The following is a 55,353-nucleotide window of genomic DNA, read 5'->3' on the forward strand; positions in this document are numbered from 1 at the left end:
TCGCCTGGCTCGAGGGGCGCCCGAGTGATGCCGACACGGCCTCCGCCTCCGCCCTGGCCAGCCATGCGGAGCTCGAGCACTACTTCGCCCACCTGGAGCGTACTCTGATCGATATCGGCTTCCATGACCCGGCGACCCCCCGCCAGCTGATGGCCCGACTACGCCGCTTCACCCTGCGCGCCCGGCCGGAGCGCATGGAGCTCAACATCCTGCGCGGCATTCTCACCGCCACGCAGCAGCAGGCCGAACGCGCCACCGGCGACGACGGGACGCCTTGAAGCGCCGCCGCCGTGCCCCCACTATAAAAGCCTCTTCTATAAAAAACCTCCTCCTTCGCCCGCCACCAAGGACCGCTGCATGCTTCAACGTCTGCGCGAGGACATCAACAGCGTATTCGCCCGCGACCCGGCGGCGCGCAACTTCCTGGAAGTGCTGACCAACTACCCGGGCCTGCATGCCCTGCTGATCCACCGCCTGAGCCATCGACTATGGCAGCACAACCTCAAGTGGCTGGCACGGACCCTGTCGACCTTCTCGCGCTGGCTCACCGGCATCGAGATCCACCCCGGGGCGAAGATCGGCCGGCGCTTCTTCATCGACCACGGCATGGGCGTGGTGATCGGCGAGACCGCCGAAGTGGGCGACGACGTGACCCTCTACCAGGGCGTGACCCTTGGCGGCACCAGCTGGAACCAGGGCAAGCGCCACCCAACCCTGGAGGACGGGGTGATCGTCGGGGCCGGCGCCAAGATTCTAGGGCCCTTCAGCGTAGGCACCGGGGCCAAGATCGGCTCCAACGCCGTGGTCACCAAGGAGGTGCCCGCCGGCGCCACGGTGGTGGGCATCCCCGGCAAGATCGTCAAGCGCGACGAACCCGACAGCGCCGAGGCCCTCGAGGTGGATCCCGCACGCCGCGAGGCGATACGCCAGAAATTCGGCTTCGACGCCTACGGGGTCAGCCAGGACATGCCCGACCCGGTGGCCCGTTCGATGCAGGCGATGCTCGACCACATGCATGCGGTGGACGAGCGCATCGAGCGCATGTGCCAAACCCTGCGCAAGGTGGACGCCAGCTACCGCGACGGCCAGCTTCCCGAGCTGCGCGACGAGGACTTCGCCGAGATCCTCGACGACGTGGATAGCGGCTGCTCACCGGCAGAGCGCGAGGGAACCGCCACTTCCCGCCAGCGTGAGCCGAAGCCGCCCGCCCGGGGAAATGGTTGACCACGCTACTCGGTCTTTACCATAATGTCGGTTCGACCCGACCTCTCCCAGGGACGTCGGCACGCTTCCATCGACCGCCGACCCACGCGTCGTCGCCGAGGTAACTTCCTCATGCGCCTGACCACCAAGGGACGCTACGCCGTCACCGCCATGCTCGACCTGGCGCTGAATGCCAATGCCGGCCCGATCAGCCTCGCCGATATCTCGCGCCGACAGGAGATCTCGCTGTCCTACCTCGAGCAGCTGTTCGCTCGCCTGCGGCGGGCGCGCCTGGTGGAGAGCGTGCGCGGCCCCGGTGGCGGCTACCTGCTGGCCATGGCGCCGGAGACAATCACGGTGGCCCGGGTCATCGATGCCGTCAACGAGTCGGTGGACACCACCCGCTGCGGGGGGTTGTCGGACTGCCAGCAGGGCGATACTTGCCTGACCCACCACCTGTGGAGCGAGCTCTCCGAGCAGATCCACGGCTTCCTCGAGAGCGTCACCCTGGGCCAGCTCGCCGGACGCCCCGACGTCCAGGCGATCGCCGGCCGCCAGCGCCGCCGGCAGGACGGCGACACCATCCTGGCCTCGTCGCCCTGAGCGACCGGCCGCTTCACCTCCAGAATCCTCAAGCGAGCCCATGAGCGCACCCGTCTATCTCGATTACGCCGCCACCACCCCAGTCGACCCACGGGTTGCGGAGGTCATGAGCCGCCACCTGACCCTGGACGGCATCTTCGCCAACCCCGCCTCGCGCAGCCACATGCCCGGCTGGCAGGCGGAACAGGCCGTGGAAGTCGCCCGTCGCCAGGTCGCCGACCTGATCGGTGCCGACCCCCGCGAGATCGTCTGGACCAGCGGCGCTACCGAGGCCGATAACCTGGCACTGACCGGCTTCATGCGCGCCAACCGGGCCCGCGGCCGCCACCTGATAACCTCACGCATCGAGCACAAGGCCGTGGTCGACACGGCGACGGCGCTGGAGGCCGAGGGCGTCGAGGTAACCTGGCTGACGCCGGATCGTGATGGTCGCATCGCGCCACAGCAGCTGCGCGCCGCCATGCGCGAGGACACGGTGCTGGTGTCGCTGATGGCAGTGAACAACGAACTCGGCGTCATCCACGACCTGGCGGCGCTGGCCGAGGTGGCCCATGCCGGGGGCGCCGTCTTCCATACCGACGCCGCCCAGGCGGTGGGGCGCCTGCCCCTGGACGTGACGCGTCTGGGCATCGACCTGATGTCGCTGTCCGGCCACAAGGCCTACGGGCCCAAGGGCGTCGGCGCCCTCTATGTCCGGCGCGACCCGGACCTGCGCCTGGAGGCGCTGATCCACGGCGGCGGCCACGAGCGCGGCATGCGCTCCGGAACCCTGCCGACCCACCAGATCGTCGGCATGGGGGAAGCCTTCACCCTCGCCGGTCGCGAAGGCGAGGCCGACCAGGCACGGATCCTCGCCCAGCGCGACCGCCTGCTGGCCGGGCTCGAGGGGCTGGAGGGCATCCATCACAACACGGCTCTCGACGTGGCGGTGCCCAATATCCTCAACCTGGCCTTCGAGGGCGTGGATGGCGAGTCGCTGCTGATGGCTCTGCGCGACATCGCGCTGTCCACCGGGTCGGCCTGCAACTCGGCCAGCGTCGAGCCATCCTATGTTCTGAAGGGCATCGGGGTGCCGCGGCACCTGGCACTGGCCTCGCTGCGCATCAGCCTCGGCCGCTTCACCACCGAGGACGACATCGACCGGGCCATCGAGGCCCTGCGACACGCCTTCACCGGCCTGCGTCGTCAGACGTCCTGATCCACCACCGCTTGCAGGAGAACAGCATGGCGCACCTTTCGATCACCACTTCCGCCGCCGAGCAGATCCGCCGGGTGCTCGAGGAGCGTGGCCACGGCCTGGGCCTGCGGGTCTCGGTCAAGCCCAGCGGCTGCTCGGGCTACAGCTACGTGCTCGACTTCGCCGACGAGGCGGCCAATGACGACGTGGCCTTCAAGGAACACGGCGTCAGTGTCTTCGTGGCCCCCGAGGCCCTGGAGATGCTCGACGGCAGCGAGGTCGACTACGTATCCGAGGGCCTGAACCGGTACTTCCGCTTCAACAACCCCAACGTCAAGGACCAGTGCGGCTGCGGCGAGAGCTTCAGCGTCTGAAGCCGCCAGGTGGTCGTCGTCAGAGTCGTGTGTTCGGGGCTACTCCGTCGACAGGTCTTCGAGGGGGCGCTGTGAACCCCTCCATGGGCGCTACCGATTCCATCCCTGGAATAGGACCCCCTCTTCGGCCTGTCCCCGGCGCTCCTCGCTTGTGCAATGGCGACGCCCCTCGTCGGAACCGGAGCGCGATTGTTTATCGCCGCCCCGGGGCGGTATACTCTGCGCCCAGTCGGCGCCCGGCGCCGCGCCGCTTGATTCGCCACGCCGCGCCGTCCCCGCCTCCTCACCGGAGCACGGGGGCGGCGCGGCGTCATCCCGTACTTCCTTTTAACCGGAGATATGCCCCCATGGCCAACCAGCGCACCCTGTCCATCATCAAGCCCGACGCCGTCGCCAAGAATGTGATCGGCGAGATCGAGAGCCGCTTCGAGAAGGCCGGCCTCAAGATCGTCGCCGCCAAGATGCTCCAGCTGTCTCAGGAGCAGGCCGAAGGCTTCTACGCCGAGCACAAGGAACGCCCCTTCTTCAAGGACCTGGTGGGCTTCATGACCTCCGGTCCGGTGGTCGTGCAGGTGCTGGAGGGCGATAACGCCATCGCCGCCAACCGCGACCTGATGGGCGCCACCAACCCCAAGGAAGCCGAGGCCGGCACCATCCGCGCCGACTACGCCCAGTCCATCGACGCCAACGCCGTTCACGGCTCCGACTCACCGGAATCCGCCGAGCGCGAGATCGCCTACTTCTTCGAGGACAGCGAGATCTGCCCGCGCGGCTGATCGCCTGTCACCGGCGGGGGGCTCCCACCCCCGCTCAGCCCCACCGACCCGCTGACTGCCATGACCGCCATCCCTGCTCCGCAACGCACCAACCTGCTCGGCATGACGCGCGAGGAGATGGAAGCCTTCTTCCTCTCCATCGGCGAGAAGAAGTTCCGTGCCACCCAGGTGATGAAATGGATCCACCACGAGGGCTGCGCCGACTTCGCGGCCATGACCAACCTGTCCAAGGCGCTGCGCACGCGACTGGCCGAGGTCGCCGAGATCCGGGGCCCGAGGGTGGTCTACGAGGGCACCTCCAGCGACGGCACCCGCAAGTGGGTGCTGGAGGTGGAGGACGGCAGCTACGTGGAGACGGTGCTGATCCCCGCCGAGAACGGCAAGCGCCGCACGCTGTGCGTGTCCTCCCAGGTCGGCTGCTCGCTGGACTGCAGCTTCTGCTCCACCGGCAAGCAGGGCTTCCAGCGCAACCTCACCGCCGCCGAGATCATCGGCCAGGTGTGGGTCGCCAGCAACAGCGTCGGCCCCCGCAAGGACACCGCCAACCGTCCGGTCACCAACGTGGTGATGATGGGCATGGGCGAGCCGCTGCTGAACTACGACAACGTGGTGCCGGCCATGAAGCTGATGCTCGACGACAACGGCTATGGCCTCTCCAAGCGCCGCGTCACCCTCTCCACCTCTGGGGTGGTGCCGATGCTCGACAGGCTTGGCGACGAGCTCGACGTGAGCCTGGCCATCTCGCTGCACGCCGCCAACGACGCGTTGCGCAACGAGTTGGTGCCACTCAACCGCAAGTACAATATCCGCACCCTGCTCGATGCCTGCCATCGCTACCTGGCCAAGTGCGACGACACGCGAATGGTCACCATCGAGTACACGGTGATCAAGGACGTCAACGATCAGCGAGAACATGCCGAACAGCTCGCCGCGCTGCTTGAGGAACTGCCCTGCAAGATCAACCTGATCCCGTTCAACCCCTTCCCCCACTCGGGATACGAGACGCCGTCCCGCAACCAGGTGATGCGCTTCCAGCAGTGGCTCTATGAACTCGGCTACACGGCGCCGATCCGCTCCACCCGCGGTGACGACATCGATGCCGCCTGCGGCCAGCTGGTGGGGCGGGTCAAGGACCGCACCAAGCGTCACGCCCGTTATATCCAGTCGATCCAGCTGGATGCCGACTGAGATCGGGCCACCTTGACTTCGCCCAGGCACAGCGCTTTGATGGTCACGCCTTTTTCATCATCGGCCAGGCCTTCCGCCCGGGTCTCGGCATGCGCCTGGGGCGCGACGCCGTCGATACGCCCGACAGTCGCCGTCTACGTGAGCCGCCCATCACGAGCGTGTCTCCCATGAGAGAGCATGACATGTCGCGTCGCCCGAGCACGCCAGCCTCCCGTCCGTTGGCCTTGGTGGCCCTGCTGATCGCCTCCCTGTGGCTGGCCGGCTGCGCCACCCGCCCTGGGGGGGATGCGGGTCCCGGCGAGCCGGCCGAGGCCTACGCGCGCCTTGGCGAGGCCTACCTGGAGCGCAACAACCTGCCGCGGGCGCTCTCGGCGCTGGACAAGGCGCTGGAACTGGATCCCGACGATGCCGAGGCCCTGCAGGCCATGGCCATGGTCTACCAGCGTCAGGGCGAGGCGCGCCTGGCTGACGAGACCTTCCGTCGCGCCCTCGATGCCGACCCCGGATTGACCCGAGCACACAACAATTACGCCGCCTTCCTGTATGATCAGGGGCGGATTCGCGAGGCCTGCGAGCAGCTCGAGCAGGCCGCCGACAACAGGCAATATGCCAATCGGGCCCAGCTGTTCGCCAACCTGGGGCAGTGCCGCCAGCAGCTGGGCGACATCGAGGCCGCCCGCGACAGTTACCGGCGCGCCCAGAGCATCGACCCGCGCCGCCCGCGCAGCTACCTGCTGCTGGCCGAGCTCGAGGCCGACCAGGGCAACCTCGCTCGCGCGCAGCAGCAGCTCGATACCTACATGCGATTGGCGGGCCCCCGGGAAGCGGCGCTGCGCCTGGCACTCGAGATCGCTCGGGCCCGAGGCGACCTGGCGGCGGCGGCCTTCTACCGGGAGCAGCTGGACGTGCCCCGTGGTACGCCCTGACCACCGTTATCTGACGAAGGATGCTCAGCCATGCGCGACACCGAAACCACCGATGACGCGGCCGTCACCACGCCCCAGGCCTCGCCTGGCGAGCTGCTCTACCAGGAACGCGAGCTCCAGGGCCTGTCCCTGGAAGAGGTCGCCGCGGCACTGAACCTGCGCCCCGCGGTCATCCGGGGCCTGGAACAGGACAGCTACGAAGAGGTGCCAGTGGCGGCCTACCGGCGTGGCTACCTGCGCGCCTATGCCCGCCTGCTGGGCATGGACGAGCAGCATGTCATCGCCCTCTACAAGGCCCGCTTCGGCAAGGAGGAGAGCGAACGCAAGGTCATCCCGGTGCAAGTCGCCAAGCCACCCTCCCGGCTGGGCGCCTGGGCCTTTCGCCTGGTCACCCTGCTGGTCATCGCCGGGCTGGTCGGGCTGACCCTGCTGTGGTGGCAGAGCCGCGGCGGCAGCCAGCCACCGGCACCCGCCGATAGTGGGCCGGTCGCGGTGGATAGCCTCGATGGCCGTACCACCATCACCGAGGACGGCAGGGCCACCGATGACGTCGGCCGGCCGGCGGCCGAGACGGAGACGCCCCCGGCGCCGGACGCACCGTCACCGGACGGCGAAACCGCCACCGAGGCCTCGCCTACCATAGCCGCCGAGCCGGAAGTGCCGGCCGAGGTGGCCGGCGAGCCGGCCCCGGAGGCTGCCGAGGCGACCACGGCGGAGGCCACGCCCGAGCCCGCCGCCGACCCGCGGGTACTGAACTTCACCTTCAACGAACAGTCCTGGACCGAGATCTTCGATGCCGACAACCAGCGCATCTTCGTCGGCCTGCAGGAACCCGGCACCACGGCACGCGTCGAAGGCGAACCGCCCTTCCGCCTGACCGTGGGCAACGCCACCGGCGTCGAGCTGGTCTGGCGCGGCGAGGTCGTGGACCTCGGTGAACGCGCCGGGGCCAACAACGTCGCCCGCTTTACCCTGGGAGAGTGATTCCGTCGCCATGCATGCCCCATCGCCCATCATCCGTCGCCAGTCACGCCAGATTCACGTGGGCTCCGTGCCGGTCGGGGGCGGCGCCCCCATCTCCGTGCAGAGCATGACCAACACCGACACCCTGGACGTGACCGCCACCGTGGCCCAGATCCGTCAGCTCGAGGCCGCCGGTGCCGATATCGTGCGGGTCTCGGTGCCAACCATGGACGCCGCCGAGGCCTTCGGCCGCATCAAGCGCGAGGTCGAGGTCCCGCTAGTGGCCGACATCCACTTCGACTACCGGATCGCCCTGCGCGTCGCCGAGCTGGGCGTCGACTGCCTGCGCATCAACCCCGGCAATATCGGCAAGGAAGAGCGCGTCCGCGCCGTCGTCTCGGCCGCCCGCGATCACGGCATCCCGATCCGCATCGGCGTCAACGCCGGCTCGCTCGAGAAGGACCTGCAGAAGAAGTACGGCGAGCCCACCCCTGCGGCCCTGGTGGAATCGGCCATGCGTCATATCGACCATCTCGAACGCCTCGACTTCCCCGACTTCAAGGTCAGCGTCAAGGCCTCCGACGTCTTCATGGCGGTGGCTGCCTACCGCGATCTGGCCACCCGGATCGAGCAGCCGCTGCATCTGGGCATCACCGAGGCCGGCGGGCTGCGCTCGGGCACCGTCAAGTCCTCCATCGGTCTCGGTATGCTGCTGATGGACGGCATCGGCGACACCATTCGCGTCTCGCTGGCCGCCGACCCCGTCGAGGAAGTCAAGGTCGGCTTCGACATGCTCAAGAGCTTGCGCCTGCGCAGCAAGGGGATCAACTTCATTGCCTGCCCGAGCTGCTCGCGTCAGAACTTCGACGTCATCGGCACCATGAACGCCCTGGAGGAGCGCCTCGAGGACATCATGACGCCACTCGATGTCTCCGTTATCGGCTGCGTGGTCAACGGGCCCGGTGAGGCGAAGGAGAGCGATATCGGCCTGACCGGCGGCAGCCCCGCCAACCTCGTCTACCTCGACGGCAAACCGGCCACCAAGCTGCGCAACGACCACCTGGTCGACGACCTGGAGCGGTTGATCCGCGACAAGGTGCGCGAGAAAGAGCAGGCCGAACAGGATGTGATCGCCCGAGACGCCTGACCCCGGCCGACCCTCAAGGAGCAAGCATTGAGCAAGAAGATCCAGGCCATCCGTGGCATGAACGACCTGCTGCCGGCGCAGTCCCCGCTGTGGCAGTACTTCGAGGACCAGGTGCGCGACCTGATGGCGCGCTACGGCTATGACGAGATCCGCACTCCGATCGTCGAGCAGACCGCGCTGTTCAAGCGCTCCATCGGCGAGGTCACCGATATCGTCGAGAAGGAGATGTACACCTTCGAAGACCGCAACGGCGACAGCCTGACCCTGCGCCCCGAGGGCACGGCGAGTTGCGTGCGCGCCGCCTTGGAGCATGGTCTGCTGCACAACCAGACCCAGCGGCTCTGGTACCAGGGCCCGATGTTTCGCCACGAGCGCCCCCAGAAGGGTCGCTACCGGCAGTTCCACCAGATCGGGGTGGAGGCCTTCGGCCTCGAGGGTCCGGATATCGATGCCGAGACCATCCTGCTCTCGGCCCGCCTGTGGCAGCAGCTCGGCTTGTTCGAGTACGTTACCCTGGAGCTCAACTCGCTGGGCTCGCCGGAGGCCCGTGCGGCCTATCGCGACACCCTGGTGAGCTACTTCGAGGCCCACCATGACGTGCTCGACGAGGACTCGCGTCGTCGCCTGACCAGCAACCCGCTGCGCATCCTCGACTCCAAGAACCCGGACATGGCGGCGATGCTGGCCGACGCGCCGCGGCTGATGGACCACCTGGACGCCGAGTCGAAGGAGCACTTCGAGCGGCTCTGCGCCCTGCTCGACGCTGCCGACATCGCCTATGAGATCAATCCGCGCCTGGTCCGCGGCCTGGACTACTACAGCCGCACCGTCTTCGAGTGGACCACCACGGCGCTGGGCAGCCAAGGCACGGTCTGCGCCGGCGGTCGCTACGATGGCCTCGTCGAGCAGCTCGGCGGCAAGCCGGTGCCCGCGGTGGGCTTCGCCATGGGCATCGAGCGCCTGGTGCTGCTGCTCGAGACCCTCGACCTGGTACCCGACGAGGCCCGCGGCGCCCTGGACGTCTACCTACTGCCCATGGACGAGGCGTCCACCGCCACCGCCCTGCTGCTCGGCGAGCGCCTGCGCGAGACGCTGCCGGAGCTGCGAGCGCAGTTGCACTGCGGCGGCGGCAGCTTCAAAAGCCGTCTCAAGAAGGCCGACAAGAGCGGTGCCCGCCTGGCCCTGCTGCTGGGCGAAGACGAACTGGCCGAGGGCAGCGTGACCCTGAAGTACCTGCGCGAGGAGCGCGAGCAGCAGCGCCTGCGCCAGGAGGATCTGATCGCCGCCCTGACACCCCTGCTGGAAGGCGAATCCTTCGCCTGACGGCCACGAGGACACCAAAGGAGACCGCCCGTGGCGGAGCTGAGAACCGAGGAAGAACAGCTTGAGGCCATCAAGCGCTGGTGGAAGGAGAACGGCACCTCGCTGATCGTGGGCGTGGTGATCGCCGCCGCCGGCGTGTTCGGCTGGAAGACCTGGCAGGACTACCAGGCCGGCCAGGCCGAGGCCGCCTCCATGCGCTACCAGCAGCTGCTCTCGCTGAGTGGTCAGGAGACCTTGGACGAGGCGGCCCGGCAGCGGGCCGATGATCTGGTGAGCGAGATCACCGCCTCCCATGGCGATACCCTGTACGCCGACCTGGCGAGCCTGCTCGATGCCCGCCTGGCCGTCGACCATGACGACCCTGCGGCGGCCCGTCAGGCACTGGAGGCCGTCATCGAGGACAGCCCGCGTCCCTACCTCCAGGGGCTGGCCCGTCTGCGTCTCGCCCGCCTGCAGGTCGCCGCCGACCAGCCCGAGGCCGCACTCGCTTCCCTGGAAGGGGAGATCCCCGCGGCCCTGGCGGCCCAGCGCGCCAATACCCGTGGTGATGCCTATCAGGCCCTGGGGCAGCTCGACCGGGCCCGCGATGCCTGGCGCGAGGCACAGTCCCTCTCGCAGCAGAGCGGCCGTCCGTTGTACGGCGTAGAACTCAAGCTCGACAACCTGGGCGTCGAGGAGGCCACCCTGTGAAACCGACCCTGCTGATCGCCGCCACGGCGGCCCTTGGCCTGCTGGCCGGCTGTGCCGGCCAGGTGGAGCCGCAATATCCCCCCAAGGCCCTGAAGGACATCCAGGCCTCCACCACCGTGAAGCCCCTCTGGCAGGCCGAGGTCGGCGACGGCCTCGGACAAGCCGGCTACCCCATCACGCCCGCCCGGGATGGCAACCGCCTCTTCGCCGCCGACGCCGAGGGGCATGTCGAGGCTCTGGATACCGAGAGTGGAGCACTGCGCTGGGAGGTCGACCTCGCAAGCCCGGTCTCCAGCGGGCTAACCGCCGTGGCCGATACCCTCTACCTGGGAACCCGCAATGGCGAGGTCCTGGCCCTGGACCAGGCCGACGGCAGTGTGCGCTGGCGCGCCCGGGTCAACAGCGAGGTCCTCGCCGCCCCCCAGCCCAACCAGCAACTGCTGGTGGTCCAGGCCGTGGATGGCAGCGTCACCGCCCTGGACCGTGCCAGCGGCGAGCAGCGCTGGCTCTATGCGGGTCCCCGCCCCTCGCTGACCCTGCGCGGCACCGGCACCCCCCGGGTCATCGACCCGGTCACCTTCGTCGGTTTCGCCGATGGGCGCCTGACCACCCTGGACAACCGCAGCGGCCAGCCGCTGTGGGAGCGGCGCATCGCCGTGCCCCAGGGGCGCAGCGAGATCGAGCGCCTGGTGGACCTGGCCGGCCAGCCGGTGCTGACGCCGGACGGCCGCCTCTTCGTCACCAGCTACAATGGCCGCCTGGCGGCGCTGGACGCCACTACCGGCGAGATTCGCTGGGCCCGGGAACTCTCCAGCTACCGCACGCCGGTGCTGGTGGGCGACTTCCTGTTCGTGGTCAATGCCGCCAGCCACATCGTGGCCCTGGACGCCAACAGTGGCAACGAGCGGTGGCAACTCGAGGCCCTCGAGGGTCGCTCGCTCACCGATCCGGCCTTCGCCGACGGTCGCCTGGTGGTCGGCGACTATGCTGGCTATCTACACCTGATCGATGCTCGTGGCGGCGAGATCGTCGGCCGTACCGAGGTCGACGGGTCCGGCATCAGCGTCCGTCCGCTCACCGATGGCCGCCGGGTCTATGCCCTGGCCGATGACGGCACCCTGGAAGCCCTGGAGCTTCGCCCATGAATCCTGTGATCGCCCTGGTCGGCCGCCCCAACGTGGGCAAGTCGACCCTGTTCAACCGCCTGACCCGCTCCCGAGATGCCCTGGTGGCCGATTTCCCGGGGCTGACCCGCGACCGCAAGTACGGCAACGGCTCGCTCGGCGGCAAGGCCTACACGGTGATCGACACCGGTGGCATCAGCGGCGACGAGGAAGGCATCGACGCGGCCATGGCCGAGCAGTCGCTGCAGGCCATCGACGAGGCCGACATCGTGCTGTTCCTGGTGGATGCCCGGGCCGGATTGCATGTCGCCGACGAGGCCATCGCCAACCACCTGCGGGTCAACCAGAAGAAGACCTGGCTGGTGGTCAACAAGACCGACGGTCTGGAGGAGCACTCCGCCATGGCCGACTTCTGGCAGTTGGGACTCGGCGACCCGCACCCCATCGCCGCCGCCCACGGCCGCAACGTCACCACGCTGATCGAGGAGGTGCTCTCGCCCTTCCCGGAGCGCGACGAGGACACTCCTCCTGATACCGGCCCCCAGGGCATCCGCATCGGCGTGATCGGCCGCCCCAACGTCGGCAAGTCGACCCTGGTCAACCGCCTGCTCGGCGAGGAGCGGGTGGTGGTCTTCGACGAGGCCGGCACCACCCGGGATGCCATCGAGATCCCCTTCGAGCGCCGCGGCAGGCCCTACGTGCTGGTGGACACCGCCGGCGTGCGGCGCCGCAAGAACGTCCGCGAGATCGCCGAGAAGTTCTCGATCATCAAGACCCTGGAAGCCATCAAGGCATGCCATGTCGCCATCATGGTGCTGGATGCGCGCAGCGGCCTGGTGGAGCAGGACCTGCACCTGCTCGACTACGTGCTGACCAGCGGCCGTGCCCTGGTGCTGGCGGTCAACAAGTGGGACGGCCTGGAAAGCGAGGCCAAGGACAGGATGCGCACCGAGACCAAGCGCCGCCTGGGCTTCGCCGACTACGCCGACCTGCACTTCATCTCCGCGCTGCATGGCACCGGGGTGGGCGACCTCTACCCGTCGCTGGAGCGGGCCTTCGCCTCGGCCAACAGCCACTGGTCGACCAACCGCCTGACCAATATCCTCCAGGACGCGGTGGCCCAGCACCAGCCGCCGCTGGTCCACGGCCGGCGCATCAAGCTGCGCATGGCCCACCAGGGCGGGGCCAACCCGCCGATCATCGTGGTGCACGGCAACCAGACGGGCGCGCTGCCCGAGGCCTACAAGCGCTATCTGACCAACACCTTCCGCAAGGTGCTCAAGGTCCGCGGCACGCCGATGCGCTTCGAGTTCCGCTCCGGGAAGAACCCCTACGACAGCCTGGCCGGCGCCAGCGACCGGGAGAAGGCCAAGAAACGCGAGCTTACCCGCACCAAGGAGGCGCGTCGCGGTCGCCACTAAGCCGCAGCCCGCAGCCCCGACCGACACCGGAGACCCCTTGATGCGTTCCCGATGCTTCCCCTATCCCTGGCGCCTGCTCGCTCCCCTCTGCCTGGCCGCCCTGCTCACCGGCTGCCTGGCGCTGCCCCAGACCGGCCTGTTCGCCTTTCGCCTGGCGGTCACCTCGTTGGGGGTCGAGGAGGTGCGCATCGGCCCCTATGCCGTGGATGCCCGCCTCGACACCAGCGATATCACCTCGCTGATCGCCTCGAGCCTGGGCGCCGGCAGCCTGCCGGTGAAGGCCACCCTGGCCCTGGGCCTCGGCCTGCCTGCCGGCATGCCGCCGGTGGAGATGGCCGGCTTCCGCTGGCGCCTGGATGTCCCGGGCGCCGAACCGGTCAGCGGCGACTATGCCCAGGACGTGACCCTGACCGCCGGCGAGGACGCCCGGCTGCGCCTGCCCGTCGCCTTCGACCTGCTGGGCGACGATCGTGAGCGCCTGGCCCCCATGGTGGAGCTGGCCACCCGGCTCGCCCGCCGCGGCGAGCTGCCCGCCGGCAGCGAGCTGGCCATCACCCCTGGCGACCTGCGCGGCCTGGGCATGACCCTGCCTTCCGGCCTGTTCACCCCCACCCTGCGCCTGGCGGTGGGTGAGGGCGGTGAACTGATCCCCCAGGGCTGAGCGCCGCCCTGCGGCACGGTGCCGCTCAGCCCGTGCCGTGGAGGCGGCGACGGCCCACCCAGTGGTTGGCGAACTGCCAGGCCGCCCGGCCGCTGCGGCCTCCACGCAGGGTGGCGAAGCGGATCGCCTCGGCGCGGGCCTCGCGGGTCCAGTCCGAGGCCCTGCCCAGCTGGGTGACCCAGTGGCAGCAGGCCTCCAGGTAGACATCCTGATTGAAGGGATGGAAGCCCAGCCACAGGCCGAAACGGTCCGACAGCGAGATCTTCTCCTCCACGGCGTCGCCATGATGCAGCTCCTCGCCGACCCGCCGCGAGGCATCGTTGTCGCTCATGGCCTCGGGCAGCAGATGGCGCCGGTTGGAGGTGGCGTAGAGCAACACGTTGGGCGGGGGACCAGTGAGCGCCCCGTCGAGTACGCTCTTGAGCGCCTTGTAGGCGTCGTCGTGCCCCTCGAAGGAGAGGTCATCACAGTAGACCAAGAAGCGTTGCCGCTCCCGACACAGCCGCTCCACCAGCAGGGGCAGGGCCGCGAGGTCATGGCGGTCCACCTGGACTAGGCGCAGCCCCTCCGCGGCCAGGTCGTTGAGCAGCGCGCGAATCAGCGACGATTTGCCGCTGCCCCGGGAGCCCCACAGCAGGACATGGTTGGCGGGATGCCCCTGCAAGAAGGCCCGGGTGTTGTCGACCAAGGCCAGTTTCTGGCGCTCGATACCCAGCAGGTCGTCGAGACCCAAGGCATCGCGGGGCGGCACCGGCAGCAGCCGCCCGCCGAGGGCATGACGCTGCCAGAGGGCGGCGACATCCCGGGTCCAGTCGACCTCGACCGGGGGGGGTGGCAGCCAGTGCTCGACATGGTCCAGCAGATGGATCAGGCGGCGCGTCAGCTCGGGGTCCATCGAGGGGGCTCCTTGGCAGGCAGACTTCGGTTGATCTTGCGGGCATTCGGGGTATCTTGTGGCGAACCCGACGCCCCCGTCCAGAGTCATAGTGACCTGGCAACGAAAGGAGCCCTTGCCATGCGCTGGAAGCACTGCCTCGCCGTCGGCGCCCTGAGCGTCGCCCTGGTGGCCTGTACCACCTCTCCCACCGGGCGTTCGCAGCTAACCCTGATGTCCGACGAGCAGCTCGACCAGATGGGCGCCCAGGCCTTCGCCCAGTACCAGAAGGAGTTGCCGACCGTCGGCGGCGCCGCCTACCGCTATGTACAGTGCGTAACCGAGGCTATCGTCACCACCCTGCCGCCCCAGGCGCGTGAGGGTGGCTGGCAGGTCCGGGTCTTCCAGGACGAGTCGGCCAACGCCTTCGCCTTGCCCGGCGGCTATGTGGGGGTCAACACCGGCCTGTTGGCCATCGCCGAGAACCAGGACCAGTTGGCCGCGGTCATCGGCCACGAGATCGGCCATGTGCTGGCCCGTCATGCCAACGAGCGTGCCTCGACCCAGAGCGCCACTCAGATCGGCCTGTCGGTCCTCTCCTCCACGGCCGGTCTGGAGGGCCCGGGGGGGCAGCAGGTCATGGCCGCCCTGGGCCTGGGCGCCAAGTACGGTATCATGCTGCCCTTCTCGCGCCGCCATGAAAGCGAGGCCGACGTGATCGGCCTGCAGCTGATGGCCGAGGCCGGCTTCGATCCCCGGGCCAGCGTGGCCCTGTGGCAGAACATGGGCGCCGCCGGTGGCGGCCAGCCCCCCGAGTGGATGTCCACTCACCCGAGCCATGGCCAGCGCATCGCCGGCCTGCAAGCCGAGATCCCCGAGGTCCTGCCACGTTACGAGCAGGCCCGTCAGGCGGGCCGCACACCGAACTGCCCGCGCCCCTGATCGACAAGGACCCCCGCATGCTGAAGCTTGGCTTGCTGCTGTTGATTCTGCCCATCTTGGTGCTGATGGGCCTTTACTTCATGGAACTCGGCGAGGTGCGTGACTGTGTGCTGGTGCAGGAGGGGCACTGGGACTATATCGCCGGCACCTGCCGTGACACGCCCCAGCCCTTCGTGCCCTGGATCGACCGCCACCCCTGGGTGGTCAACGGCGGCATGCTGCTCTCGGTGGCCGGCATGGCGCTGTGCATGCTGGGGCTATATGTCAAGCGCCGTTGAATTGGGGACAGACCCCGAATACGCGTGTCCCCAATTCACAGCGAGCGGCGCAGCGCCTCGAGCACCGGGCCGGTGTCGGGGCGCTTGCCCCGCCACTGGAAGAACGACTCGGCGGCCTGTTCCACCAGCATCCCCAGGCCGTCGACGCCGCGGGCGCCACGTTCGGCGGCCCAGTGCAAAAACACCGTGGGCTCGGCGGCGTACATCATGTCGTAGGCGGTCGCCCCCGGGGCGAAGAGGTCGTCCGGCAGCGGCGGCAGGTCCCCGGCGAGGCTCGCGCTGGTAGCGTTGATCACCAGGTCGAAGGGGCCCTCGATCGCCTCGAAGCCGCTGCCCGATACCGGCCCCAGGTCGGCGACGTCACGGGCCAGGGCGATGGCCTTGTCGGCCGTGCGGTTGGCGATGTGCAGGCTCGCCGGTGAGGCCTGCAGCAGCGGCGCCAGCACGCCGCGCACGGCACCGCCGGCCCCCAGCACCAGGACCCGTGCCCCCGCCAGCGCCACGCCATGGCGCTTGAGATCATTCACCAGGCCGACGCCGTCGGTGGTGTCGCCATACGTCAGCCCGTTGCCTCCCAGGATCAGGGTATTGACCGCCCCGGCGCGTCGCGCGCGCGGGCTCAGGGTGTCGCAGAGGCGAAAGGCGTCCTCCTTGAAGGGCACGGTGACATTGGCCCCGCGACCGCCCTGGGCCACGAAGTCGCGCCAGGCGCCGGCGAAGTCGTCCACGGGCGCTTCGATGGCGGTGTACTCGATGGCATCAAAGGTCTGCTCGGCGAAGGCGGCATGGATGGCCGGCGACTTCGAGTGGCCGACCGGGTGGCCGAAGACACAGTAGCGATCGGTCATGGAGTCTCCTGGGGTGTCTCGCCCAGCCAGTCACGGGGGCGAAGGTAGTGGTCATAGAGCCGCGCCTCGGGGGAGCCGGGCTCGGGCTGCCAGTCATAGGTCCAGCGGGCCAGCGGCGGCATCGACATCAGGATCGATTCGGTGCGCCCGCCGCTCTGCAGACCGAACAGGGTGCCCCGGTCCCAGACCAGATTGAACTCCACGTAGCGCCCGCGACGATAGAGCTGAAAGTCGCGCTCGCGCTCGCCGTAGGGCGTGTCCCGGCGGCGGCGCACGATCGGCAGGTAGGCGTCGAGGAAGCTGTCGCCCACCGCCTGCTGGAAGGCGAAGCAGCGCGCGAAGCCCCCCTCGTTGAGGTCATCGAAGAACAGCCCGCCGACGCCGCGGGTCTCGTCGCGATGTTTCAGGTAGAAGTAGTCATCGCACCAGGCCTTGTAGCGGGGATAGACATTGTCGCCGAAGGGCGCGCAGGCGTCGCGGGCCACCCGGTGCCAGTGCTGCACGTCCTCATGGACCGGGTAGAAGGGCGTCAGGTCGTAGCCGCCGCCGAACCACCACACCGGTGGCTCGCCAGCCTTCTCGGCGATCAGGAAGCGCACGTTGCCGTGGCTGGTCGGCACATGGGGGTTGTGCGGATGCATCACCCAGGACACGCCCACGGCATGGAAGCCACGCCCGACGAGTTCGGGACGCGCCGCCGTGGCCGAGGGCGGCAGGGTGGCGCCATATACGTGGGAGAAGTTGACGCCGCCCTTCTCGAAGATCGCGCCCTCCTCGATCACCCGCGAGCGGCCCCCCCCGCCCTGCTCGCGCTGCCAGGTGTCTTCGCGGAAGCCGGCACGGCCGTCCTCGGCCGCCAGGGCCTCACAGAGCCGATCCTGGAGGTCGAGCAGGTAGGTCTTGACGTCGTCGAGATGGGCGTGGGCCACGGAGCCTCCTGGGCAGCGGGCAGATTAAGGGCATGTTCAGCCGCGCAGCACCCGGCCGGTGGCCAGGTCGCGGATGGTGCTCGGGCGGTCATGGCCACCCAGCGGGCCGTCGAGCACGGCGTCGAGCGCGTCGCCGAAGGTAGCGCACACCTCGTCGACCGTCATGGCCGGGGGCTCGCCGGCGCGATTGGCGGAGGTCGACACGATGGGGCCGCCGAAGGCACGACACAGTTCGGCCACCAGCGGATGGCCGCTGACCCGCAGCGCCACCCGGTCGTGCTCGCCCCGCACCAGAGGCGCAGTGCGTCCGTTGTCGGGTACCAGCCAGGTGTGAGGCCCCGGCCAGCTGGCCTCGAGCGCCTCGCGCTGCGACGGAGAAAGTCCTGCCAGCCAGGGCGCGAACTGGCCGATATCGGCGGCCACCAGGATCACCCCCTTGCCGGGATCGCGCCGCTTCAGGCGCAGTAAGCGCGCCAGCGCCGCCGCGTCATCCGGGTCGCACCCCAGGCCCCACACGGCCTCGGTGGGATAGGCGATCACGCCACCCCGGCGCAGGGCGGCCACGACGGCATCGAGGGAGTGAGTCTGGGGCATGGGGCCTGTCCGATGGAGTGAACGACGGCCCATAGCCTATCATGCACGCCGGTCGGGCGGCAGGCGCACCCAGCCGCCGGCCGCCTGGGCGATGCGTCCCTCGAGTTCGAGGCCGAGCAGACGGCGCTGGCAGTCGCCGACCCCACAACCGGCCAGCGCCACCAGGGCATCGACGGGGGTGGGCGTATCGCTGAGCCAGGCCAGCAAGGGGTCGTCATCGTCATCCCGTTCGACCGCCTCGGCGGTCCCGGACGGAGCCATCGCGGCCATGCCGGCACCGGCCCACTGGGTCAACTCGGCCAGGATGTCATCGACCTGGCGCACCAGCACCGCCCCCTCTCGGATCAACTGCAGACAACCTCGTGCCTGGGGATTGTGGATCGAGCCGGGCAGGGCGAACACCTCGCGGTTCTGCTCGGCGGCGAGCCGGGCGCTGATCAGCGAGCCACTCCGCGCGGCGGCCTCCACCACCAACACCCCCAGCGACAGCCCGGTGACGATGCGATTGCGACGGGGAAAGAAGCCGGCCCGTGCCCGGGTGCCGGGTGGGTGTTCCGAGAGCAGCAGGCCCCCGCGCTCCTGCAGCCGCCGATGCAGGGCCTGGTGACGCGGGGGATAGACGACATCGATGCCGCTGCCCAGCACGGCAATGCTCGCCCCGCCAGCCTCGAGGGCCGCCTGCTGGGCGGCACCATCGACCCCCAGTGCCATGCCGCTGACCACGCACCAGCCCCGTTCGGCCAGCTCCCGGGCGAAGCCGGTCGCGTTGCCGAGCCCCTCCCGAGTCGGCCGGCGCGAGCCGACCATCGCCAGCCGCGGCGGCGCGAGGGCATCGAGATCGCCACTGGCCCACAGGATCGGAGGTGGATCGGCGATCTGGCTCAGCAGCGCCGGCCAGCGCGGATGGCCGGCATGCAACAGGTGCCGATGGGGCACCGCCTCGCTCCAGGCCAAGTCCGCCTCGACCCGGGTCGTGAGGGGGCTGCGGCCCGGGTGGTCGAGCCACAGCCGCAGCGCCCGGGCCGGCGTCTCGGGCAGGACCGCGAGCCAGCCGGCCGGCCAGTCGGGTGACAGTGCCGCCAGGGCGGCGAGACGACCGACACCGAGGCCCGGTAGCCGCGCGAGGACCAGCCACTCCCTGGCCGACATGCCCATGCTGGCCGTCTCAGCGCTGCGCCGTGTGCAGCGCATGGCGCGGGTTGTGCAGGCGATCGCCCACGGCCAGGGGACGGGTGGCCTTCATCACCAGGGCATAGCTCATCTTCTCGTAGGGCCGGACGACCATGACCAGGCCGGCCTCCTCGCCCGGCAGCCGTAACCGCTCACCGGTGCGCGGTTCGTCGACCCACTCGCCACGTCGCTCGACGCTCAGCACATGGCCCGGGGCCAGGCCATCGCGGGTGCCCAGATCGATGGCCACCATCTGCAGACGCCCGATGAAGCGCACGCCGCCGGGCACGGCCAGGATCTGCCCGGCGATCTCGCGCTCGGGCGGCCGCGGCAGGAAGTCCGTGGTCAGGGCACGGACCTCCAGCGGCAGGATGAGATCACCGCTGCGAACCTCCTGATGTGTGTCCGTGGCCTCCATGACCACGACTTCCTCCGCCTGGCGCAGGCGCCGCGCCTGGCCCACGCTCTCGAGCTCCAGGCCCAGCGACTCACCGCTGGCGGCGTCCCGGTAGCGTTGGCCGGGCCGATAGATGCCGAACCGGCCGCTGCCCTCGACCCGTCCCCGAGCGTAGAAGCGATCTCCGGTCCCGCTCAGGATCCGCCCGTCGCTGCCGGCCACGACATAGGCCAGAGCCTTTGGGTGCTCGACGATGCGATGGTCACGCAGGAAGTGACGCACCGTCGCCAGCGGAATGGGCTCGATGGCCTCGCGGTGCGGGAGGGTGCGCATCTCCGGCGATAGGTGGACCACCCGTCGGCCGCGCTCCACTTCCAGACAGGGCCGTCCATCGCAGTCACGCAGAGCGACGACATCCCCGGGATAGATCAGGTGAGGGTTGGCGATCTGGGGATTGGCCCGCCAGACCTCGGGCCACTGCCAGGGGTGACGCAGGAAGCGCCCCGCGATGTCCCACAGGGTATCGCCCCGGACCACGGTGTAGCGCGCCGGGGCATCCCCGCGCAGCCCCCGGTCCCAGGAGGGCACCTGAGCCTCTACCGTGGCGAGGGGGATCGCCACCAGCAGCACCATCAGCAGCCCCTCCATCAGCCTTGGCGCCGCGCGCCAGCGTCCTTCCGTACGTCTTGGCTCTCTCATCCCTGCGTCTCCGTGTGATGCCGGCCATGGCCCATGGAACCTCGGCATCGTGCCACAGTCTGATGACCGTAACCCGATACTCATAGCCCGATACTATCGGTATGATATGCGGTCCGCGGTTTCGTGACGACGTCCCGACCCCTAGAATAGGCATATCCCCCGAATGACAGCTTAACGGTGGTTCCAACGCCATGGCCAAGTTACCCATCCTCGAATTTCCCGATGAGCGACTGCGCAAGACGGCAGCGCCGGTCGACGCGGTCGACGACGAGGTGCGTCGGCTGGTCGACGACATGCTCGAGACCATGTACGACGCCCGGGGCATCGGGCTGGCCGCCACCCAGGTCGACGTGCACCGTCGCGTGATCGTCATGGACGTCAGCGACGACCAGTCACGCCCCCTGGTGCTGATCAACCCCGAGTACACCCCCATCGGCGACGAGCGCGAGTCGATGCAGGAGGGTTGCCTATCGATCCCCGAGTACTACGCCGAGGTACCCCGTGCGCTCCGGGTACACCTCAAGGCCCTCGACCGCGACGGCCAGCCCTATGAGCTGGAAGCCGACGGCCTGCTGGCCCACTGCATCCAGCACGAGCACGACCACCTGGAAGGCGTGCTGTTCGTCGATTACCTCTCCCCGCTCAAGCGTGATCGGGTGATGAAGAAGATGCAGAAGCGCCACAAGCAGATGCAGCCTGCCTGACCCCGCCAGGCGTCGCCATGTGACGAAGGCCGGTGTCCAGGGACACCGGCCTTCGTCGTAGGGCGCCGGCTCCGTTATCATGAGAGGGCATCCCTATCGGCAAGGCCCTCAACCATGTCCCGACCCCTGCGCGTCATCTTCGCCGGCACGCCCGACTTCGCCGCCGAGAGCCTGGCGGCGCTGCTGGCGAGCCAGCACTCCCTCGCCGCCGTCTACACCCAGCCCGACCGGCCCGCCGGTCGCGGTCGCCGGCTGACCCCGAGTCCCGTCAAGGCGCTGGCCCTCGAACACGACCTGCCGGTCTTCCAGCCTGAGAGCCTCAAGTCGCCCGACGTTCAGGCCGAGCTGGCCGCCCACCAGGCCGACCTCATGGTGGTCGTGGCTTACGGGCTGATCCTGCCCCGGGCGATCCTCGATATCCCGCGCTTGGGCTGTTTCAACGTGCATGCCTCGCTGTTGCCCCGCTGGCGGGGTGCCGCCCCCATCCAGCGGGCCATCGAGGCCGGCGACACCGAGAGCGGCGTCACCATCATGCAGATGGACGAGGGTCTCGACACCGGTGACATGCTGCTGGTGAAGCGCACCCCGATCACGCCCACCACCACCGGTGGCGAGCTCCATGACACCCTGGCCGAGCTCGGCGGCCGGGCCCTCGTCGAGGCACTGGATGTCCTCTCCAGGGGGGACCTATCGGCGACCCCCCAGCCCACGCAAGGCGTCACCTATGCCGCCAAGCTCTCCAAGGCCGAGGCCGAGCTGGACTTCCGCCAACCCGCCGCCCAGCTGGCCGCCCGCATCCGTGCCTTCAATCCCTGGCCGGTGGCCTGGTGCACCCTGGGCGAGGACCGCCTACGCCTGCTGATGGCCGAGGCCGACACCCTGGCCCCTGGTGAGTCGCCTGCAGCCTCCGGTACCCTCCTGGCCCCCGATGCCGAAGCCTTGCGCATTACCTGTGGCGCCTTGGGTGACGAGGTATTGCGCGTGACCCGCGCCCAGTTACCCGGTGGCAAGGCCTTGGACGTGCGCGAGCTGCTCAAGGCCCGGGCGGAGCGTCTGGCCCCCGGCACCCGCCTGGGCCACCCCGAGCAGGAGATCACGTCATGAGCGAACCGACCGGCACCCAGCGCCGTGGACAGGACAATCGTGGGCAGGACAACGGCCTGGCCGTGCGTGCCGCCGCGGCGCGTGCCCTGGCGCCGGTGATCACCGGCAAGGGCTCACTCACCGGCCTGGACGACCATCAGGTCGTGGCTCGGGACCGCGCCCTGTTCAAGGCGTTGTGCTACGGCACCTGTCGGACGCTGTGTCGCCTCGAGGCGCTGGCCGGCAAGCTGCTGGAGAAGCCCTTCAAGGCCCGGGACGCCGACCTTCAAGCGCTGCTGCTGGTCGGCATCTACCAGCTGCTCTACCTGCGCATCCCGCCCCATGCCGCGGTGGGCGAAACCGCCGGCGCCGCCCGCCTGCTGGGCAAGGCCTGGGCCACCCGAGTGCTCAACGGCTGCCTGCGTCGCCTGCAGCGTGACGCCCTGGCGCTGCAGGCCGAGGTCGACCGCGACCCGGCGGTGGCCCTGCTGCATCCCAAGTGGTGGCTCAAGGCCCTGCGGCGGGCCTGGCCGGACGACTGGCGCGCCATCTGCGAGGCCAACAACATCCCCGGTCCCATGACGCTGCGGGTCAATCGTCGGCATGGCGATCGCGAGCAGTACCTGGAGCGCCTCGCCGGCGCCGGCATCCCGGGCAGGCTCTGCCTGCATGCCCCCGATGGGGTGACCCTGGACACGCCCCGGGATGTCGAGACCCTGCCCGGCTTCGCCGAGGGCCACGCCAGCGTGCAGGACGAGGCGGCCCAGCTCGCCGCGGTGCTGCTCGGGCCGGTGATCGCCCCCCGTCCCGGCGCCCGGGTACTGGATGCCTGCTGTGCCCCGGGAGGCAAGACCGCCCACCTGCTGGAGCTATTCGACATCGACCTGCAGGCCATCGACAGCGATGCCGCCCGCCTGGCGCGGGTCGAGGATGCCCTCGAGCGTCTCGGCCTGAAGGCCACCCTGACCCAGGGTGATGCCACCACCCAGGACTGGTGGGATGGCACCGCCTTCGATGCGATCCTGCTCGATGCCCCCTGCTCGGGAAGCGGCGTGATCCGGCGCCACCCGGACATCAAGCGCCTGCGCCGTCCTTCCGACATCACGGCGCTGGCCGAGCTGCAGGCACGCCTGCTCGACAACCTCTGGGCCCTGCTTCACACCGGGGGCACCCTGCTCTACGCTACCTGCTCGGTACTCCCCGAGGAGAACGCCGACCAGATCGCCGCCTTCCTCGAGCGCACTTCCGACGCCGAGGTGACCACGCCCCGGGAGCTGGCCTGGGGACGGCCCAGCGGCGCCGGTCGACAGCTGCTGCCCCAACCCGAGCATCACGATGGCTTCTTCTATGCCAGACTGAGGAAGCGTCCCGCCTGAGGACGTAATCCACCCATGTCTTCGCAAAAGGATGTCAGCATGAGCCACTGCTACAAGCATATCGAACTGACCGGCACCTCCGAGAAGGGGATCGAGGATGCCATCCAGACTGCCCTGACCAAGGCCTCCGAGAGCCTGCACGGCATGCGCTGGTTCGAGGTGACCGACACCCGGGGCCATATCGAGCACGGCCGAGTGGCCCACTGGCAGGTGACCCTCAAGGTCGGCTTCACCCTCGACTGAGTCGACCGGCTGTTCTTCCCTCGGCGGCTGGTTTAAGCTGCCTTTCTGCATGTTGCGGCGCACAAGTGGCGCCGCTCACTATATCTGCGGACGACGACCTGCGGACGACGACTAGCGATGAAGATCATCATTCTTGGCGCCGGCCAGGTCGGCGGCACCCTGGCCGAGCACCTGGCCCGTGAAGAGAACGACATCACGGTGGTGGACATTGACGGCGAGCGCCTGCGCGAGCTGCACACCCGGCTGGATATCCGTACCGTGACCGGGGCGGGCTCCTACCCCATGGTGCTGCGCCAGGCCGGCGGCGAGGATGCCGACATGCTGATCGCGGTGACCAATTCCGACGAGGTCAACATGATCGCCTGTCAGGTGGCCCACACGCTGTTCCGCACGCCGACCAAGATCGCCCGGGTGCGCGCCACCGCCTACCTGACCCGCAAGGGGCTGTTCGCCCATGACGCAGTGCCCATCGACGTGCTGATCAGCCCCGAGCAGGTGGTCACCGATCATATCCGTCGGCTGATCGAGCATCCCGGCGCCCTGCAGGTCCTGGAGTTCGCCGGAGGCCTGGTTCAGCTGGTGGCGGTCAAGGCCTTCTATGGCGGCCCGCTGGTCGGCCAGGAACTGGGCTTCCTGCGCCGCCACATGCCCAGCGTGGATACCCGCGTCGCGGCCATCTACCGCCGCAACCGGCCGATCATCCCCCGCGGCGACACCGTGATCGAGGCCGACGACGAGGTGTTCTTCATCGCCGCCCGCCGCGATATCCGCGCGGTGATGAGCGAACTCAGGCGCCTGGAACGTGACTTCCGCCGGGTGATGATCGCCGGCGGCGGCAACATCGGCGAGCGTCTGGCCGAGCACCTGGAGCACAGCCACCAGGTCAAGATCATCGAGCACAGCCTCGAGCGTTGCACCCTGCTTTCGGAGCGGCTCGACCGCACCGTGGTGCTGCATGGCAGCGCCACCAGCAAGCGCCTGCTGGAGGAGGAGAACATCGAGGACTGCGACATCTTCTGTGCCCTGACCAACGACGACGAGGTCAACATCATGTCGTCGATGCTGGCCAAGCGCATGGGCGCCAAGAAGGTGCTGACGCTGATCAACAATGCCGCCTATGTGGATCTCGTCCAGGGGGGCGAGATCGACATCGCCATCTCCCCCCAACAGGCCACCATCGGTGGCCTGCTCACCCATGTGCGACGCGGTGACATCGTCAACGTGTACTCGCTGCGCCGCGGGGCGGCGGAAGCCATCGAGGCCATCGCCCACGGTGACCTCCACTCCTCCCGGGTGGTCGGGCGCACCATCGGCGAGATCGACCTGCCCAGCGGCACCACCATCGGGGCCATCGTGCGCGGCAAGGAGGTGCTGATCGCTCACGACGACGTGATGGTGGAGTCGGGGGATCACGTCATCCTCTTCGTGATCGACAAGCGTCGCCTGCGCGATGTGGAACGGCTCTTCCAGGTCGGTCTGACCTTCTTCTGATGGCCCGTCGATCTCCGCCGCTCCGCCCGAGGAGGAACGCCCCCCGATGAGCCTGCGCATGATCCAGCGCATCCTGGGCCTGCTGCTGATGATGTTCAGCCTGACCATGGTGCCGCCGATTTTGATCTCGCTGCTGTTCGCCGACGGCATGTGGGATGCTTTCGTGATCGCCCTGCTGATCACGGTGGTGACCGGCGCACTGCTGTATCTGCCCAACCGCCATGCCCGCAAGGAGCTGCGCACCCGTGATGGCTTTCTGATCGCGGCGATGTTCTGGAGCGTACTGGGGCTGTTCGGCTCGCTGCCGCTGATGCTCACCGGCGCCTCGGCCCTCTCGCTCACCGATGCGGTGTTCGAGTCCTTCTCGGGGCTCACCACCACCGGCGCCACGGTCATCACCGGCATCGACTTCCTGCCCAAGGCGATCCTCTACTATCGCCAGCAGCTGCAATGGCTCGGTGGCATGGGGATCGTGGTGCTGGCGGTGGCGATCCTGCCGACCCTGGGGGTCGGCGGCATGGCCCTCTACCGCACCGAGATCCCGGGTCCCCTCAAGGATTCCAAGCTCACCCCCCGCATCACCGAGACGGCCAAGGCCCTGTGGTATATCTACGCTACCCTGACCATCACTTGCATGCTGGCCTACATGGCCGCCGGCATGGACTGGTTCGATGCCTTGGGTCACAGCTTCTCCACCGTGGCCATCGGCGGCTTCTCCACCCATGATGCCAGCATCGGCCATTTCGACAGTGCCGCCATCGAGCTGATCTGCGTGAGCTTCCTGCTGGTCTCCGCCTTCAGCTTCAGCCTGCACTTCATCGCCTGGCGCCAGCGCAGCGTGTTGCATTACTTCCAGGACCCGGAAGCGCGCTTCCTGATGCTGTTTTTGACCGGCCTGGTGGTGATCACCACGATCTCGCTGTGGCTCACCGATGTCTACGAGACCTCCCGCGGTCTGCGTCATGCGCTGTTCGAGGTCGTCTCGGTGGCCACCACCGCCGGCTTCGCGGTGGCCGACTTCTCCATCTGGCCTGGCGCCCTGCCCTTCCTGCTGTTCGTGACGGCCTTCGTGGGCGGCTGCTCCGGTTCCACCGGCGGCGGCATGAAGGTGATCCGCATCATTCTGATCCTCAAGCAGGGCATGCGCGAGGTGATGCGCCTGATCCATCCCAATGCGGTGATCACGGTGAAGATCGGCAGGGTCAGCGTGCCGGACGGCATCGCCCAGGCGGTATGGGGCTTCTTCTCCGTCTATGTGCTGCTGTTCTTCCTCATGCTGGTCGGCGTGATGGCTACCGGGGTGGACCAGGTGACCGCCTGGTCGACGGTCGGCTCGGCGCTCAACAACCTCGGCCCGGCCCTGGGCGAGGCCAGCGCCCACTACGGCGACCTGCCGATGCTGGCCAAGTGGATCCTGGTAGTCGCCATGCTGCTTGGCCGCCTGGAGATCTTCACCGTGCTGGTGCTGTTTACCCCGGCCTTCTGGCGCAAGTAGCAAACCCCATGCAAGCCGGCGCGGCGAGTTTGGCCTGTCTCGATGCTTCGTGGATAATCGAGCCTTCATCCCACAGACCCGAGCGTCCATGACCGACTCCCAGGACACCGTGACCGCCCCCTGCCAGGGCGCGACCGCCCCCGGCGGGCCGCGCCGCACCCTCCAGGTAGGCGAGACCCGCTACACCCTGCTGGGCACCGCCCATGTCTCCGCCGAGAGCGCCGAGGAGGTTCGCGACCTGATCCGCTCCGGCGCGTTCGACGCCGTGGCCATCGAGCTGTGCGATACCCGTCACAGCAGCCTGACCAACCCCGATGCCCTGGGCGAACAGGATCTGTTCCAGATCTTCCGCCAGGGCAAGGCCGGCGTCGTCGCCGCCAGCCTGGCGCTGGGCGCCTTCCAGCAGCGCCTCGCCGAACAGTCCGGCATCGAGCCCGGTGCCGAGATGCGCGCCGCCCTGGAGGAGAGCCGGGACCGGGGACTGCCTCTGGAACTGGTCGACCGTGACGTCGGGGTGACCCTTCGGCGCATCTACCATCGGGTGCCCTGGTGGCAGCGCCTCTCGCTGTTCTCGGGCCTGCTCGGCAGCGTCCTCTCCCGCCAGCAGGTCTCGCCCGAGGAGGTCGAGCGGCTCAAGGAGGGCGACGTGCTGGAATCCGCCTTCAGCGAGTTCGCCGCTCAGTCCGAGTCCCTCTTCACGCCGTTGATCAGTGAACGCGACCGTTACATGGCCCTGCGCCTGGCCGAGACCTGCCCGCCGGGCCGCTACCGTCACGTGCTGGTCGTAATCGGCGCCGGGCACCTAAAGGGCATGGCCGGCCATCTCGAGACGCCGCTGCCGGCGGACCCCGTCCCGGAGCGCGAGTCGCTGGAGGCCACCCCGCCGCCCTCGCGACTGTGGAAGGCCTTGCCCTGGACCATCACGGCGCTGGTGCTCACCGGTTTCGCCATCGGCTTCTCGCGCAACACCGAGTTGGGCTGGCAGCTGGTCGGGGAGTGGTTCCTGATCAATGGTGTGCTGTCGGGGGCCGCCACCCTGGTGGCCCTGGCCCATCCGCTGACCGTCGCCGCCACCTTCGTCGCCGCGCCGCTGACCTCGCTCAACCCCACCATCGGCGCCGGCTTCGTGGCCGCCGGGGTGGAGCTGTGGATGCGCAAGCCCAAGGTGCGGGACTTCTCGACCCTGCGCCACGACGTCACCGAGTGGAAGGGCTGGTGGCGCAACCGGGTCTCGCGCACCCTGCTGGTGTTCCTCACCGCCACCCTGGGCTCCGCCGCCGGCACCTGGATCGCCGGCTTCCGCATCGCCGGCACACTGCTCGGCGGCTGAGCCCGGGACACGCCTCGCCGGGCGGGGTGCCAGACTGGGAGGAAAGGGGCATGCAGATGCGCACCATCCGCACAAGGGGGCAACGATGTCACGCCAGTTCGCGATTCTCGGCTTGGGCTTCTTCGGCATCACGGTGGCGCAGGAGCTACACCGCCAGCATGACGAGGTGCTGGGGGTCGACCGGGACGAGTCCCGTGTCGATAACTACGCGGACCTGTTCAGCCATGCCATCGTCGGCGACATCACCGATGAACAGGTCATCGGTCAGCTCTCCCTGAGCGAATACGACGCGGTGGTCATCGACACCGACGACAACCTGGAAGCCAGCATGATCTGCACCCTGCTCGTGCGCGAACACCAGGCCCAGCAGGTCTGGGTCAAGGCGCATTCCGACACGCACTACCGCCTGCTCAAGCGCCTCGGGGCCGACCACGTCGTCTACCCGGAGTATGACATCGGCGTACGGGTCGGAGAGAGCCTCCATTATCATGCCCTGGTCGACTTCATCGACCTGGGCAACCGGCAGTTCGTGGTCGAGCTCCAGACCACCGAGCAACTCGAGACCTCCTTCCCCACGGTGGGCGACCTGAACCGGCACAACAAGAGTCTCTCGGTCATCGCCATCAAGCGGGGCAATGAGCTGATCCGCACACCGGGAAACGATATTACCCTGAAGCCGCAGGACAGCCTGGTGCTGTTGGGCGAACTGGAGGAACTGCGGCGCCTGGGCCGGCACCTCTAACCCGGAATATATCTCGATAGTCACGCGACGCGGGGGAGCGGGAGCATGCGTGAGCGCCTGAGACGCCCCATACGACGGCTTCCCCATGGGCCGGTCCTCACCTTCTCCTTGCCGGAGCTGCTGCTGCTAGGCTTCCTGCTGCTCAGCAGCCTCGGCACGCTGCTGCTGCTTCAGCCCATCGCCGCCCACCAGCCCCTGACCTGGCATCAGGCCCTGTTTACCGCGACCTCGGCGGTAACGGTCACCGGCCTGGGGGTGATCGACACGTCGTCACTCACCCTGTTCGGCCAGGGGGTGGTGCTGGCGCTGATCCAGATCGGTGGTCTCGGCTTCATGACCTGTACCGCCATGATGATGGTCCTGCTCGGCGTGCGACTGCCACTGCATCAGAAGCAACTGATCAGCGAAAGCCTCGACCATACCTCCTTCGATGCTCTGGCCCACATGGTGCGACTGGTCATTGCCTTCGCCCTCATCGCGGAGACCTGCGGCACCCTGCTGCTGGCCCTCACCTGGGTGCCCGACCATGGCCTCGCCAAAGGACTCTGGATCAGCGCCTTTCACGCGATCTCGGCCTTCAACAATGCCGGTTTCTCCGTCTGGCCCGACAGCCTGATACAGGAAGTGGCCGACCCGCTGGTCAACGGTGTGATCAGCCTGCTGTTCATCGTCGGCGGACTGGGCTTCGTGGTCATCGCCGAGCTGGCGAACTGGCGTCCGGGCACCGGGCTATCGCTGCATGCCCGGATCATGCTCCACGCCACGCTGTGGCTGGTCCTGGTTGCCATGGCGAGTGTGCTGCTGCTCGAGTGGCATAACCCCGCCACCCTGGGCCGGCTGGAGACCCTCGGCGCCAAGCTGCAGGCCGCCTGGTTCCAGGCTGTCACGCCCCGCACGGCCGGCTTCAATACCCTGGATACCGGCGCCCTGTCCGCGCCCTCCGCCCTGCTCACCATGCTGTGGATGTTCATCGGTGCCGGTTCCGGCTCTACCGCCAGCGGGATCAAGGTCACCACCTTCGTGGTCCTGCTGCTGGTCGCCCGCGCCTTCCTGCGCGGCCGAGCGAGGCCGGAGGCCTTCGGACGCTCGCTCTCCGACGGCACGGTGATGGAGGCCGTCGCCGTGGCGCTGGCCGGCATGCTGCTGATCTTCGGCTGCCTGCTGGTCCTGACGATCACCGAGCCCGGGCAGCGCTTCCTCGATCTGGCCTTCGAGGCGGTATCGGCCTTCGGGACCGTAGGGCTCACCCGTGGCGTGACCGCTGAGCTGTCGATCCCCGGCCAGCTGACCCTGATCGTCACCATGCTGCTGGGGCGGGTCGGCCCCATCTCGCTGGGCTACCTGATCGCCAAGCGCAAGGTGAAGGGACTTCGCTATGCCGAGGGCCGGGTGCATATCGGCTGAGGCCACCCTCAGTCGGCCGACGCGCCCCTTGCCTGCAGCCGCCGCATGGCAGATGTCGGTTGCTCGAGCTTCGCGTGGCGGCGACTGGCCGCATAGCTGTCGTTGAAGGCATCGAAGGTGTCGTCGAGCACCTCGGCGGCCACCACGTCACCGGCTTGACGCAGCAGTTCCACGGCCACCTCGGCGGTGCACAGGTGGGCGGCGGAGGCCGGCTTGCGCAGCCGGTAGCGGGTCAGCCGCTCGGTGGTCAGCGGCAGCACCGGCAGGTCCGCCAGATAGGGGCTCTTGCGGAAGATCCGCCGCGCCTGCCGCCAGGTGCCGTCGAGGATGATAAAGACCGGAATCCGGCCTTCCTCCTGGCGTTCGGCCACGGCGTCCATGCCCACCACTCGGTGGACGTAGTCCTCGTGGTCATCGGGGAAGATCACGAAGGGCGCGTAACGAGCGTCGTCGAGCAGCGTCAACAGGCGCGCGTCCGGCGCCGTGCGGTACCAGGTGAAGACCTCGGTGTCGGGCAGTACGTCGCGGATCAGCCGGCCGGTGTTGGTGGGCTTGTGGTGCTCCAGGGGATGGGTCAGCAGCCAGACCCGGGCATGGCTCTCGGCCTGGACCCGGTAGGGACACAGGCAGTTAAGGGCCGGCAGGTGGCAACCCGCGCAGCGCGTGACGAAGCTGCCACGGGCCTTGAACTCACGCCGCGGTGGGCGCGGATGGCCGGTGGCGGGATCGCGATCGATGGCCATGTCGTGGAAGTCGTCCTGCATGATGGGGGCATTCCGGAACTGAAAGGCTCCATTCTACCACCGCAGGGGCCTCGCCTTCCTTCTCACCTGCCGCTGATGCCTTCCCTTATGTTGCCGCCCCTACCAGCGTCTCCGGCAGCCACAGGCGCCCTTCGCGCTGCCAGTGACGAACCAGCGTCGGCACGCCCTGCCCGGCGGGCTGGCCGATCCGCGTCACCCCCGGTGGGGCCAGGGCATTCGCCTCGGGATCCACCAACACGCAGGGCGTATCGAGCGGCGCGTGCTCGAGCAGCGAGGCGGCTGGCATCACGGCCAGCGAGGTACCCACCACCAGCAGCAGGTCGGCCGAGGCGGCGATCTCGCAGGCATCCACGAAGTGCGGTACCGCCTCACCGAACCACACCACGTCGGGGCGGAGTTGACTGCCCTTGTCGCACACGTCGCCCAGCCGGATGCCGCCGCGGGGCAACGGATAGCGCAGGCGCGGGTCGACCGACGAGCGAGCCTTGAGGATCTCGCCATGCAGGTGGAGCACATGCCGCGAGCCGGCACGCTCGTGCAGGTCGTCGATATTCTGGGTGACGATGCTGACCCGGAAGCCGTGCCTCTCCAGCCTCGCCAGGGCCTGGTGGGCGGCGTTGGGGCGCGCTCGGCGCACCTGGTCGCGGCGTGCATCGTAGAAGCGCAGCACCCGCTCGGGGTGGCGACGCCAGGCCTCGGGGGTGGCGACCTCCTCGATGGGATGGTCGGCCCACAGGCCGTCGGCGGCGCGGAAGGTCTGGATGCCGCTCTCGGCACTGATGCCGGCCCCGGTCAGCACCACCAGATGCGGCGCACGCTGCTCTACCATTCACCACCTCTCGCCAGCGACTCACTTCCCAGAACTTGCCACTGTGTGAAAGGACCCCTCCGGGCCCCTGTGCGACCAGAAAGCGCACCGCCCGGGCTGTTGTTCTGTCAGGCGCCGTGATAGCCATCCTCTTCGGGGTTCTCATGGTCCCCCTTGGGTAATTCACCGGCCCAGGCCATGGCCACGGCGTGATCCCGCTTGGGAAAGGTGCGGATCTCCATGGCCTTGAACAGCCGCTCTTCCAGGTGGGCGAGATGCTTGATCCACTCTTGGTCGGTGACCACGGCGGCCCGGTGGTAGTGCTCGAGATCGCCGAGTTGGGTCAAACCGTAGCCGATATCCTTCAGCAAGGCGGTCAGGGTCAACCAGCGAAGGGCGTCGATCTCGACCACCAGGCTGATCCTGGGGTGGACCCGCTTGGCGGCTTCGATGGCATCGATGGCGTGCTGCAGCTCCTGAGCCGTCACGACACCCCCCGCCTTCATCGCCACGACATGGTCCGCCGGATGGGAGATGAGGTCCAACATGGGCGTTCTCCTTGGGGTTAAGAGAGCAGCAAAGCGCCGCGGGTAAGGGCGGGACTCGACGGCCTGGCTAGTGAACCAGGCCGTTGTCGGCATTGGCGTTGAAACGCTGCTTGTTGCGATATGGATAGACGTCGATGACCCGACCGTCGCGGATCGCCTGCTGCAGCCCCTGCCAGTAGTCGGCATCGAACAGCTCCGGGTGCAGCTCGTAGAAGAGCTTGCGCAGCCGGACATCGGCGAACAGGAAGGGGCCAAACTCTTCCGGGAAAATATCATTGGGTCCCACCGAGTACCAAGGCTCGTCGGCCAGCTCCTGCTCCGGGTACATCGGCTCGGGGATGTGCCGGAAGTTGCACTCGGTGAGGTAGCAGACCTCGTCGTAATCGTAGAACACCACCCGGCCGTGACGGGTCACCCCGAAGTTCTTCAGCAGCATGTCGCCGGGGAAGATATTGGCCGCCGCCATCTGCTTGATGGCATTGCCGTAGTCCTTGAGCACCGCCCGGGCCTCGTCCGCGTCGCAGCCCTCCAGGTAGAGGTTGAGCGGCGTCATCATGCGTTCCGTGTAGCAATGCTCGATCAGCACCTTGTCGCCCCGCAGATGTACCGTGGAGGGCGCCACTTCCAGCAGGTGCTCCAGGCACTCCGGGGCGAAGTGGTCCTTGCGGGCGATGAAGTTGGAGAACTCCTGGGTGTCCGCCATGCGCCCCACCCGGTCGTGGCGCTTGACCATGCGGTACTTCTCGCGGACGTTCTCGCGACTCATATCCTTGGTAGGGTCGAAGCGGTCCTTGATGATCTTGAACACCGTGCGGAAGGACGGCAGCACGAACACGGCCATGACCATGCCGCGCACCCCGGGCGCGATGATGAACTGGTCCTCGCGCCTGGCCACCTGGCGATTGAGGGCGCGGAAGAACTCGGTCTTGCCTTGCTTATAGAAACCGATGGCGGCGTAGAGTTCGCCCTGGGGCTTGTCGGGCATCACCTCCTGGAGGTAAGCGACGAACTCGCTGGGCACCACCACCTTGACCTGGAAATAGGCCCGGGTGAAGGAGAAGATGATCGAGACCTCGTCGGGCTCGATGATCACGGTGTCCAGGTGCAGTCCTTCCCCCTCCTCGTGGAGCACCGGCAGCACCAGCGGCACCTGCTCCCCACCGCCGCGGATGCGCCCGACCAGGTAGGCGCCCTTGTTGCGATAGAAGACGCTCTTGATCAGCTCGACCTCGGCCCGGGGATCGTCGAGGAGCGCCGCCGGCAGCTGGCGGCGCAGGAAGTCGCCGCCCAGCGCGACATCCCGCTCCAGGTCCTCGAAGGGCGTCTCGAACTTGGCCTCCGCCAGCGCCCAGCGCAGCGCCTGTTCCCAGTCGCCATTGACCCGCTGGCGCCGACACAGCTGCAGCCCCGAGTGGTGGGCGGCAAACTCGCGGGAGCTGTAGACGAACATCCAGTCGTTGCGGATATGGCGATGATGGAACAGCGAACAGAACATCGAGTTGAAGTAGGTCTCGGCCAGTTCGTAGTCCAGCCGCTGGCTGATCAGGTCGGCATAGTGACGGCGGGCCTCTCGCCAGCACTCACAATCGACCAGCATGTCGCCCGGAAAGGTGCGCTTGAGGCGTCCCAGGGTGATCTCGACCTTCTCGTCGTAGAGGTCGATACGCTCCGCCGAGGCCTGCTGTGCCTCGCGCCAGGCGGCATCCCGGAAGCGACGACTGGCATCGTCGGTGATCTCCTTGAAGCGCGACCGGTACTCGTCGAAGCCGTGAAGGATGGTGGCAGCGAGGCGATAGGCGGGCGAGTGTCTCATGGCGTCCTCCGGACAGCGTGAGCCTCCAGCATCGCGGATTATCGATAACGATGCGAGGCGACCATGGTGGCGCCTGTCCCCGGGTGACATCCACGCCACGGAAAGCGACAATGGCGCCCCTGACGTCCACTGAGCGCCTGCATGCACGCCCCCCTGCCGATTCTCTATCAAGACGAACACCTGGTCGCGGTGCACAAGCCGGCCGGGCTACTGGTGCATCGCACCGCACTCGCCCGGGGCGAGCGCCACGTCCTGCTGCAGACCCTGCGCGACCAGTTGGGCCGGCGCGTCTACCCGGTGCACCGCCTGGATCGCCCCACCTCGGGGCTGATGCTGCTCGCGCTCGCCCCGGGAGTGGCCACGCAGCTGGGCGAGGCATTCAGCGAGCGCCGGGTGGAGAAGCACTACCTGGCCGTGGTCCGCGGTGTGGGCCCCGAGCAGGAGCGACTGGACTATCCGCTGCGCGAGGAAGATGGCCGGTACCCCAAGGCACAGATGCCGGCCCTGCCGGCCGCCACCGAGGTTCGGCGCCTGAACAGCGTCGAGTTGCCGGTGCAGGTCGACCGCTACCCCAGCGCCCGCTATTCGCTGATGGCGATACGCCCGCTCACCGGTCGGCGTCACCAGATCCGCCGCCATCTCTCCCGGCGGGGCTACCCCATCGTCGGCGACGCCAAGCACGGCAAGGGCAACCACAACCGCTTCTTCGCCGATCGGCTGGACTGCCGGCGCTTGCTGCTGGCCGCGATAGGCCTGACCCTGGACCATCCCGTCCACGGCGAGCACCTTACGCTGCGCTGCCCCCTGGACGACACCATGACCCGACTCTTCGAACACTTCGGCTGGGCCGCTCACCTGCCGACCCTGGATCAGCGGCGGCCTCCGACCGACACCGACCGACACGCCTCGACCCCATGCCCATGACCGATACCGCGCCTGTTTCCCGGCTGGACACCGACGACTATGCCTTCCGCTTCGGCGGCATCCGGCGCCTCTACGGGGCCCGGGCCGCCGAATGCTTCCGTGCCGCCCACGTGGTCGTGGTCGGCGTCGGGGGGGTGGGCAGCTGGGCCGTGGAGGCCCTGGCCCGCTCGGGGATCGGCCGGCTGACCCTGATCGATCTCGATGACGTCTGCGTTTCCAATGTCAACCGCCAGCTGCATGCCCTAGACGGCACCATCGGCCGTCCCAAGGTGGCGGTGCTGGCCGAGCGCTGTCGGGCCATCCAGCCCGGGATCGAGGTGCTCGCCGACACCGCCTTCGTCACCCCTGCCAACCTGGCCAGGCGGATCCCCGACGATGCCGACCACGTGGTGGATGCCATCGACAATGTCATGGCCAAGGCGGCGCTGATCGCCTGGTGCCGGCGCCGCAAGCTGCCGATCACCGTCACCGGCGCCGCCGGCGGTCAGATCGACCCGACCCGTATCCGGGTCGCGGACCTGACCCGGACCGAGAACGACCCGCTGCTGGCCAAGGTGCGCGCTCGCCTGCGCCGGGACTTCGGCTTCTCGCGCAATCCCCGGCGACGTTTCTCGGTGGAGTGCGTCTATTCCGACGAGCAGCTGGTCTACCCAGGGGCCGACGGCGAGGTCTGCTATCAGAAGCCGGGTACCGGCGAGGCGACACGCCTCGACTGCGCCGAGGGCTTCGGGGCGGCGACCTTCGTCACCGGCAGTTTCGGCTTCGTCGCCGCCTCCCGGGTGCTGACCCGGCTGGCCCGGCGTGCCACCGAAGCGTCACCCGCCCGCTGACCCGCAGGAGAGCCTCGCATGGACATCGCACCCCCCGTTCGCGGCATCTATCGCCATTACAAGGGTTCCCTCTACGAGGTGATCGGACTGGCCCGACACAGCGAGACCGAGGAGCCGCTGGTGGTCTACCGGGCCCTCTACGGCGACTACGGCCTCTGGGTGAGGCCGCTGGCCATGTTCAAGGAAACAGTGAAGGTGCAGGGCGAGCCGGTGCCACGCTTCGAACTGGAACGGCCCTTTCTTTAGCTACCTGTAGCAACGGCAAGCGCCCCGCTACGAGGCGCTTGCCTGGGGCAGTGACGCCGACCAGGCCTTACTCGTCGCCGGCTTCCTGCATCTGCTTCTGCAGGTAGTTCTCGAGGCCGACCTTGTCGATCAGGCCAAGCTCGGTCTCGATGTGGTCGATGTGGTCCTCCTCCTCGGCAAGGATGTCGCGAAGGAGATCCCGGCTGACGTAGTCCTGGACCTGCTCACAATACTGGATCGCCTCGATATAGTCGTCGCGCCCGCCATGCTCGAGCGTGAGGTCGCTTTCGAGCATCTCGCGCACGTTCTCGCCGATGTTGAGCTTGCCGAGGTCCTGGAGATTGGGGACCCCCTCGAGGAAGAGAATACGCTGGATCAGCTTGTCGGCGTGGACCATCTCCTCGATGGACTCGTCGTACTCCCATTTCGCCAGCGCCTTGAACCCCCAGTCCTTGTACATCCTGGCGTGAAGGAAGTACTGGTTGATCGCCACCAGCTCGTTGCCGAGGTTGGTATTGAGATACTCGATGACCTTGGCATCACCTTTCATGACATCACCTCATCGCTTTCGTCAGGACATGCTGTCAGCTTGGCACGACCGCACCCGTGCCGCCAGCAACGTCCCCACAGTCTAGGCGATGCCAAAAAAACTTCAATACAATCAAAAAGTTGATAAAAACAACGCAAACAATGGCGATTCCCATCATACGGCGTAGGCAAGGTCCTGGCGCGCCTGGAGCATTTCCTCCTTGATCGCGTCACGAGCAATCCCCTTGCCCATGCAGGCACACTTGCCGCACTGGGTACCACATCCGGTCACCTGCTGTACCTCGCGCCAGCTCCGAGCCCCCTCCTCGACGGCCCGACGGATCCGATGATCGGATACGCCCTTACAGATACACACGTACATCACATCACCTCGCGTTAGCCATGGTGCAAACGTAAATGATTTGCATCGGCTATCGCAACCATAGCGTGGCACTTTTTTGCTCTGCCCTCTCTAGACTCTAGTCGAAAAGGGTCGGTTTCATCCGCTGGTTCGAGGGTGTTTCGGCAGTACCACGACCCGCGTCCCGGAGACGATATCCGGCCAGCTGCGCCGTTCGCGGTCGAACAGCACCCACACATGGCCGAGACCGAACAGCGCCAGAGAAAGCCCCGCCACCAGGAACCGCTGCAGCGCCTGCAGCAGGGTGATCGAGCAGCCGTCGAGCGTCTGCACCCGCAGCCGCCAGGCCTGCATGCCGAGCGTCATGCCGCCGCGGGTCCAGAAGAAGGCGAAGAAGGCGAAGGCCGAGAGCGCCAGCAACGCCCGCAGGGAGAGCACCTGGGCGCCTCCCAGCCCCACCTGTTCGGGTGGCAGACCGATGACCAGCCGACTCACCGCCACATGCGCCGCGGCGATAACGATCCAGATGGCCATCACCAGCAGGCCGTCGTAGAGCATCGCGCCCAGCCGTCGACCCAGGCCGGCGGGCCAGACATCGTCGAGATGGTCGAAGCGTCGTTGCATGGGCTCCTCTTGGTCAGCCGCTGCGCCGGAGCAGAAAGAGCCCCAGAACGGCACAGAACAGCGTGGGGGTCAGCACCGCCCAGGCCGGCGAGAAGCCGAATACCGTGGAAGCGGGCGCCAGCAGATCCTGCAGGTACTTGAACACCAGGCCGGTCACCACGCCGTAGAACACCCGGGTGCCGGCGGCCACCGTGCGCAGCGGGCCGAAGACAAAGGAGGCGGCCACCAACACCAGGGATGCCAGGGTCAGGGGCAGTAGCACCTTCTGCCAGAAGTACAGCAGCGGCTGTGTCGCCTGCTGTCCCTGGTCGCTCAGGTAGCGCGCATAGGCCCAGAGGTCGCTGGGCGACTGGCTCTCCACCTCACGCAGCAGGCGATTGAGCTGCGCCGGCGACAGCGAGGTTTCCCAAGGCAGCGTGGCATAGTGCGAGGCTCGGGTGCGGTCCTCGTCGAACCGTGTCACCGCCACCTCTTCCAGTTGCCAGGCCCCGCCCTGCCACACCGCGCGACGCGCGTTCAGTGCCTCCTCAAGCTCATGGCCATCGAAACGGTAGCGTGTCACTCCGAGCACGGTGTCGTCGGCGCGGATCGCCCCGAAGCGGTAGAAGCTGTCGCCTTCGCGCTGCCAGCCTCCCCGCTCGGTCAGCACCGCCCCCGCGCCCTGCTGCTGCTCCAGGCGCCAGGCGGCCGCGAACTGCTCGGTATGCGGACTGACGAACTCGGCGATCGCCAGCAGGGCCACCACCACCAGGATGATCGGCTTCATCACCCCCCACAGAATCCGCGTCAGGGAGCGACCGGCGGCGCGGATCACCGTGAGCTCGTTGCTCGAGGCCATGCTTCCCAGGCCGATCAGGGCTCCGATCAGCACCCCTACCGGCGCGTACTGGTAGAAGCGCCAGGGCAGGCGCAGCAGCAGGTAGATCAGCACGTCGAGGGCGCCGTAGCCGCCTTCCACATCACCCAGGTCATTGATGTAGGTGATGACCAGGTCAAGCCCCAGCAATACCACCTGCACCACGAGGATCGCCCCCAGGACATTGCGGGCGATATAGCGGTCGAGACGGTCGGCTATCATCCGCTGACTCCCTTGCGCTGCGCGCGAAGCGTCATCACCCCCCCCAGGATCAAGAAGGCGGCATGGATCGGCCACATGCCGACCATGGCCGGCCAGCCGCCGCTGCCGATGGCGTCTAGCGCCGTGAGCTGCAGGCTTAGGTAGGCCACGTAGAGGAAGATCGCCGGCAGCAGCTTGGCGAAACGCCCCTGCCGCGGGTTGACCCGGGAGAGCGGCAGCGCCACCAGGGTCAGGACGAAGACCATCAGCGGCAGGCCCAGCCGCCACTGCAGCTGGGCCTGGGCCTCGGGCGAAGGATCGGTGATCAGTGCCGAGGTGGTGGCGAATTCAGGTGACGACAGGTCCGCCATTTCGCTGGCCCGCGAGAGCCGGACCGCATAGGTCTCGAAGACCAACCGCTCGGCTTCGCGACGCCCGGGATCGACGCTGTAGCGCTCACCGTCGGCCAGTACCAGGAAACGACTCCCCGTCTCCTCGTCTACCGCCTGGTAGCCAGCCGCGGCCCGGGTCACCACGCTTTCCGGGGTGTCGTCGCTACGCGACTGCTGCTCGCTGATGAAGACCTCCTGCATCCGCGTGCCGTTGTCGGTGAAGTCCCGGGTGTAGGCGGTACGGCCCCCGCCGAATTCCTGGAAACGGCCCGGCGTCAGGGCCGTGAAGTCGAGGCGGCTCTGCTGCTCCTCGATCATGACCTCATTGTGCAGCGCGCCGGCCGGGGTCAGCCACAGGCTGCACAGCGCCACGATCGCGGCGACGAGGGCGGCGGGCACCAGAGTGACCTTAAGCAGCCGGTTGGGGCTGGTTCCACAGGCCACCAGCACGGTGATCTCGCTGTTGAGATAGAGCTGTCCCAGGGCCAGCAGGATGCCCAGGAAGAACGCCAACGGCAGGATCAGCTCGAGGAAGCCCGGCAAATGGAAGAGCATCAGGGTACCCAGGATGCTGATCGGGATCTCGCCCTCCGCCGCCTCGGTGAAGTAGCGGATGAAGCGACTGCCCATGATCACCAGCAACAGCACCCCGGCCACCGCGGCCATGGTCTGCAGGATCTCGCGGGTCAGGTAACGGAATATGATCAACGTTGTCTCCCGGCCCGGTGCCTCACGGCACCCGGCCATCTTCCATGCAATGAGACTTTGCCTTGGGTACACTAAGACGACTCGGCAACGTGCCGGCATTATCCAGAATCCCCCTTCGCTTGTAACCCCAAAGCTTGTCTTGTGGAGACACCATGGAATTCCCCGTTCAGACGGCCAATCCCATCAAGGTCGAGACGGCCTGCCTCGTGGTCCCGGTGTTCAAGGATGGCGACCTGCTGCCCGCGGCCGCCAAGCTCGACGACGCCAGCGAGCGTCTGATCGGTCAGCTGATCGAGCGTGGCGACTTCGATGCCAAGCTGGGCAATGTCCAGATGGTCCCCTTCGCCCCGGGCCTGAACGCCGATCGACTGCTGCTGGTCGGTCTGGGCCACCGGGAGAAGTGCCAGGAAGGCGCCTTCTGCAAGGCCGTCGATGCCGCCTTCACCGCCCTGTCGGCGCTGCCCGTCGACGATACGGCCGTGGCCTTCACCGATGTACCGGTGCCCGACCGTGACTGCGACTGGAAGGCCCGAATGGTGGCCGAGGCGGCTCACCGGGCCGTGTACCGCTTCACCGAGTTCAAGTCCGAACCGGAGCCCGCGCCGCAGCTCGAGCGCGTGACGCTGCTGGTCAGCGAGGGGAGCCATGCCGAGGCGGCCCGCGAAGGGGCCCGGATCGGCGATGCCGTCGGGCAGGGCATCAATCTCACCCGGACCCTGGGTAACCTGCCCGGCAACATCTGCACGCCACGCTACCTGGCCGAGCGTGCCGAGCGGCTGGCTGCCGACTCCGACGGCGCCCTGAGCACCGAGATCCTCGACGAGGAAGCCCTGGAAGCGCTGGGGGCTCACTCGCTGCTCTCCGTGGGGCGTGGCAGCGCCGAACCCTCGCGGCTGATCGTCATGCAATACCAGGGGGCCGAAGAGCCCGACGAGGCGCCCCATGTGCTGGTCGGCAAGGGCATCACCTTCGACACCGGCGGCATCTCGCTCAAGCCCGGCGAGGCCATGGACGAGATGAAGTTCGACATGTGCGGGGCGGCCAGCGTCTTCGGCACCGTCACCGCGGTGCTCGCCATCCGGCCGAAGATCAACCTGGTGGCCATCGTCGCCGCTGCCGAGAACATGCCCGACGGCCGTGCCACCAAACCCGGCGACATCATCAAGACCCTCAAGGGACTCTCGGTCGAGGTGCTCAACACCGATGCCGAGGGGCGCCTGGTGCTGTGCGACGCCCTGACCTATGCCGAGCGCTTCGCGCCGGCCAGCGTGGTCGACATCGCCACCCTCACCGGGGCGGCGATCATCGCCCTGGGCCACCACGCCACCGGCCTGCTGGCCAACGACGACGACCTGGCCCTGGACCTGCTCGACGCCGGCGAGTCGGCCTGGGACCGTGCCTGGCACCTGCCGCTGTGGGACGAGTACCAGGAGCAGCTCGACTCCAACTTCGCCGACCTCGCCAACATCGGCGGACGCCCCGCGGGTACCATCACCGCGGCCTGTTTCCTGTCGCGCTTCGCCGAGGCGTTCCCCTGGGCGCACCTGGACATCGCCGGCACCGCCTGGCAGTCCGGCAAGCAGAAGGGCGCCACCGGCCGGCCGGTGGGCCTGCTCACCCAGTACCTGGTCGACCGCGAGGCCGACAGCCAGGTCGAGGCCGGCGACGACTGAGGCACGGCCCATGGGGTTGCCTTTTATCGGCGACGGCTTTTTCATGTGAGAAGCCGACTTAAACGCACCGGGCCAGTGTTGGCCCGGTGTTCCAGTATCGTCCCGGGGCGCCCGCCGCGCCCCGGCAGTAGCGGAGACTTTCTGTCGTGTCCCTTGAACGCTTTTCCGTGCGTCCGTCCACTCGCCCCACCGCGGCCCCGATCCGTGAGGACATCCTCAAGAATCCCGGCTTCGGTCGCTACTTCACCGATCACATGGCCCATGTCCGCTGGACCCTCGATGCCCACTGGCATGGCCATGAGGTACGCCCCTATGGTCCCCTGACCCTGGACCCGGCCGCCGCCGTACTGCACTACGGCCAGGAGATCTTCGAGGGCGTCAAGGCCTATCGCCATGCCGACGGCTCGGTGTGGACCTTCCGCCCCGAGAAGAACGCCGAACGCTTCCGCCGCAGCGCGCGGCGTCTGGCGTTGCCGGAGCTGTCCGACGAGGACTTCGTCGACTCCCTCAAGGCCCTGCTGGCCCAGGACCACGCCTGGGTGCCCACCCCAGCCAGCGAGGCCGACGAATCGAGTCTCTACCTGCGCCCCTTCATGATCGCCAGCGAGACCTTCCTCGGTGTACGTCCGGCCCACGAGGTCGACTACTACGTCATCGCCTCGCCGGCCGCCGCCTACTTCCAGGGCGGCGTGAAGCCGGTGTCGATCTGGCTGTCCGCACACTATAAGCGTGCCGCGCCGGGCGGCACCGGCTATGCCAAGTGTGGCGGCAACTACGCCGCCTCGCTGGCCGCCCAGAAGGAGGCGGCAGCCCACGACTGCAGCCAAGTCGCCTTCCTGGATGCCGCCGAGAACAAGTGGGTCGAGGAACTCGGCGGCATGAACCTGTTCTTCGTGTTCCGCGACGGCCGGCTCGTCACTCCGCGCCTCACCGACACCATCCTCGAGGGCGTGACCCGCGACTCGGTGCTGACCCTGGCCCGCGACGAGGGGCTGACGCCCGAGGAGCGCCCGATCAGCATCGACGAGTGGCGCGAGGGGGCCGCCTCCGGCGAGATCACCGAGGTCTTCGCCTGCGGTACCGCCGCGGTGATCACGCCGGTGGGCGAGCTGGTCACCGAGCATGATCGCATTCGCCTCGCCGCCCAGGGCGACAACGAGATGGCCAGGCGCCTTCGCACCCGCCTGCTCGACCTGCAGTATGGCCGTGCCGAGGACACCCGCGGCTGGCTGACCCGGCTCGTCTGAGAATTTCCTACCAGGCCCCGGCTATGGTGGGCGCCGGGGGCAAGGCGAAGCGAGGGTCCTTTGCCAGGGATGGCAAAGGTAGCGCCCAAGGAAGGGTTCACAGCGCCCTCGCGGAGGCTTGCCGCCGGAAACGCCCGCACCGCCGACCGGGTCGCCTAGAGGCTTCATGACCCGTATCGACTTCTATATCCTCCCCGACACCACCCTCGAGGCGCGTCTCGACTTCGCCTGCCGGCTGGCCGAGACCATCGCCCGCAAGGGCTATCGGCTGCACCTGCACACCGAGAGCGAGGCCATGGCCCGGGAGCTCGACGACCGGCTCTGGACCTTCCGCCCCGATGCCTACCTGCCCCACGCCCTGCTGGAAAGCGAACAGGCCGAGACGGTGCCGGTAACGCTGGGCTGGGAGGCCCCGCCTGCCCCCGACCGGGCCGTGCAGGCCCTGCTCAACCTCTCACCGGGGATCCCCGAGTGGTTCTCGCGCTTCGAGCGGGTCGCCGAGATCATCAATCAGCACCAGGACGTGCTCGTCGCCAAGCGCGAGTGCTGGCAGACCTACAAGAAGCGCGGCTACCCGGTCAAGGCCCACCAGTTGCGCGGCCAGTCGAGCTGACGCGAGACCCGACGTCGCGCTATAATCGCGCCCATTTCTCGAGCCATTCGCATGCATTCCGGCCGTTCGACCGGCGGCGTCCCACGCTGTCCTGCCCGGTCGAGTGCGCCCCTTTCCGGACCTGGAACGCCCATGGACAAGACCTACCAACCCGAGCAGATCGAATCCCGCTGGTACGAGCGCTGGGAGGCCGACGGCCGCTTCGCCCCGAGTGGCGAGGGTACGCCCTACGCCATCATGATCCCGCCGCCCAATGTCACCGGCAGCCTGCACATGGGCCATGCCTTCCAGGATACCATCATGGACACCCTGATCCGCTGGCGGCGCATGCAAGGACGCAACACCCTGTGGCAGGTGGGCACCGACCATGCCGGCATCGCCACCCAGATGCTGGTGGAGCGCAAGGTCGCCGCCGAGGAGGGCAAGAGTCGCTTCGATCTGGGGCGCGAGGCCTTCATCGACAAGGTGTGGGAGTGGAAGCACGAGTCCGGCGGCCATATCACCCGGCAGTTGCGGCGCATGGGAGCCAGCGTCGACTGGAGCCGCGAGCGCTTCACCATGGACGACGGCTTCTATCAGGCGGTGCAGGAAGTCTTCGTGCGCCTCCATGAGGAGGAGCTGATCTATCGCGGCAAACGCCTGGTCAACTGGGATCCCACCCTGCACACCGCCATCTCCGATCTCGAGGTGGAGAACCGCGACCAGCAGGGCCAGTTCTGGCACTTCCGCTACCCGCTGGCCGACGGCGTGACCACCGATACCGGGGCGGATCATCTGGTGGTCGCCACCACCCGCCCCGAGACCTTGCTCGGCGACACCGGCGTGGCGGTCAACCCCGAGGATCCACGTTACGCTTCCCTAATCGGCAAGTTCGTCACGCTGCCGCTGGTCGGGCGTCGGATCCCGGTGGTGGCGGATGAACATGCCGATATGGACAAGGGCTCGGGTTGCGTGAAGATCACCCCGGCCCATGACTTCAACGACTATGAGGTGGGCCGTCGCCAGGACCTGCCACTGATCAACGTCTTCACCCAGGACGCCGCCATCCTTTCGCGCGCCGAGGCCTTCGACATCCAGGGCCGCCCGTTGCCCGACGTCGACCCCAGCCTGCCGGCCGCCTATGCCGGCCTGGACCGCTTCGCCGCCCGTGAGGCGATCGTCGCCGACATGCAGGCCGCAGGCCTGCTCGAGAAGACCGAGACGGTCAACAATACCCTGCCCTTTGGTGACCGCTCCGGCGACGTGATCGAGCCGCTGCTCACCGACCAGTGGTTCGTGGCGGTGGAGAGCCTGGCCAGGCCGGCGATCGAAGCCGTGGAGAACGGCGATATCGAGTTCGTGCCCAAGAACTACGAGAACATGTACTTCGCCTGGATGCGCGACCTGCAGGACTGGTGCATCTCGCGCCAGCTGTGGTGGGGCCATCGCATTCCCGCCTGGTACGACGCCGAGGGCAACGTCTATGTGGCGAGAAGCGAGCAGGAGGCCCGCGAGAAGCATGGTCTTTCCGCCGATATGGCGCTCACCCAGGACGACGATGTGCTGGACACCTGGTTCAGCTCCGGGCTGTGGACCTTCGGCACCCTGGGCTGGCCCGAACCGACCGAAGAGCTCGCGACCTTCCACCCCACCAGCGTCTTGGTCACCGGCTTCGACATCATCTTCTTCTGGGTCGCGCGGATGATCATGCTGACGTGCAAGTTCACCGGCGAGGTGCCCTTCCGGCAGGTCTACGTGCATGGCCTGGTGCGCGACGGCCAGGGTCACAAGATGTCCAAGTCCAAGGGTAATGTGCTCGACCCCATCGACCTGATCGATGGCATCGACCTCGAGACGCTGGTGGAGAAGCGCACCGGCAACCTGATGCAGCCACAGAAGGCCAAGGCCATCGCCAAAGCCACGCGCGACGAGTTTCCGGAAGGCATCGAGCCCCACGGCACCGATGCCCTGCGTTTCACCTTCCTCTCTCAGGCCACCACCGGACGCGACATCAAGTTCGACATGGGGCGCCTGGACGGCTACCGCAACTTCTGCAACAAGTTGTGGAACGCCTCGCGCTACGTACTGATGAACGCCGAAGGCGAGGACACGGGCCTCGACCATGCGCCGGTGGAGCTCTCCCTGGCCGACCGCTGGATCGTCTCGCAATTGCAGCAGACCGAGGCCCAGGTCACCCGCGCCCTGAAGGAGTTCCGCTTCGACCACGCCTCCCAGGCCCTCTACGAGTTCGTGTGGAACGAGTACTGCGACTGGTACCTGGAGCTCTCCAAGCCGGTGCTCTGGGATGCCGCACAGGAAAGTGCCAATGTCGCGGGAGACAGGATGTCGGGAGCGACCGACGCGGCCAGCGCCGCCGCCAAGCGCGGCACGCGCCGTACCCTGGTGCGCGTGCTCGAGGCGATCCTGCGCCTGGCCCACCCCATGATGCCCTTCATCTCCGAGGAGATCTGGCAGCGCGTGGCACCGCTGGCCGGCACCTGCCAGGGCGAGGGCGACTCGATCATGGTCCAGCCCTGGCCGGTGGCCGACGATCGCCTGCTCGACGAGGCCGCGACCCGCGACATCGAGTGGCTGAAGGGGGTGATCGTGGCGGTGCGCAACATCCGCGCCGAGATGAACATCGCCCCGGGCAAGCCGCTGGAGGTGCTGCTGACCCAGGGCACCGAGACCGATCGCGCGCGTCTTGCGGCCAACCGGCTGTTCCTGGCCAAGCTGGCCAAGCTCGAGCGCGTCGACTGGCTCGACGACCCGGCCAAGGCGCCTCTTTCGGCCACGCAATTAGTGGGCGAGATGGAAGTGCTGGTGCCCATGGCCGGGCTGATCGACAAAGACGCCGAGCTTAAGCGCCTGGCCAAGGAGATCGATAAGCAGGACAAGTTGATCCAAGGCATCGAGAAGAAGCTCGGCAACGAGAGCTTCGTGGCCAAGGCCCCGGAGGCGGTGGTGCAGAAGGAGCGCGACAAACTGGACGATGTCCAGTCCACCCGCCGGGTGCTGGTGGAGCAGCGCAACAAGATCGCCGCGCTGTGATCTACACGGCCCCGAACCCGGCCGAAAAGCGCTAATGGCCCCGATGACGACCGAACGACGTTAAGGCGTTGAGCGGAAACGACGGCGCCGCCCTTCGGGGCGGCGCCGTGTTGTGCACTTCAGGGCTAGCCGTCGACGCGACGAAAGCCGCCCAGCACCCGCTGATCCGGGCCGAAGAACACCAGTCGGTCGTGATCGATCAGGTAGGCGTAGGCCTGCTCCAGCAGGCCGCGCACTCGCGTCGCCTCCTCGCCGCGGGCGCAGGCCATCCGGGTGGTGGCCAGATCCTCGAAGGCGATACGCTGTTTCGGGCTCAGTTCGACGCGGCCGGTGAGCCGGTTGCAACCGTCATGACCGCTGACCCGGCCATCTGGGGTGATCTGGAAGAACGGCGTGGTCGGCATGTCGAGGCGGTCGCTGGTGCCCACCAGCAGCAGGTTCCAGCGCGGCCCCACCACCGGGGCGGACAGCGTCTCGTCGGGCTGGCTTACCGGGGCGTGTCCCCCGGCGCAGCCGACCAGCAACAGGGCGAGCAGGGTCATCGACAGGGCATGACGGAACGACGGCATGACGGAGGGCTTCCTTGAGCATGGGCATGTAAGGGTGGCGTTGGCTCGCTCAAGCTTGCCCCAAGCCGGCCGGTTGAACAATGCTGATACCCATTCCCTAGACAAGGATGCTCCCCATGCTCAACGCCCTGCACAACGATGCCCTCGGCAAGCTGATCGTGCGCCTCGCCGTGGGCGGCCTGATCCTCTTCCATGGGGTAGCCAAGCTGCTCAACCCCGGCAACATCGACTGGATCGGAGGCCTGCTGGAAGGCTACGGCCTGCCCGCCGAACTCGCCTACGGGGTACTGATCGGCGAAGTCCTCGCCCCGATGATGGCCATCGTCGGCTGGCAGACCCGCATCGCCGGCCTGTTGATGGCCGGCAACATGCTGGTCGCCTTCCTGCTGGTGCATACCGGGGAGGTGTTCATGCTCACCGACAACGGGGGCTGGCAGCTGGAGCTGCAGGGCATGTTCTTCTTCACGGCCCTGGCGCTGGTCTTTTTCGGCAGCGGCCGCCTGGCGGTCCGGCCCGACTGACACCGGCTCATCCACCTGGGCCGGCGGCTTGTCGACACGGCTTGGTCAGCGCAGACTCCCGGGCGACAGGAAGTCACCGTTCACCGTCTCCACCAGGGAAGCCTAATGGATCTCGCTAGCCCCGCCCTGCTCTGGCTGCTCGCCGGCCTTGGCGCGCTTATCGTCGAACTGCTCACCGGCTCCTACGTGCTGCTGGCCATGGCCCTGGCCGCCGCCATCACCGCCGGCGCCGCCTGGCTGGGCCTCGGCCTGGTCGGCCAGTTGGGGGTGCTGGCCCTGTCCTGCGGCGTGCTGGTGCCGCTGGCCATCCGCCAGCTGCGCCGGCGCCAGCGTTCTCGGCCCTTCGGCGTCGCCGGCACAGGCGGCGGCCTGGGACAGCGCTTCGTGCTGGTCCAGCGCGACTTCGATGGCGCCCCCTGCATCAAGCTGGATGGCGACTTGTTCCGCGCCCGCCGGGAAGGCGACGAGGCCGCCGAGGTGGCGCTGCGCCCGGGGGACGAGGTCACGCTGCTGCGCTTCGAAGGCACCCAGGCCATCGTCCGCCCCACCGGAAAAGGCGCCTGAGCGCGCCGAGAACGGTGTTCCCCGGCACGTATCGGAGAGCCCCGGGGGTAGCCGGCGCAGGCCCGGCGACTTATGCTGCTCCTGGGTCGGCAGGAGGCCACCCCGTCGCCCGAGGCGGCGTTCTCATTGCCAAGGAGTTTCCCCATGCTGCCTTACCTGAGCCCCGGCCTGCTGATCGCCCTGGTCGTCGTCATCCTCGCCGTGATCGTGGTGATCAAGGGTCTGGTGATCATCCAGGAGTCGGAGGTCATGGTGATCGAGCGCCTCGGCGCCTATCACCGCACCCTGCAGAAAGGTGTCAATTTCATCATTCCGTTCCTGGATCAACCCCGGCCGATCAAGCTGGTGCGCTACCTGCGCCACGACCAGGAGTTCACGCCGGTGATGAGCCAGGAGACCCGCATCGACCTGCGCGAATCGGTCATGGACTTTCCTTCCCAGCCGGTGGTGACCACCGATAACGTCACCGTGCGCATCGACGGCGCCATCTATTTCCAGATCATCGATCCCGCCAATGCGGTCTACAAGATCGAGAACATGAGTCAGGCGGTGGAGGTACTGGCCAAGACCACCCTGCGCTCGGTGGTGGGCCAGATGGAGCTCGACAGGATCTTCGAATCCCGCGCCGAGGTGAACGCCAAGATCAAGGAGCAGATGGAGGAGCCGGCCTCCAAGTGGGGCGTGGCGATCAATCGCATCGAGGTCCAGGACATCGAGATGCCCGAGGAGGTGAAGGAGGCGATGCACCTGCAGATGTCGGCGGAACGCCGCCGGCGAGCCACCGTCACCGAGGCCGAGGGCGACAAGGCCGCCGCCATCGCCAAGGCGCAGGGACAGAGGGAGTCCGCGATCCTCAACGCCCAGGGCGACAAGGAAGCCGCCATCCTGCGCGCTCAGGGCGAGAGCCGCTCCATCGAGCTGGTGCTGCATGCCATGGGCGAGGGCGAGAAGAGCACCCGCGCGGTCATCGGCTACCTGCTCGGCCAGTCCTATATCGCCATGCTGCCGGAGATGGCCAAGGACGGCGAGCGGGTCTTCGTGCCCTATGAGAGCTCCGCCCTGCTCGGCGCCATGGGCGCCTTCCGCGACCTGACCGCGGACGATGCGACCATGGCCGATATCACGCGACGGGCCGCCGCTGCCGGCGGCCTCACCGGCTCGGCCAGCGCCGCATGACGGCCCCACCCCTGCGGCGGTGCAGGTTCTCGGCGAGTGTTGCCAAGCGTGACACGCGCCCCGGCGCACTCAGGGGCTCACCAGCTGCCGGTATTCTCCATGGAGGCCCAGGGCTCCTGGGGCTCAAGAGCATCGCCCTTCTGCAAGAGTTCGATGGAGATGCCGTCGGGGCTCTTGACGAAGGCCATGTGACCGTCCCGGGGCGGGCGGTTGATGGTCACGCCGTTGTCCTGAAGGTACTCGCAGAGCGCATAGATATCCTCGACCCGGTAGGCCAGGTGGCCGAAGTTGCGCCCGCCGGTGTATGTCTCCGGGTCCCAGTTCCAGGTCAGCTCCAGCTCCGGGGCCTTGAGCTCCGCGGAACGCGACTCGTCTTCCGGCGCCGCGAGGAACACCAGGGTGAAGCGCCCCTTCTCGCTGTCCTTGCGACGTACCTCCTTGAGGCCCAGCAAGTCGCAGTAGAAGTGCAGCGCGGCATCGAGGTCGCTGACACGTAGCATGGTGTGCAGGTATTGCATGATATTCTCCTCAGTCACGGGGAAAGGCACCCGGGCATCGTGACAAGTCACCGACGACCTGCCAACTCTCCCGTACGTCCATCATGTCTGCCATATCCGCGAGGTGTCATGAGCCATTACTGTGACCTGGCCCCGGGGCACCCGTTGCACGGGCCCTACCACGACCAGGAGTACGGCTTCCCGGTGAGCGACGACGACACCCTCTTCGAACGGCTGGTGCTCGAGATCAACCAGGCCGGGCTGTCCTGGCTCACGGTGCTCAAGAAGCGCGACGCCTTTCATGAGGCCTTCGCCGGTTTCGCGGTGGCCCGCGTGGCGAGCTTCGGCGAGCCCGACCGGGACCGGCTGCTGGTGGATGCCGGCATCATCCGCAATCGCCGCAAGGTCGACGCCGCCATCCACAACGCCGGGGTGGTCCAGGCGCTCCAGGCCGACTACGGCAGCTTCCGAGCTTGGCTCGAGCACCATCATCCTCGCCCCCACGCCGACTGGCTCACGCTTTTCCGGCGCACCTTCCGCTTCACCGGTCCCGAGATCGTCGGCGAGTTTCTGATGAGCACCGGCTACCTGCCCGGCGCCCATCGTGACGATTGCCCGGTGCAGGCCCGCGTCCTTGCCGCCGGCCCACCTTGGGCGCGGACCGGCGGGAACCCGGACGCCGACCCGAACTCTTAACGGCGATGCGCTGGCGAAGGAGAGACCCCCATGGACACCCTGACACAGGCCGCCCTTGGGGCGGCGATCGGCGGTACCGTGCTGGGCCGGCGGCTGGGCCGCAAGGCGGTGCTGCTCGGCGCGGCCCTGGGCACCCTGCCCGACCTGGACGTGGTCATCGACTACGGCGATGCGGTGGCCAATGTCACCCGGCATCGCGGCTTCAGCCATTCGTTGTTCGTGCTGACGGGACTCGCTGCCCTGCTTGCCTGGCTGGCCGCCCGCTTTGCTCCGGCTCGGGATATCAGCCTGCGCCGCTGGGCCGCCTTCTTCGGGCTTTGCCTGCTGACGCATCCGCTGCTCGACGCCCTCACCACCTATGGCACCCAGCTGTGGTGGCCGCTGGACGTACGTCCCACGGCCTGGCCCATCGTCTTCATCATCGACCCGCTCTACACCCTGCCGCTGCTGGTCGGCATCGGCGTGGCCATGGCCACCGGCAACGGTCGCCGCGGCCCGGCCTGGGGGCTCGCCCTGTCCTGCGCCTACCTACTATTCGCCCTGGGCGCCAAGGGCCTGGTCGAGCAGCGCTTGACGCCCGTACTGGCCGAGCGGGGGCTGACCGAGGCCCCACGCCTGGTGCAGCCCACCCCCTTCAACACCCTGCTGTGGCGGGCCACCATCGTCGAGGACGGGCGTTATCACGAAGCCCTGATCGGTCTGTTCGACGGCGAGCATCGCCCCGCCCTGGAGACCTATTCCCGGGGCGCCGACCTGGCTCCAGTGGCCATGGCCGATCCCCGCGGGCGGCGTCTGGACTGGTTCGCCGGCCCCTTCCTGCGCTACGAGGTGCAGACACGCGACGGCCGAGAGACCTTGGTGGCCACCGACCTGCGGCTGGGCTTCCCGGGCTTCCATCCTTTCCGCTTCGGCCTCGCCCATCGCCAAGGTGAGACCTGGCAGCCGCTGACGAGGACCATCCAGCTGCCCACACCGGCGGGTAACCGCCGGGCCGCCTTGGCACGCCTGGGCGAGCGCATCCTGTCGGCGGAAGCGGTGCTCTGCACCAGTCACTTCGTGCCACGGGACTGGCTGCTCATCGCTCCCGGCCAGTGTTGAAGCCGGGGGCCGCCTACGTCGAAGGGGTGGCCCGCCGGCGACCCTCTCGTCTTTTCACCGCTCGCGGCGCGGCTCGCCGCCGGTTACACCAGCCGCTGGATCAAGCCGTCGATGGCCTTGCGGGCTTCCTGGAGGGCGGCCTTACGCGGCGCCTCGCCCATGGCGAGCCCTTCGGCGAACACCACGTCGACCTCGCGGATACCCATCAGGCCGAGCATGCTCTTGAGGTGAGGCGTCTGGCTGTCAAGCTCGGTACCGGCGTACTGGCCGCCGCGCGCCGCCAGGATGACGGCCCGCTTGCCCTCGACCAGTCCCTGGGGACCCTTTTCTGTATAGCGGAAGGTCTCGCCGGCGCGCATTACGCGGTCGAACCAGGCCTTCATCTGGGAAGGAATCCCTAGGTTGTAGAGCGGCACCGCCAGCACCAGCACGTCGTGGGCCAGAAGCTCCTCGATCAGGGCGTTGGAGCGCGTGGCCAGCTCGCGCTGCTCCGCAGTGCGCTCCTCGGCCGGCACCTGCCAGCTGGACAGCTCCGGCAGGGCCAAATGCGGCAGGTCGTCGGCGATCAGGTCGCGGGTAGTCACCTCGAGACCGCCCTGCTCGACCGCCCGGGCCTGGAAGTGTTCGGCCAGAGCCAGGGAGTTACCGTCGAGAATGGAAGACGTCAGAACAAGAGCGCGGGTCATGGCGATCTCCTGGAAGCATGGTTAGCAAGGGAATGATCGCCATTATACGTTCGCTTTTATTATTTATAAGCGCAAAATTATGCGTAAATTATTCGATAAAAACGAATCATGGCGCGATACCCTGACCGCAGCCCTGGAGCTGGCGGCCATTGAGCTCCAGCGTCACCCGGGCCGGCCAGGGGTGGCCGCTCATGTCATCGAAACAGGCCTTGGCCTCGATGCGCAGCGTGAAGGGCCGCGCCGCCTGACCGCTGGCCAGCACCACCCGACCACCGCCGTTGTCCAGGGTCGTCACCCGATAGGGCAGGGTCACCTGGCGCTGGCCGTAGTCCAGCGACAGGGTAAGCTTGGGCACGTCATTGGCCAGCGAGACGCTCCAGCCCGGCTCGTTGCCGCGACCATGGAACATCACCCCCGGGTGATCGGCCCGGGTCAGCGCCTCGTGGGTGACCTCACGCCGGCACTCCAGACGTCCCCGCGGGTCTTCCACCAGCGCCTCGTCACCCCGGTTCCAGACGCTCAGCTCGCCCTGCTGGTAGCGGCTACCGCTGGCTACCACGGCCGGATCCAGCCGCCAGGCCCCATGAGCGGACCATAGCCGCAGCTCCTGCGGCGTGGCGGCCGTCACCAGAGCCTGGGCCGGCGTACAGCGCCAGCCAACCAGCTCGTTGGCCTCGCCGGGAAACAGCGTCGAGGGCAGTAGCGGGGCCTTGGGCTCGGTCCCGGCAGTGCCTGTCACCTCGGGAGGCACTGGCGCGGACTCGGGTGCGGGCGCCCGGGCGACGCAGCCGGTGAGAACCAGGGCTATTAGGGAGGACAGGACGAGCGAAACGCGCGGCATGACGGTGACTCCTTGTGCGAGAGAAAAGATCCTTGGCCGCCAGAATACCAGCCACCATGCCATCCTGCCGTGTCACGCCTCAGCCGTGGCGCTGGCGCAGTTGTCGCGCCGCCTCGACCATGTTGGCCAGCGCCGGCTCCACCTCGGCCCAGCCGCGAGTCTTGAGACCGCAGTCCGGATTGACCCAGAGCCGCTCGACGGGGATGCGCTCGGCGGCCTTGTCCATCAGGGCCACCATCCAGTCGACCTCGGGGAGGTTGGGCGAATGGATGTCGTAGACGCCCGGGCCGATCTCATTCGGGTAGGCGAAGTCGCGGAAGGCATCGAGCAGCTCCATGTCGGAGCGCGAGGTCTCGATGGTGATCACATCGGCATCCAGGGCGGCGATGGCCCCGATGATATCGTTGAACTCCGAGTAGCACATATGGGTGTGAATCTGGGTGGCGTCATCGGCTACCGCGGCGCTGAGCCGGAAGCACTCCACCGCCCAGTCGAGATAGTCCTGCCACTCGGCCTGGCGCAGCGGCAACCCCTCGCGCAGGGCCGGCTCGTCGATCTGGATGGCGGTGATCCCCGCGGCCTCCAGGTCGGCCACCTCGTCACGCAGCGCCAGGGCGATCTGCCGGCAGGTGGTGGCCCGCGGCTGGTCGTCGCGCACGAAGGACCACTGCAGAATGGTCACCGGGCCGGTGAGCATGCCCTTCATGGGCCGGTCGGTAAGCGACTGGGCGTAGCGGCTCCAGCCCACGGTCATCGGCGCCGGGCGGGCCACGTCGCCGAACAGAATCGGCGGCTTGACGCAGCGCGAGCCGTAGCTCTGTACCCAGCCGAAGCGGGTGAAGGCGAAGCCGTCGAGCCGCTCGCCGAAGTACTCGACCATGTCGTTGCGCTCGGCCTCGCCATGCACCAGCATGTCCAGCCCCAGCGCCTCCTGGTGGGCCACCACGCCCTCGATCTCGGCCGCCATGCGCGCCTCGTAGTCGGCGGTGGGCAGCTCGCCGCTCTTGTGGGCCCGGCGGGCGGCACGGATCTCGGCGGTCTGCGGGAAGGAGCCGATGCTGGTGGTGGGGAACAGCGGTAGGTCGAGACGACGGCGCTGGGCCTGGGCCCGCCGGTCATAGGGGCTCGCCCGCTGGCTGTCGGCGGCGCTCACCGCGGCCAGGCGCTCGGTCACCGCCGGCCGATGGATGCGCGGTGAGCGACGGCGTGCCGCCAGCGCTGCGCCGGCCTCGGCCAGGCGAGCCTCGTCGCCGGCGGTCAGGCGGTCGTCCACCGCGTGGGCCAGCGTCACCGTCTCGTCGAGTTTCTGGCGGGCGAAGGCCAGCCAGTTCTTGAGTTCGGCATCGAGCTCGCTGTCAAACTCAGGTTCGGCATCGAGATCCACCGGCACGTGGAGCAGTGAGCAGCTCGGCGCCAGCCATAGCCGCTCACCGAGGCGCGCGGCGAGCGGTGCCAGCCAGTCGCGCAGCGCGGCCAGGTCGGCGCGCCAGATGTTGCGCCCATCGATCACCCCCAGCGACAGCACCTTGTGGGGCAGCAGCCGGTCGACCACCGCCTCGACCTGCTCGGGCGAGCGCACCGCGTCCAGGTGCAGGCCGGCCACCGGCAGGCTCACGGCCAGCGACAGGTTGTCGCCCAGGCCGCCGAAATAGGTGGCCAGCAGCAGCTTCACCGGCGCCGCCTGCAGGCGGTGATAGGCGCGTTCAAAGGCCTGCTTCCAGTCGGCCGGCAGGTCCTGGACCAGCGCCGGCTCGTCGAGCTGTACCCATTCCACATCCTGCTCGGCCAGCCGGGCGAGCACCTGGCCGTAGACCTCCAGCACCTCATCGAGCAGGCTCAGCCGATCGAAGGCCTCGATGCCCTCGCCGCGCGCCTTGCCCAGCCACAGCCAGGTCAAGGGGCCGGTCAGCGCCACCTTGACCGCATGGCCCTGGGCCCTGGCCTCGGCGACCTCGTCGAACAGCCGCGTGCTGGCCAGGCGGAAGCGCTGGCCCGGGTGCAGCTCGGGGACCAGGTAGTGGTAGTTGGTATCGAAGTATTTGGTCATCTCGCAGGCCGCGGCGGGCTCGCCGCTGGGTGCGCGGCCCCGGGCCATGCGGAAGGCGGTGTCCAGGTCGACCTCGCCGCGGGCCAGCTCGTCCTCGGCATCGAAGCGGTCCGGGACCGCGCCGAGCAGGGTAGAGACATTGAGCACCTGATCGTAGAAGGCGAAGTCCCCCACCGTGACCAGATCCAGGCCAGCCGCGCGCTGATCCGCCCAGTGGCGTCGGCGCAGCTCGCGTCCCTCGGCTTCCAGGGTCTTGCGCTCGATTTTGCCCTGCCAGTAGGCCTCGGTGGCTTTCTTGAGCTCGCGGTCCGCGCCGA

At 68.0% G+C, this 55,353-nt stretch carries 58 protein-coding genes (2 of these 58 cut by a window edge); 38 read left to right on the top strand and 20 right to left on the bottom strand.

The features are described 5' to 3' along the window. The 15 genes from FHR94_RS13185 to FHR94_RS13255 form a co-directional block, all read left to right on the top strand. Positions 1-278: the 3' portion of an RNA methyltransferase gene (locus FHR94_RS13185; protein WP_183326188.1), read on the top strand. It extends 481 nt beyond the left edge of the window; only the last 278 of its 759 coding nucleotides appear in the window; the start codon falls outside the window, past its left edge; the stop codon is at positions 276-278. A gap of 79 nt (positions 279-357) precedes the next feature. Continuing rightward, positions 358-1,224, top strand: coding sequence for a serine O-acetyltransferase (gene cysE / locus FHR94_RS13190; RefSeq protein ID WP_246389954.1), 867 nt, complete (start codon positions 358-360; stop codon positions 1,222-1,224). 111 nt (positions 1,225-1,335) lie between these two features. Further along, a complete protein-coding gene (locus FHR94_RS13195) occupies positions 1,336-1,806 on the top strand; it encodes an Rrf2 family transcriptional regulator (RefSeq protein ID WP_183326189.1) in 471 nt (156 codons plus the stop codon). 40 nt (positions 1,807-1,846) lie between these two features. Beyond that, the gene (locus FHR94_RS13200; RefSeq protein WP_183326190.1) at positions 1,847-3,004 is read left to right on the top strand and encodes an aminotransferase class V-fold PLP-dependent enzyme; all 1,158 of its coding nucleotides are present in this window, start codon (positions 1,847-1,849) and stop codon (positions 3,002-3,004) included. 26 nt (positions 3,005-3,030) lie between these two features. After that, positions 3,031-3,357 (top strand): HesB/IscA family protein, encoded by a 327-nt coding sequence (locus FHR94_RS13205; RefSeq protein WP_183326191.1) that lies wholly within the window; start codon positions 3,031-3,033, stop codon positions 3,355-3,357. Between the two features lie 347 nt (positions 3,358-3,704). Further along, positions 3,705-4,133 (top strand): nucleoside-diphosphate kinase, encoded by a 429-nt coding sequence (ndk, locus tag FHR94_RS13210; RefSeq protein ID WP_183326192.1) that lies wholly within the window; start codon positions 3,705-3,707, stop codon positions 4,131-4,133. 60 nt (positions 4,134-4,193) lie between these two features. Further along, entirely contained in the window at positions 4,194-5,321 is a 1,128-nt protein-coding gene (gene rlmN, locus FHR94_RS13215; protein ID WP_183326193.1) for a dual-specificity RNA methyltransferase RlmN, read from the top strand. Between the two features lie 167 nt (positions 5,322-5,488). Further along, on the top strand, positions 5,489-6,247 hold the full coding sequence (gene pilW / locus FHR94_RS13220) for a type IV pilus biogenesis/stability protein PilW (RefSeq protein WP_246389956.1): 759 nt from the start codon (positions 5,489-5,491) through the stop codon (positions 6,245-6,247). A 30-nt stretch (positions 6,248-6,277) separates the two neighbouring features. Next, positions 6,278-7,231 carry a RodZ domain-containing protein gene (locus tag FHR94_RS13225; RefSeq protein ID WP_183326194.1) on the top strand — a complete coding sequence of 318 codons (954 nt, stop codon included), beginning with the start codon at positions 6,278-6,280 and terminating at the stop codon, positions 7,229-7,231. 10 nt (positions 7,232-7,241) lie between these two features. After that, positions 7,242-8,357, top strand: a complete 1,116-nt coding sequence (ispG, locus tag FHR94_RS13230; protein WP_183326195.1) for a flavodoxin-dependent (E)-4-hydroxy-3-methylbut-2-enyl-diphosphate synthase — start codon at positions 7,242-7,244, stop codon at positions 8,355-8,357. Between the two features lie 27 nt (positions 8,358-8,384). Beyond that, the gene (hisS, locus tag FHR94_RS13235; protein ID WP_183326196.1) at positions 8,385-9,680 is read left to right on the top strand and encodes a histidine--tRNA ligase; all 1,296 of its coding nucleotides are present in this window, start codon (positions 8,385-8,387) and stop codon (positions 9,678-9,680) included. Between the two features lie 30 nt (positions 9,681-9,710). Then, entirely contained in the window at positions 9,711-10,370 is a 660-nt protein-coding gene (locus FHR94_RS13240) for a tetratricopeptide repeat protein (RefSeq protein ID WP_183326197.1), read from the top strand. Further along, a complete protein-coding gene (bamB, locus tag FHR94_RS13245) occupies positions 10,367-11,515 on the top strand; it encodes an outer membrane protein assembly factor BamB (protein WP_183326198.1) in 1,149 nt (382 codons plus the stop codon). Before FHR94_RS13240 ends, bamB begins: the two co-directional genes overlap by 4 nt. After that, positions 11,512-12,915: a ribosome biogenesis GTPase Der gene (der, locus tag FHR94_RS13250; RefSeq protein ID WP_183326199.1), complete on the top strand. Its 1,404-nt coding sequence runs from the start codon at positions 11,512-11,514 to the stop codon at positions 12,913-12,915. Before bamB ends, der begins: the two co-directional genes overlap by 4 nt. Before the next feature lie 40 nt (positions 12,916-12,955). Then, positions 12,956-13,576: a hypothetical protein gene (locus tag FHR94_RS13255; protein WP_183326200.1), complete on the top strand. Its 621-nt coding sequence runs from the start codon at positions 12,956-12,958 to the stop codon at positions 13,574-13,576. Between the two features lie 25 nt (positions 13,577-13,601). Here FHR94_RS13255 and FHR94_RS13260 read toward each other — a convergent pair whose 3' ends face one another. Next, positions 13,602-14,471 carry an ATP-binding protein gene (locus tag FHR94_RS13260; RefSeq protein WP_183326201.1) on the bottom strand — a complete coding sequence of 290 codons (870 nt, stop codon included), beginning with the start codon at positions 14,469-14,471 and terminating at the stop codon, positions 13,602-13,604. A gap of 120 nt (positions 14,472-14,591) precedes the next feature. Between FHR94_RS13260 and FHR94_RS13265 the strand changes: the two genes are divergently transcribed. Both FHR94_RS13265 and FHR94_RS13270 read left to right on the top strand, forming a co-directional pair. Next, positions 14,592-15,392 (top strand): M48 family metallopeptidase, encoded by an 801-nt coding sequence (locus FHR94_RS13265; RefSeq protein WP_183326202.1) that lies wholly within the window; start codon positions 14,592-14,594, stop codon positions 15,390-15,392. Between the two features lie 17 nt (positions 15,393-15,409). Beyond that, a complete protein-coding gene (locus FHR94_RS13270; protein WP_183326203.1) occupies positions 15,410-15,670 on the top strand; it encodes a hypothetical protein in 261 nt (86 codons plus the stop codon). A 35-nt stretch (positions 15,671-15,705) separates the two neighbouring features. Here the strand turns inward: FHR94_RS13270 and aroE are convergent, their stop codons facing one another. Genes aroE through FHR94_RS13295 form a run of 5 tightly spaced genes read right to left on the bottom strand, consistent with a single transcriptional unit; the run spans position 15,706 to position 20,256 of the window. Beyond that, positions 15,706-16,518: a shikimate dehydrogenase gene (aroE, locus tag FHR94_RS13275; protein WP_183326204.1), complete on the bottom strand. Its 813-nt coding sequence runs from the start codon at positions 16,516-16,518 to the stop codon at positions 15,706-15,708. Continuing rightward, complete coding sequence (gene hemF, locus FHR94_RS13280) at positions 16,515-17,447, bottom strand: oxygen-dependent coproporphyrinogen oxidase (protein ID WP_183326205.1); 933 nt, start codon at positions 17,445-17,447, stop codon at positions 16,515-16,517. The genes aroE and hemF overlap by 4 nt, the downstream gene beginning before the upstream one ends. A gap of 36 nt (positions 17,448-17,483) precedes the next feature. After that, positions 17,484-18,041, bottom strand: coding sequence for an L-threonylcarbamoyladenylate synthase type 1 TsaC (gene tsaC / locus FHR94_RS13285; protein WP_183326206.1), 558 nt, complete (start codon positions 18,039-18,041; stop codon positions 17,484-17,486). Between the two features lie 39 nt (positions 18,042-18,080). Continuing rightward, positions 18,081-19,190 carry a DNA-processing protein DprA gene (gene dprA, locus FHR94_RS13290; protein WP_183326250.1) on the bottom strand — a complete coding sequence of 370 codons (1,110 nt, stop codon included), beginning with the start codon at positions 19,188-19,190 and terminating at the stop codon, positions 18,081-18,083. 16 nt (positions 19,191-19,206) lie between these two features. Then, positions 19,207-20,256, bottom strand: a complete 1,050-nt coding sequence (locus FHR94_RS13295) for a LysM peptidoglycan-binding domain-containing protein (protein ID WP_183326251.1) — start codon at positions 20,254-20,256, stop codon at positions 19,207-19,209. A gap of 242 nt (positions 20,257-20,498) precedes the next feature. Between FHR94_RS13295 and def the strand changes: the two genes are divergently transcribed. The 9 genes from def to FHR94_RS13340 all read left to right on the top strand — a co-directional run bounded on the left by def (position 20,499) and on the right by FHR94_RS13340 (position 30,175). Next, positions 20,499-21,011: a peptide deformylase gene (gene def / locus FHR94_RS13300; RefSeq protein ID WP_183326207.1), complete on the top strand. Its 513-nt coding sequence runs from the start codon at positions 20,499-20,501 to the stop codon at positions 21,009-21,011. Between the two features lie 114 nt (positions 21,012-21,125). Further along, a complete protein-coding gene (gene fmt / locus FHR94_RS13305) occupies positions 21,126-22,115 on the top strand; it encodes a methionyl-tRNA formyltransferase (RefSeq protein ID WP_183326208.1) in 990 nt (329 codons plus the stop codon). Then, complete coding sequence (rsmB, locus tag FHR94_RS13310; RefSeq protein WP_183326209.1) at positions 22,112-23,470, top strand: 16S rRNA (cytosine(967)-C(5))-methyltransferase RsmB; 1,359 nt, start codon at positions 22,112-22,114, stop codon at positions 23,468-23,470. Before fmt ends, rsmB begins: the two co-directional genes overlap by 4 nt. Positions 23,471-23,509: 39 nt before the next feature. Next, on the top strand, positions 23,510-23,713 hold the full coding sequence (locus FHR94_RS13315) for a dodecin (RefSeq protein ID WP_183326210.1): 204 nt from the start codon (positions 23,510-23,512) through the stop codon (positions 23,711-23,713). Positions 23,714-23,830: 117 nt separating this feature from the next. After that, positions 23,831-25,204: a Trk system potassium transporter TrkA gene (gene trkA, locus FHR94_RS13320; RefSeq protein ID WP_183326211.1), complete on the top strand. Its 1,374-nt coding sequence runs from the start codon at positions 23,831-23,833 to the stop codon at positions 25,202-25,204. A 46-nt stretch (positions 25,205-25,250) separates the two neighbouring features. Beyond that, positions 25,251-26,699, top strand: coding sequence for a TrkH family potassium uptake protein (locus FHR94_RS13325; RefSeq protein WP_183326212.1), 1,449 nt, complete (start codon positions 25,251-25,253; stop codon positions 26,697-26,699). Between the two features lie 88 nt (positions 26,700-26,787). Beyond that, the gene (locus tag FHR94_RS13330) at positions 26,788-28,029 is read left to right on the top strand and encodes a TraB/GumN family protein (RefSeq protein WP_183326213.1); all 1,242 of its coding nucleotides are present in this window, start codon (positions 26,788-26,790) and stop codon (positions 28,027-28,029) included. An 85-nt stretch (positions 28,030-28,114) separates the two neighbouring features. Beyond that, a complete protein-coding gene (locus FHR94_RS13335) occupies positions 28,115-28,771 on the top strand; it encodes a potassium channel family protein (RefSeq protein ID WP_183326214.1) in 657 nt (218 codons plus the stop codon). Positions 28,772-28,816: 45 nt separating this feature from the next. Then, a complete protein-coding gene (locus tag FHR94_RS13340) occupies positions 28,817-30,175 on the top strand; it encodes a TrkH family potassium uptake protein (protein ID WP_183326215.1) in 1,359 nt (452 codons plus the stop codon). 8 nt (positions 30,176-30,183) lie between these two features. On the opposite strand, the gene FHR94_RS13345 is transcribed toward FHR94_RS13340, so the two are convergent. From FHR94_RS13345 to aceK, 4 genes are all read right to left on the bottom strand, one after another. After that, positions 30,184-30,939, bottom strand: a complete 756-nt coding sequence (locus tag FHR94_RS13345; RefSeq protein ID WP_183326216.1) for a tRNA-uridine aminocarboxypropyltransferase — start codon at positions 30,937-30,939, stop codon at positions 30,184-30,186. A gap of 85 nt (positions 30,940-31,024) precedes the next feature. Beyond that, the gene (locus tag FHR94_RS13350; protein ID WP_183326217.1) at positions 31,025-31,768 is read right to left on the bottom strand and encodes an SIR2 family NAD-dependent protein deacylase; all 744 of its coding nucleotides are present in this window, start codon (positions 31,766-31,768) and stop codon (positions 31,025-31,027) included. Between the two features lie 107 nt (positions 31,769-31,875). Further along, positions 31,876-32,295, bottom strand: a complete 420-nt coding sequence (locus FHR94_RS13355; protein ID WP_183326218.1) for a SpoIIAA family protein — start codon at positions 32,293-32,295, stop codon at positions 31,876-31,878. Positions 32,296-32,362: 67 nt separating this feature from the next. Further along, positions 32,363-34,108 (bottom strand): bifunctional isocitrate dehydrogenase kinase/phosphatase, encoded by a 1,746-nt coding sequence (gene aceK / locus FHR94_RS13360; protein WP_183326219.1) that lies wholly within the window; start codon positions 34,106-34,108, stop codon positions 32,363-32,365. Between the two features lie 141 nt (positions 34,109-34,249). Here aceK and FHR94_RS13365 point away from each other — a divergent pair, with 141 nt between their 5' ends. Genes FHR94_RS13365 through FHR94_RS13375 form a run of 3 tightly spaced genes read left to right on the top strand, consistent with a single transcriptional unit; the run spans position 34,250 to position 36,108 of the window. After that, a complete protein-coding gene (locus FHR94_RS13365; RefSeq protein WP_183326220.1) occupies positions 34,250-35,032 on the top strand; it encodes a pseudouridine synthase in 783 nt (260 codons plus the stop codon). Next, entirely contained in the window at positions 35,029-35,862 is an 834-nt protein-coding gene (gene tcdA, locus FHR94_RS13370; protein WP_183326221.1) for a tRNA cyclic N6-threonylcarbamoyladenosine(37) synthase TcdA, read from the top strand. Before FHR94_RS13365 ends, tcdA begins: the two co-directional genes overlap by 4 nt. Positions 35,863-35,880: 18 nt before the next feature. Continuing rightward, positions 35,881-36,108 (top strand): DUF1653 domain-containing protein, encoded by a 228-nt coding sequence (locus tag FHR94_RS13375; protein WP_183326222.1) that lies wholly within the window; start codon positions 35,881-35,883, stop codon positions 36,106-36,108. Positions 36,109-36,175: 67 nt separating this feature from the next. On the opposite strand, the gene bfr is transcribed toward FHR94_RS13375, so the two are convergent. The 5 genes from bfr to lptF all read right to left on the bottom strand — a co-directional run bounded on the left by bfr (position 36,176) and on the right by lptF (position 39,778). After that, entirely contained in the window at positions 36,176-36,658 is a 483-nt protein-coding gene (gene bfr, locus FHR94_RS13380; RefSeq protein ID WP_183326223.1) for a bacterioferritin, read from the bottom strand. Between the two features lie 153 nt (positions 36,659-36,811). Continuing rightward, positions 36,812-37,018 (bottom strand): (2Fe-2S)-binding protein, encoded by a 207-nt coding sequence (locus tag FHR94_RS13385; protein ID WP_183326224.1) that lies wholly within the window; start codon positions 37,016-37,018, stop codon positions 36,812-36,814. A 117-nt stretch (positions 37,019-37,135) separates the two neighbouring features. Further along, positions 37,136-37,621: an RDD family protein gene (locus tag FHR94_RS13390; protein ID WP_183326225.1), complete on the bottom strand. Its 486-nt coding sequence runs from the start codon at positions 37,619-37,621 to the stop codon at positions 37,136-37,138. Between the two features lie 13 nt (positions 37,622-37,634). Next, complete coding sequence (gene lptG, locus FHR94_RS13395) at positions 37,635-38,699, bottom strand: LPS export ABC transporter permease LptG (RefSeq protein WP_183326226.1); 1,065 nt, start codon at positions 38,697-38,699, stop codon at positions 37,635-37,637. Then, positions 38,696-39,778 (bottom strand): LPS export ABC transporter permease LptF, encoded by a 1,083-nt coding sequence (gene lptF, locus FHR94_RS13400; RefSeq protein WP_183326227.1) that lies wholly within the window; start codon positions 39,776-39,778, stop codon positions 38,696-38,698. Before lptF ends, lptG begins: the two co-directional genes overlap by 4 nt. 152 nt (positions 39,779-39,930) lie before the next feature. Here lptF and FHR94_RS13405 point away from each other — a divergent pair, with 152 nt between their 5' ends. From FHR94_RS13405 to FHR94_RS13420, 4 genes are all read left to right on the top strand, one after another. Next, positions 39,931-41,451 carry a leucyl aminopeptidase gene (locus FHR94_RS13405; protein WP_183326228.1) on the top strand — a complete coding sequence of 507 codons (1,521 nt, stop codon included), beginning with the start codon at positions 39,931-39,933 and terminating at the stop codon, positions 41,449-41,451. 146 nt (positions 41,452-41,597) lie between these two features. Then, positions 41,598-42,698, top strand: coding sequence for a branched-chain amino acid aminotransferase (locus FHR94_RS13410; protein ID WP_183326229.1), 1,101 nt, complete (start codon positions 41,598-41,600; stop codon positions 42,696-42,698). A 166-nt stretch (positions 42,699-42,864) separates the two neighbouring features. After that, entirely contained in the window at positions 42,865-43,311 is a 447-nt protein-coding gene (locus FHR94_RS13415; protein WP_183326230.1) for a DNA polymerase III subunit chi, read from the top strand. Positions 43,312-43,443: 132 nt separating this feature from the next. Next, on the top strand, positions 43,444-46,341 hold the full coding sequence (locus FHR94_RS13420; RefSeq protein ID WP_183326231.1) for a valine--tRNA ligase: 2,898 nt from the start codon (positions 43,444-43,446) through the stop codon (positions 46,339-46,341). Between the two features lie 125 nt (positions 46,342-46,466). Here the strand turns inward: FHR94_RS13420 and FHR94_RS13425 are convergent, their stop codons facing one another. Continuing rightward, positions 46,467-46,910 (bottom strand): META domain-containing protein, encoded by a 444-nt coding sequence (locus FHR94_RS13425; protein ID WP_183326232.1) that lies wholly within the window; start codon positions 46,908-46,910, stop codon positions 46,467-46,469. A 116-nt stretch (positions 46,911-47,026) separates the two neighbouring features. On the opposite strand from FHR94_RS13425, the gene FHR94_RS13430 reads away from it, so the two are divergent. The 3 genes from FHR94_RS13430 to FHR94_RS13440 all read left to right on the top strand — a co-directional run bounded on the left by FHR94_RS13430 (position 47,027) and on the right by FHR94_RS13440 (position 49,171). Continuing rightward, entirely contained in the window at positions 47,027-47,431 is a 405-nt protein-coding gene (locus FHR94_RS13430; protein ID WP_183326233.1) for a DoxX family protein, read from the top strand. A 105-nt stretch (positions 47,432-47,536) separates the two neighbouring features. Further along, entirely contained in the window at positions 47,537-47,995 is a 459-nt protein-coding gene (locus tag FHR94_RS13435; RefSeq protein ID WP_183326234.1) for a nodulation efficiency, NfeD-like protein, read from the top strand. Positions 47,996-48,139: 144 nt separating this feature from the next. Further along, positions 48,140-49,171 carry an SPFH domain-containing protein gene (locus FHR94_RS13440; protein ID WP_183326235.1) on the top strand — a complete coding sequence of 344 codons (1,032 nt, stop codon included), beginning with the start codon at positions 48,140-48,142 and terminating at the stop codon, positions 49,169-49,171. Positions 49,172-49,248: 77 nt separating this feature from the next. On the opposite strand, the gene FHR94_RS13445 is transcribed toward FHR94_RS13440, so the two are convergent. Further along, the gene (locus tag FHR94_RS13445) at positions 49,249-49,689 is read right to left on the bottom strand and encodes a VOC family protein (RefSeq protein ID WP_183326236.1); all 441 of its coding nucleotides are present in this window, start codon (positions 49,687-49,689) and stop codon (positions 49,249-49,251) included. Between the two features lie 108 nt (positions 49,690-49,797). On the opposite strand from FHR94_RS13445, the gene FHR94_RS13450 reads away from it, so the two are divergent. Continuing rightward, positions 49,798-50,364, top strand: a complete 567-nt coding sequence (locus FHR94_RS13450; protein WP_183326237.1) for a DNA-3-methyladenine glycosylase I — start codon at positions 49,798-49,800, stop codon at positions 50,362-50,364. A 30-nt stretch (positions 50,365-50,394) separates the two neighbouring features. Continuing rightward, a complete protein-coding gene (locus FHR94_RS13455; protein WP_183326238.1) occupies positions 50,395-51,462 on the top strand; it encodes a metal-dependent hydrolase in 1,068 nt (355 codons plus the stop codon). A gap of 83 nt (positions 51,463-51,545) precedes the next feature. Here FHR94_RS13455 and FHR94_RS13460 read toward each other — a convergent pair whose 3' ends face one another. The 3 genes from FHR94_RS13460 to metE all read right to left on the bottom strand — a co-directional run. Beyond that, complete coding sequence (locus tag FHR94_RS13460; RefSeq protein WP_183326239.1) at positions 51,546-52,148, bottom strand: FMN-dependent NADH-azoreductase; 603 nt, start codon at positions 52,146-52,148, stop codon at positions 51,546-51,548. Positions 52,149-52,254: 106 nt separating this feature from the next. Beyond that, a complete protein-coding gene (locus FHR94_RS13465) occupies positions 52,255-52,989 on the bottom strand; it encodes an MliC family protein (RefSeq protein WP_183326240.1) in 735 nt (244 codons plus the stop codon). A gap of 79 nt (positions 52,990-53,068) precedes the next feature. After that, a protein-coding gene (metE, locus tag FHR94_RS13470) for a 5-methyltetrahydropteroyltriglutamate--homocysteine S-methyltransferase (RefSeq protein ID WP_183326241.1) crosses the window boundary here: on the bottom strand, positions 53,069-55,353 show its 3' portion. 34 nt of this gene lie beyond the right edge of the window; only the last 2,285 of its 2,319 coding nucleotides appear in the window; the start codon falls outside the window, past its right edge; the stop codon is at positions 53,069-53,071.

Source organism: Halomonas cerina, from assembly GCF_014192215.1.
Lineage (GTDB): Bacteria > Pseudomonadota > Gammaproteobacteria > Pseudomonadales > Halomonadaceae > Halomonas > Halomonas cerina.

Excerpts from the sequence above, each read along its gene's own strand:
- FHR94_RS13375 (WP_183326222.1), top strand. The coding sequence starts at position 35,881 with ATGGACATCGCACCCCCCGTTCGCGGCATCTATCGCCATTACAAGGGT.
- FHR94_RS13460 (WP_183326239.1), bottom strand. The coding sequence starts at position 52,148 with ATGACCCGCGCTCTTGTTCTGACGTCTTCCATTCTCGACGGTAACTCC.
- FHR94_RS13295 (WP_183326251.1), bottom strand. The coding sequence starts at position 20,256 with ATGGAGGGGCTGCTGATGGTGCTGCTGGTGGCGATCCCCCTCGCCACG.
- aroE (WP_183326204.1), bottom strand. The coding sequence starts at position 16,518 with ATGACCGATCGCTACTGTGTCTTCGGCCACCCGGTCGGCCACTCGAAG.
- FHR94_RS13335 (WP_183326214.1), top strand. The coding sequence starts at position 28,115 with ATGTCACGCCAGTTCGCGATTCTCGGCTTGGGCTTCTTCGGCATCACG.
- bfr (WP_183326223.1), bottom strand. The coding sequence starts at position 36,658 with ATGAAAGGTGATGCCAAGGTCATCGAGTATCTCAATACCAACCTCGGC.
- FHR94_RS13205 (WP_183326191.1), top strand. The coding sequence starts at position 3,031 with ATGGCGCACCTTTCGATCACCACTTCCGCCGCCGAGCAGATCCGCCGG.
- rsmB (WP_183326209.1), top strand. The coding sequence starts at position 22,112 with ATGAGCGAACCGACCGGCACCCAGCGCCGTGGACAGGACAATCGTGGG.
- ispG (WP_183326195.1), top strand. The coding sequence starts at position 7,242 with ATGCATGCCCCATCGCCCATCATCCGTCGCCAGTCACGCCAGATTCAC.
- FHR94_RS13455 (WP_183326238.1), top strand. The coding sequence starts at position 50,395 with ATGGACACCCTGACACAGGCCGCCCTTGGGGCGGCGATCGGCGGTACC.
- FHR94_RS13340 (WP_183326215.1), top strand. The coding sequence starts at position 28,817 with ATGCGTGAGCGCCTGAGACGCCCCATACGACGGCTTCCCCATGGGCCG.
- lptG (WP_183326226.1), bottom strand. The coding sequence starts at position 38,699 with ATGATAGCCGACCGTCTCGACCGCTATATCGCCCGCAATGTCCTGGGG.
- FHR94_RS13465 (WP_183326240.1), bottom strand. The coding sequence starts at position 52,989 with ATGCCGCGCGTTTCGCTCGTCCTGTCCTCCCTAATAGCCCTGGTTCTC.
- dprA (WP_183326250.1), bottom strand. The coding sequence starts at position 19,190 with ATGTCGGCCAGGGAGTGGCTGGTCCTCGCGCGGCTACCGGGCCTCGGT.
- def (WP_183326207.1), top strand. The coding sequence starts at position 20,499 with ATGGCCAAGTTACCCATCCTCGAATTTCCCGATGAGCGACTGCGCAAG.
- pilW (WP_246389956.1), top strand. The coding sequence starts at position 5,489 with ATGAGAGAGCATGACATGTCGCGTCGCCCGAGCACGCCAGCCTCCCGT.
- fmt (WP_183326208.1), top strand. The coding sequence starts at position 21,126 with ATGTCCCGACCCCTGCGCGTCATCTTCGCCGGCACGCCCGACTTCGCC.
- FHR94_RS13440 (WP_183326235.1), top strand. The coding sequence starts at position 48,140 with ATGCTGCCTTACCTGAGCCCCGGCCTGCTGATCGCCCTGGTCGTCGTC.
- FHR94_RS13325 (WP_183326212.1), top strand. The coding sequence starts at position 25,251 with ATGAGCCTGCGCATGATCCAGCGCATCCTGGGCCTGCTGCTGATGATG.
- trkA (WP_183326211.1), top strand. The coding sequence starts at position 23,831 with ATGAAGATCATCATTCTTGGCGCCGGCCAGGTCGGCGGCACCCTGGCC.
- FHR94_RS13195 (WP_183326189.1), top strand. The coding sequence starts at position 1,336 with ATGCGCCTGACCACCAAGGGACGCTACGCCGTCACCGCCATGCTCGAC.
- FHR94_RS13435 (WP_183326234.1), top strand. The coding sequence starts at position 47,537 with ATGGATCTCGCTAGCCCCGCCCTGCTCTGGCTGCTCGCCGGCCTTGGC.
- FHR94_RS13255 (WP_183326200.1), top strand. The coding sequence starts at position 12,956 with ATGCGTTCCCGATGCTTCCCCTATCCCTGGCGCCTGCTCGCTCCCCTC.
- FHR94_RS13260 (WP_183326201.1), bottom strand. The coding sequence starts at position 14,471 with ATGGACCCCGAGCTGACGCGCCGCCTGATCCATCTGCTGGACCATGTC.
- FHR94_RS13330 (WP_183326213.1), top strand. The coding sequence starts at position 26,788 with ATGACCGACTCCCAGGACACCGTGACCGCCCCCTGCCAGGGCGCGACC.
- FHR94_RS13350 (WP_183326217.1), bottom strand. The coding sequence starts at position 31,768 with ATGGTAGAGCAGCGTGCGCCGCATCTGGTGGTGCTGACCGGGGCCGGC.
- FHR94_RS13445 (WP_183326236.1), bottom strand. The coding sequence starts at position 49,689 with ATGCAATACCTGCACACCATGCTACGTGTCAGCGACCTCGATGCCGCG.
- FHR94_RS13390 (WP_183326225.1), bottom strand. The coding sequence starts at position 37,621 with ATGCAACGACGCTTCGACCATCTCGACGATGTCTGGCCCGCCGGCCTG.
- der (WP_183326199.1), top strand. The coding sequence starts at position 11,512 with ATGAATCCTGTGATCGCCCTGGTCGGCCGCCCCAACGTGGGCAAGTCG.
- FHR94_RS13200 (WP_183326190.1), top strand. The coding sequence starts at position 1,847 with ATGAGCGCACCCGTCTATCTCGATTACGCCGCCACCACCCCAGTCGAC.
- aceK (WP_183326219.1), bottom strand. The coding sequence starts at position 34,108 with ATGAGACACTCGCCCGCCTATCGCCTCGCTGCCACCATCCTTCACGGC.
- ndk (WP_183326192.1), top strand. The coding sequence starts at position 3,705 with ATGGCCAACCAGCGCACCCTGTCCATCATCAAGCCCGACGCCGTCGCC.
- FHR94_RS13365 (WP_183326220.1), top strand. The coding sequence starts at position 34,250 with ATGCACGCCCCCCTGCCGATTCTCTATCAAGACGAACACCTGGTCGCG.
- FHR94_RS13355 (WP_183326218.1), bottom strand. The coding sequence starts at position 32,295 with ATGTTGGACCTCATCTCCCATCCGGCGGACCATGTCGTGGCGATGAAG.
- FHR94_RS13420 (WP_183326231.1), top strand. The coding sequence starts at position 43,444 with ATGGACAAGACCTACCAACCCGAGCAGATCGAATCCCGCTGGTACGAG.
- FHR94_RS13385 (WP_183326224.1), bottom strand. The coding sequence starts at position 37,018 with ATGTACGTGTGTATCTGTAAGGGCGTATCCGATCATCGGATCCGTCGG.
- tcdA (WP_183326221.1), top strand. The coding sequence starts at position 35,029 with ATGACCGATACCGCGCCTGTTTCCCGGCTGGACACCGACGACTATGCC.
- rlmN (WP_183326193.1), top strand. The coding sequence starts at position 4,194 with ATGACCGCCATCCCTGCTCCGCAACGCACCAACCTGCTCGGCATGACG.
- FHR94_RS13315 (WP_183326210.1), top strand. The coding sequence starts at position 23,510 with ATGAGCCACTGCTACAAGCATATCGAACTGACCGGCACCTCCGAGAAG.
- FHR94_RS13415 (WP_183326230.1), top strand. The coding sequence starts at position 42,865 with ATGACCCGTATCGACTTCTATATCCTCCCCGACACCACCCTCGAGGCG.
- FHR94_RS13425 (WP_183326232.1), bottom strand. The coding sequence starts at position 46,910 with ATGCCGTCGTTCCGTCATGCCCTGTCGATGACCCTGCTCGCCCTGTTG.
- FHR94_RS13265 (WP_183326202.1), top strand. The coding sequence starts at position 14,592 with ATGCGCTGGAAGCACTGCCTCGCCGTCGGCGCCCTGAGCGTCGCCCTG.
- FHR94_RS13225 (WP_183326194.1), top strand. The coding sequence starts at position 6,278 with ATGCGCGACACCGAAACCACCGATGACGCGGCCGTCACCACGCCCCAG.
- FHR94_RS13270 (WP_183326203.1), top strand. The coding sequence starts at position 15,410 with ATGCTGAAGCTTGGCTTGCTGCTGTTGATTCTGCCCATCTTGGTGCTG.
- FHR94_RS13345 (WP_183326216.1), bottom strand. The coding sequence starts at position 30,939 with ATGCAGGACGACTTCCACGACATGGCCATCGATCGCGATCCCGCCACC.
- cysE (WP_246389954.1), top strand. The coding sequence starts at position 358 with ATGCTTCAACGTCTGCGCGAGGACATCAACAGCGTATTCGCCCGCGAC.
- tsaC (WP_183326206.1), bottom strand. The coding sequence starts at position 18,041 with ATGCCCCAGACTCACTCCCTCGATGCCGTCGTGGCCGCCCTGCGCCGG.
- FHR94_RS13405 (WP_183326228.1), top strand. The coding sequence starts at position 39,931 with ATGGAATTCCCCGTTCAGACGGCCAATCCCATCAAGGTCGAGACGGCC.
- FHR94_RS13450 (WP_183326237.1), top strand. The coding sequence starts at position 49,798 with ATGAGCCATTACTGTGACCTGGCCCCGGGGCACCCGTTGCACGGGCCC.
- FHR94_RS13430 (WP_183326233.1), top strand. The coding sequence starts at position 47,027 with ATGCTCAACGCCCTGCACAACGATGCCCTCGGCAAGCTGATCGTGCGC.